General features: G+C 37.7%; 45 protein-coding genes, 1 pseudogene and 1 riboswitch. Of the genes and pseudogenes, 37 read left to right on the forward strand and 9 right to left on the reverse strand.

Translation table 11 applies throughout. The annotated features are described in order from the left end of the window. The first annotated feature begins 476 nt into the window (after positions 1-476). From JCM9140_RS10370 to JCM9140_RS10430, 13 genes are all read left to right on the forward strand, one after another. Positions 477-764, forward strand: coding sequence for a hypothetical protein (locus tag JCM9140_RS10370; RefSeq protein ID WP_034745754.1), 288 nt, complete (start codon positions 477-479; stop codon positions 762-764). Positions 765-1,096: 332 nt separating this feature from the next. Continuing rightward, the gene (locus tag JCM9140_RS10375; RefSeq protein ID WP_034745757.1) at positions 1,097-2,560 is read left to right on the forward strand and encodes a SulP family inorganic anion transporter; all 1,464 of its coding nucleotides are present in this window, start codon (positions 1,097-1,099) and stop codon (positions 2,558-2,560) included. A gap of 138 nt (positions 2,561-2,698) precedes the next feature. After that, positions 2,699-3,115, forward strand: coding sequence for a universal stress protein (locus JCM9140_RS10380; protein WP_034745761.1), 417 nt, complete (start codon positions 2,699-2,701; stop codon positions 3,113-3,115). Between the two features lie 389 nt (positions 3,116-3,504). After that, a complete protein-coding gene (locus JCM9140_RS10385; RefSeq protein ID WP_034745764.1) occupies positions 3,505-4,515 on the forward strand; it encodes a PstS family phosphate ABC transporter substrate-binding protein in 1,011 nt (336 codons plus the stop codon). 80 nt (positions 4,516-4,595) lie between these two features. Further along, positions 4,596-5,552 (forward strand): phosphate ABC transporter permease subunit PstC, encoded by a 957-nt coding sequence (pstC, locus tag JCM9140_RS10390; protein WP_034745767.1) that lies wholly within the window; start codon positions 4,596-4,598, stop codon positions 5,550-5,552. Positions 5,553-5,554: 2 nt separating this feature from the next. Then, positions 5,555-6,439 carry a phosphate ABC transporter permease PstA gene (gene pstA, locus JCM9140_RS10395; protein WP_034745770.1) on the forward strand — a complete coding sequence of 295 codons (885 nt, stop codon included), beginning with the start codon at positions 5,555-5,557 and terminating at the stop codon, positions 6,437-6,439. A gap of 19 nt (positions 6,440-6,458) precedes the next feature. After that, on the forward strand, positions 6,459-7,286 hold the full coding sequence (gene pstB, locus JCM9140_RS10400; RefSeq protein ID WP_034745772.1) for a phosphate ABC transporter ATP-binding protein PstB: 828 nt from the start codon (positions 6,459-6,461) through the stop codon (positions 7,284-7,286). A gap of 13 nt (positions 7,287-7,299) precedes the next feature. Next, positions 7,300-7,953: a phosphate signaling complex protein PhoU gene (gene phoU / locus JCM9140_RS10405; protein ID WP_034745775.1), complete on the forward strand. Its 654-nt coding sequence runs from the start codon at positions 7,300-7,302 to the stop codon at positions 7,951-7,953. 159 nt (positions 7,954-8,112) lie between these two features. Then, positions 8,113-8,511: a response regulator transcription factor gene (locus JCM9140_RS10410; RefSeq protein WP_156314846.1), complete on the forward strand. Its 399-nt coding sequence runs from the start codon at positions 8,113-8,115 to the stop codon at positions 8,509-8,511. A 96-nt stretch (positions 8,512-8,607) separates the two neighbouring features. Beyond that, positions 8,608-8,772, forward strand: a riboswitch (M-box (ykoK) riboswitch). Between the two features lie 406 nt (positions 8,773-9,178). Then, positions 9,179-10,540, forward strand: a complete 1,362-nt coding sequence (gene mgtE, locus JCM9140_RS10415) for a magnesium transporter (protein WP_034745780.1) — start codon at positions 9,179-9,181, stop codon at positions 10,538-10,540. A 236-nt stretch (positions 10,541-10,776) separates the two neighbouring features. Continuing rightward, the gene (locus JCM9140_RS10420) at positions 10,777-11,502 is read left to right on the forward strand and encodes a DUF3270 family protein (protein ID WP_034745783.1); all 726 of its coding nucleotides are present in this window, start codon (positions 10,777-10,779) and stop codon (positions 11,500-11,502) included. 129 nt (positions 11,503-11,631) lie between these two features. Next, a complete protein-coding gene (locus JCM9140_RS10425; protein WP_034745786.1) occupies positions 11,632-13,686 on the forward strand; it encodes a methyl-accepting chemotaxis protein in 2,055 nt (684 codons plus the stop codon). Positions 13,687-13,869: 183 nt separating this feature from the next. Beyond that, positions 13,870-14,232 (forward strand): DUF1516 family protein, encoded by a 363-nt coding sequence (locus JCM9140_RS10430; protein ID WP_235715319.1) that lies wholly within the window; start codon positions 13,870-13,872, stop codon positions 14,230-14,232. 31 nt (positions 14,233-14,263) lie between these two features. Here JCM9140_RS10430 and hpaB read toward each other — a convergent pair whose 3' ends face one another. Then, positions 14,264-15,724 (reverse strand): 4-hydroxyphenylacetate 3-monooxygenase, oxygenase component, encoded by a 1,461-nt coding sequence (gene hpaB / locus JCM9140_RS10435; protein ID WP_034745788.1) that lies wholly within the window; start codon positions 15,722-15,724, stop codon positions 14,264-14,266. 150 nt (positions 15,725-15,874) lie between these two features. Here hpaB and JCM9140_RS10440 point away from each other — a divergent pair, with 150 nt between their 5' ends. Genes JCM9140_RS10440 through JCM9140_RS10450 form a run of 3 tightly spaced genes read left to right on the forward strand, consistent with a single transcriptional unit; the run spans position 15,875 to position 22,591 of the window. Next, positions 15,875-16,327 (forward strand): GNAT family N-acetyltransferase, encoded by a 453-nt coding sequence (locus JCM9140_RS10440; RefSeq protein ID WP_034745791.1) that lies wholly within the window; start codon positions 15,875-15,877, stop codon positions 16,325-16,327. Next, positions 16,320-19,199, forward strand: a complete 2,880-nt coding sequence (locus JCM9140_RS10445) for a PD-(D/E)XK nuclease family protein (RefSeq protein ID WP_034745794.1) — start codon at positions 16,320-16,322, stop codon at positions 19,197-19,199. Before JCM9140_RS10440 ends, JCM9140_RS10445 begins: the two co-directional genes overlap by 8 nt. A 23-nt stretch (positions 19,200-19,222) precedes the next feature. Continuing rightward, the gene (locus tag JCM9140_RS10450; protein ID WP_034745797.1) at positions 19,223-22,591 is read left to right on the forward strand and encodes a UvrD-helicase domain-containing protein; all 3,369 of its coding nucleotides are present in this window, start codon (positions 19,223-19,225) and stop codon (positions 22,589-22,591) included. Between the two features lie 613 nt (positions 22,592-23,204). Here the strand turns inward: JCM9140_RS10450 and phnE (JCM9140_RS10455) are convergent. The 4 genes and pseudogenes from phnE (JCM9140_RS10455) to JCM9140_RS10470 form a co-directional block, all read right to left on the reverse strand. Beyond that, positions 23,205-24,005, reverse strand: coding sequence for a phosphonate ABC transporter, permease protein PhnE (phnE, locus tag JCM9140_RS10455; protein WP_034745799.1), 801 nt, complete (start codon positions 24,003-24,005; stop codon positions 23,205-23,207). Then, positions 24,005-24,794: pseudogene (phnE, locus tag JCM9140_RS10460) on the reverse strand (phosphonate ABC transporter, permease protein PhnE). The gene phnE (JCM9140_RS10455) and the pseudogene phnE (JCM9140_RS10460) overlap by 1 nt, the downstream one beginning before the upstream one ends. Further along, positions 24,787-25,563, reverse strand: coding sequence for a phosphonate ABC transporter ATP-binding protein (phnC, locus tag JCM9140_RS10465; protein WP_034745802.1), 777 nt, complete (start codon positions 25,561-25,563; stop codon positions 24,787-24,789). The pseudogene phnE (JCM9140_RS10460) and the gene phnC overlap by 8 nt, the downstream one beginning before the upstream one ends. A gap of 126 nt (positions 25,564-25,689) precedes the next feature. Then, positions 25,690-26,643, reverse strand: coding sequence for a phosphate/phosphite/phosphonate ABC transporter substrate-binding protein (locus JCM9140_RS10470; RefSeq protein ID WP_034745805.1), 954 nt, complete (start codon positions 26,641-26,643; stop codon positions 25,690-25,692). 232 nt (positions 26,644-26,875) lie between these two features. Between JCM9140_RS10470 and JCM9140_RS10475 the strand changes: the two genes are divergently transcribed. The 13 genes from JCM9140_RS10475 (at position 26,876) to JCM9140_RS10530 (ending at position 40,475) form a co-directional block, all read left to right on the forward strand. Continuing rightward, a complete protein-coding gene (locus JCM9140_RS10475; protein ID WP_034745808.1) occupies positions 26,876-27,691 on the forward strand; it encodes an HAD family hydrolase in 816 nt (271 codons plus the stop codon). Between the two features lie 57 nt (positions 27,692-27,748). Further along, positions 27,749-28,543, forward strand: coding sequence for a diguanylate cyclase domain-containing protein (locus tag JCM9140_RS22510; RefSeq protein ID WP_052002189.1), 795 nt, complete (start codon positions 27,749-27,751; stop codon positions 28,541-28,543). After that, positions 28,497-29,399, forward strand: a complete 903-nt coding sequence (locus JCM9140_RS22515; protein WP_052002190.1) for a putative bifunctional diguanylate cyclase/phosphodiesterase — start codon at positions 28,497-28,499, stop codon at positions 29,397-29,399. The genes JCM9140_RS22510 and JCM9140_RS22515 overlap by 47 nt, the downstream gene beginning before the upstream one ends. A 114-nt stretch (positions 29,400-29,513) precedes the next feature. Beyond that, positions 29,514-31,556 (forward strand): chemotaxis protein CheA, encoded by a 2,043-nt coding sequence (locus tag JCM9140_RS10485; RefSeq protein WP_034745859.1) that lies wholly within the window; start codon positions 29,514-29,516, stop codon positions 31,554-31,556. Between the two features lie 22 nt (positions 31,557-31,578). Further along, entirely contained in the window at positions 31,579-32,025 is a 447-nt protein-coding gene (locus JCM9140_RS10490) for a chemotaxis protein CheW (protein WP_034745811.1), read from the forward strand. Between the two features lie 42 nt (positions 32,026-32,067). Then, on the forward strand, positions 32,068-32,427 hold the full coding sequence (gene cheY, locus JCM9140_RS10495; RefSeq protein ID WP_034745813.1) for a chemotaxis protein CheY: 360 nt from the start codon (positions 32,068-32,070) through the stop codon (positions 32,425-32,427). Positions 32,428-32,828: 401 nt separating this feature from the next. Next, positions 32,829-33,488, forward strand: coding sequence for a potassium channel family protein (locus JCM9140_RS10500; RefSeq protein ID WP_034745816.1), 660 nt, complete (start codon positions 32,829-32,831; stop codon positions 33,486-33,488). A gap of 141 nt (positions 33,489-33,629) precedes the next feature. Further along, on the forward strand, positions 33,630-34,322 hold the full coding sequence (locus tag JCM9140_RS10505) for a DUF1538 domain-containing protein (RefSeq protein ID WP_034745819.1): 693 nt from the start codon (positions 33,630-33,632) through the stop codon (positions 34,320-34,322). After that, positions 34,319-35,065 (forward strand): DUF1538 domain-containing protein, encoded by a 747-nt coding sequence (locus JCM9140_RS10510; protein ID WP_034745822.1) that lies wholly within the window; start codon positions 34,319-34,321, stop codon positions 35,063-35,065. Before JCM9140_RS10505 ends, JCM9140_RS10510 begins: the two co-directional genes overlap by 4 nt. Continuing rightward, on the forward strand, positions 35,037-35,399 hold the full coding sequence (locus tag JCM9140_RS24460) for a P-II family nitrogen regulator (RefSeq protein WP_034745825.1): 363 nt from the start codon (positions 35,037-35,039) through the stop codon (positions 35,397-35,399). Before JCM9140_RS10510 ends, JCM9140_RS24460 begins: the two co-directional genes overlap by 29 nt. A gap of 2 nt (positions 35,400-35,401) precedes the next feature. Then, positions 35,402-35,764, forward strand: coding sequence for a P-II family nitrogen regulator (locus tag JCM9140_RS24465; RefSeq protein ID WP_052002191.1), 363 nt, complete (start codon positions 35,402-35,404; stop codon positions 35,762-35,764). 217 nt (positions 35,765-35,981) lie between these two features. Then, positions 35,982-36,722 (forward strand): hypothetical protein, encoded by a 741-nt coding sequence (locus JCM9140_RS10525; protein ID WP_034745828.1) that lies wholly within the window; start codon positions 35,982-35,984, stop codon positions 36,720-36,722. Between the two features lie 162 nt (positions 36,723-36,884). Then, complete coding sequence (locus tag JCM9140_RS10530; protein WP_034745830.1) at positions 36,885-40,475, forward strand: CheR family methyltransferase; 3,591 nt, start codon at positions 36,885-36,887, stop codon at positions 40,473-40,475. Between the two features lie 40 nt (positions 40,476-40,515). Here JCM9140_RS10530 and JCM9140_RS10535 read toward each other — a convergent pair whose 3' ends face one another. Beyond that, positions 40,516-41,136 (reverse strand): hypothetical protein, encoded by a 621-nt coding sequence (locus JCM9140_RS10535; RefSeq protein ID WP_034745834.1) that lies wholly within the window; start codon positions 41,134-41,136, stop codon positions 40,516-40,518. A 13-nt stretch (positions 41,137-41,149) separates the two neighbouring features. After that, positions 41,150-41,794, reverse strand: a complete 645-nt coding sequence (locus tag JCM9140_RS10540; RefSeq protein WP_052002192.1) for a cobalamin B12-binding domain-containing protein — start codon at positions 41,792-41,794, stop codon at positions 41,150-41,152. A 210-nt stretch (positions 41,795-42,004) separates the two neighbouring features. On the opposite strand from JCM9140_RS10540, the gene JCM9140_RS10545 reads away from it, so the two are divergent. Next, positions 42,005-42,301 (forward strand): IDEAL domain-containing protein, encoded by a 297-nt coding sequence (locus JCM9140_RS10545; protein WP_034745840.1) that lies wholly within the window; start codon positions 42,005-42,007, stop codon positions 42,299-42,301. A 52-nt stretch (positions 42,302-42,353) separates the two neighbouring features. Here JCM9140_RS10545 and JCM9140_RS10550 read toward each other — a convergent pair whose 3' ends face one another. Continuing rightward, positions 42,354-42,545, reverse strand: a complete 192-nt coding sequence (locus tag JCM9140_RS10550) for a hypothetical protein (protein ID WP_034745843.1) — start codon at positions 42,543-42,545, stop codon at positions 42,354-42,356. 243 nt (positions 42,546-42,788) lie between these two features. Here JCM9140_RS10550 and JCM9140_RS10555 point away from each other — a divergent pair, with 243 nt between their 5' ends. The 7 genes from JCM9140_RS10555 to JCM9140_RS22525 all read left to right on the forward strand — a co-directional run bounded on the left by JCM9140_RS10555 (position 42,789) and on the right by JCM9140_RS22525 (position 51,048). After that, complete coding sequence (locus JCM9140_RS10555; protein ID WP_034745846.1) at positions 42,789-43,415, forward strand: TetR/AcrR family transcriptional regulator; 627 nt, start codon at positions 42,789-42,791, stop codon at positions 43,413-43,415. Between the two features lie 25 nt (positions 43,416-43,440). Beyond that, complete coding sequence (locus JCM9140_RS10560) at positions 43,441-44,991, forward strand: acyl-CoA carboxylase subunit beta (RefSeq protein WP_034745851.1); 1,551 nt, start codon at positions 43,441-43,443, stop codon at positions 44,989-44,991. A gap of 65 nt (positions 44,992-45,056) precedes the next feature. Beyond that, a complete protein-coding gene (locus tag JCM9140_RS10565) occupies positions 45,057-46,694 on the forward strand; it encodes a methylmalonyl-CoA mutase subunit beta (RefSeq protein ID WP_081727654.1) in 1,638 nt (545 codons plus the stop codon). Between the two features lie 69 nt (positions 46,695-46,763). Continuing rightward, positions 46,764-48,857 (forward strand): methylmalonyl-CoA mutase, encoded by a 2,094-nt coding sequence (gene scpA / locus JCM9140_RS10570; RefSeq protein ID WP_235715321.1) that lies wholly within the window; start codon positions 46,764-46,766, stop codon positions 48,855-48,857. Between the two features lie 54 nt (positions 48,858-48,911). Continuing rightward, positions 48,912-49,910 carry a methylmalonyl Co-A mutase-associated GTPase MeaB gene (gene meaB / locus JCM9140_RS10575; RefSeq protein ID WP_235715320.1) on the forward strand — a complete coding sequence of 333 codons (999 nt, stop codon included), beginning with the start codon at positions 48,912-48,914 and terminating at the stop codon, positions 49,908-49,910. Positions 49,911-49,997: 87 nt separating this feature from the next. Beyond that, entirely contained in the window at positions 49,998-50,591 is a 594-nt protein-coding gene (locus tag JCM9140_RS22520) for a hypothetical protein (protein WP_052002195.1), read from the forward strand. Positions 50,592-50,604: 13 nt separating this feature from the next. Next, positions 50,605-51,048, forward strand: coding sequence for an EAL domain-containing protein (locus tag JCM9140_RS22525; protein WP_235715322.1), 444 nt, complete (start codon positions 50,605-50,607; stop codon positions 51,046-51,048). 117 nt (positions 51,049-51,165) lie between these two features. On the opposite strand, the gene JCM9140_RS10585 is transcribed toward JCM9140_RS22525, so the two are convergent. Then, a complete protein-coding gene (locus JCM9140_RS10585) occupies positions 51,166-52,926 on the reverse strand; it encodes a B12-binding domain-containing radical SAM protein (RefSeq protein ID WP_034745853.1) in 1,761 nt (586 codons plus the stop codon). Between the last annotated feature and the right edge of the window lie 89 nt (positions 52,927-53,015).

Consider the following 53,015-nt stretch of genomic DNA (forward strand, 5'->3'; position numbering starts at 1 on the left):
TCTCGACCCTACCTCTATTTTCCGCAGGAGTCGAGTGGCTTCCGCTCCATTACACTATGAGAAAAACTCTTTTGTTACAGCAAAGATCTATAAAAAAGTGAGTCTGTTGTTAAGGCATAGATCCACATCTTTTTACTACTCTGTTTTCGCTAATTTGTTGTTTTATTGGTTTTGTGCTCTTCCATGTTCGTTCCATTGCGCAGCTTGATAAAAAGCTGATTTTAGCAGGGGAATGACACGTAGACGGCAGCCGAGGAGGCTCACCGGGCACCCGCGGAAAGCGGAGTGTCATTCCCCTGCGGCAGTTAGGCACTTTTTCAACTGGTCTCCCTCTATTTCCCACTGCAGTCAAGTGACTTCCGCGCAGTTTCAACAGCTAGCGCCGAATTCGTGATAAAATATAAAGAGAACAATTTATTTAGAGACCATTGTTCTTGACTAATTTTTTTAGTGCTATTAACGGAGGAATACGATAGATGATTATTATTCTACTATTTTTGATTCTATTTACTGGAGGCCTTTTTATTACTTTCTTTCAAAAGGCACTGTTTTGGAAAAAACAACCTAGGATTGATCAATTGTGGAGTGAGTTAGCTGAAGAGGATTGGTATAAAGAGCTAATTCAAGATCCAAGACAGAAAGAGTGGATAGCTTCAGATAAAGAAAACGGATTATTAAGAGATCCTTACTTTTGCAGGAAAATTATAGATGAAGAGATTCACCGTGAAGTTTTTATTAATTATATCGTAGGAAAGACAAAGTAGTTTAAAATAGATACCATTTAACGGAATTATATATAAGAGAAGAGACTTGGTTTAGAACCAAGCTTTTTTTGTTGTTATATCTAAACATTCATTTAATTATGTTTAATGCAACATTTATTTTGGGCGATTTTATGACAGTTTTATTGGAAGGAGAGAATAAATAAGATATCGGAAGAAAATTAAAGAAAAACAACTATGATGAACGCTTACATAGGAGTTTGAAAAATCATGTGATGGTGGTAAGATACAGGTTGTTAACAACGGACCCCGACTTTTGTGAGAGTCAAAAGTCGAACAAAAAACTAACAATTAAATAGGAAAGAGGTGTTAGATTGAACATTCAATCTATTAAACAAGAATGGTTTGGGAATGTAAGAGGCGATGTAATGGCCGGCCTTGTCGTTGCTCTTGCACTGATCCCTGAAGCGATTGCCTTCTCCATCATAGCAGGTGTTGACCCGATGGTAGGGCTTTACGCTTCATTTTGTATTGCCGTCGTCATTGCTTTTGTTGGAGGACGTCCAGGGATGATTTCCGCTGCAACTGGAGCTATGGCATTGCTAATGGTGACATTAGTTGCTGAGCATGGCCTTCAGTATTTACTTGCTGCTACGATACTGACTGGTATTTTGCAGATCTTATTTGGCGTTTTTAAGCTTGCACGAATTATGAAATTCGTTCCTCGTTCAGTTATGGTCGGATTCGTTAATGCATTAGCCATTTTAATTTTCATGGCTCAGTTAGAGCAATTTGTTGACGCTACTTGGTTAATGTATGTTCTAGTTGCCGCAACGTTAGTGATTATTTATGGTTTGCCGAGAATTACGAAAGCTGTACCTTCTGCTCTAGCAGCGATTGTACTGATCACAGCAGTAGTTATTTTTGCTGGATTTGATAATCTTCGTACAGTTGGTGATATGGGGAATTTAACTCAAGCACTACCTATGTTCTTAATTCCACAAATTCCATTAAATTTAGAAACATTAATGATTATTTTTCCATATTCTCTTGCTTTGGCAATCGTCGGTATTCTTGAATCACTTCTAACGGCAAATATCGTTGATGATATGACAGATACAGAAAGTGATAAAAATAAGGAAAGCCGTGGACAAGGAATTGCCAATATCGTATCAGGCTTCTTTGGTGGTATGGCAGGTTGTGCGATGATTGGACAATCGGTTATTAATGTGAAATCTGGAGGTAGAGGTCGTCTATCGGCTTTAGTTGCTGGTGTATTCCTTATGTTCTTAATCTTAATCCTTGGTGGTCTAGTTGTTCAAATTCCAATGGCTGCACTTGTAGGGGTTATGTTCATGGTCTCATTTAGTACATTTGACTGGGGTTCTGTACGGAACATTCATAAAGTACCACGTACAGATGCAATTGTTATGATCGTAACAGTTGGAACAGTTGTTATCACTCATAACTTAGCTTATGGAGTATTTGCTGGTGTTTTATTAAGTGCCATCTTCTTTGCTGCAAAAATCTCTAAAGTTCATATTGAGAAAAACTATGTAAATCATTTAGATAAACAGATTTATAAAGTTCAAGGTCAGATTTTCTTCGCTTCTGTAACTGATTTTGTGAATAAGTTTGATTATAAGCAAGATGTAAAAGCAGTTGAAATTGATCTAACAAATGCTCATTTATGGGATGACTCAGCTATAGGTGCCCTTGATAAGATTGAAGGGAAATTCGAACAAAATGGCATAAAAGTTGAATACGTAGGATTAAATGCTGAAAGCGAAAAATTAAAAGATAAAATTGGTGGCTTATCTAAGGCATCAGGGCATTAATACAAAAGAGTCAAAGGTGAATACCTTTGTCTCTTTTTTTTAGATAGCGATAATGTATAACTGTATTTACAATTCAGTTTGATTTGATTAGGATTAGGGTATATTCGAGTTAGTAATTCATACAGAGGGGGACCTAACATGTTTAAAAGTATTTTACTAGCTTCAGATGGATCAGAACATTCCTATCGTGCAGCAGAAAAAGCTGCCGAATTAGCGAAGATACATAATGGAAAAGTGACAGTTGTTTATTCTATAGACGGCTCAACTTCAAAGGCTGACGTTTTAACAAATAATAGTAAGTTCGAAATTGAAAGAAAACGAAAAGAAAAGCTAGCCCCTATTATTGAAATCTTCACGAAAGAAGGCATTAACCATAGCCTGAATATTATCCAAGGTGAACCAGGACCAACAATTGTGAAATTTGCAAATGAAGGTGACTATGATTGCGTTGTAATAGGCTCTCGTGGATTGAATAAATTGCAAACAATGGTGTTAGGCAGTGTGAGTCACAAAGTTGCGAAGCGAGTAGAAGTGCCAGTGCTAATTGTGAAGTAACAAAAAAATATTAAATAAAAAACTTTTAATGCCCTATTTGCATTAGAAGTTTTTTTTATTAGAGAAGACCATGTAAGTACTCCACTACATACTTCTTTTCAGCAGAAGCAAAAAAGAACGTCTTTTTTCTCATCCAATTTATTTTTCATATTGAATTATAAAATCTTTGATACGAAGAGAATGGACTGAACAAATTACCAGCCAATTCCCCGTAAGATAATGTTATTTGCCATGAAAATGACGAAAACTGTTATTTAGTACTTGCTCTTTTACAAAACATTTACATTACAACCATACCTCCTTAACATTCCTCTACTATACTAGCAATTGTAAGAGAGGTAGACAGCCCTCGACAAATTACTCGTAGATAAAAAAGGGAGGACAATGAAGTGAAGAAGCTTTTATTGTTTGTAGTCATGTTAGCATTTATGATCGTAGCCGCAGCCTGCGGAAGTGGAAATGAGGAAGCAACAACGGAAACAAATGAACAAACAGCTTCAGATCAGACAGAAGCAACAGAAGATGAGACAGAAGAAGATGCAACATCTGATTTAAGTGGAAGTGTTGTTGTTGATGGTTCTGGTACGGTGTATCCTTTAATGTCTGTTATTGCAGAAGAGTATATGTATACGGAGCAAGAGAATGTCTCTGTAGAAGTGAGTCGTGCTGGAACAAGTGCTGGGTTTGGTCGATTCTTAGTTGAAAATGGAACAGATTTCAACAATGCATCTCGTCAAATTAAAGACGAAGAGACTGCGGAAGCTGATGCAGCTGGTTTTGAAGTAATGGAAATGAAAGTAGCGTTAGATGGATTAACATTCGTTATTAATAAAGAAAATGATTGGGCAACTGATTTAACTAAAGAAGAATTGATTTCTATTTTCCATCACGATGGTGGAGTAACAAAATGGTCTGACATTCGTCCGGAATTCCCAGATGAGGAAATTAAACCAATGGGTCCAAATGAAAACCACGGTACTTATGAGTTTTTCTATGAAAAAATTCTTGATAAAGAAGATTTAGTAGATCATGTAAATTTGCAGCAAGAATACTCAACGCTAGTTAACTTAGTATCTGAAGATGTAAATGGAATTGCTTTCTTCGGATTTGGTTATTACGTAAACAATCAAGATAAATTACAAGCTGTAAACGTTGATTTTGGTAATGGTCCAGTAGAACCAAGCCTTGAAACAATCGGTGAAGATGCGCAGTACGCACCATTTACTCGTCCAGTGTTCACATATTTAAATGTAGACAATGCAAAAGCGAAACCTGAGGTATTAGATTTTGCCTTATTCGTAGCAAATAATGTTAATGAATTTGCTGGTGAAACTGGATTTGCACCACTTCCAGAAGAAGAAGTTCAAGCATATGTCGATGCTTTAGAAGGATTAAAATAATCATGTTACTTGGAGGATGAGGGTATTTCTTCTCATCCTCTCATTCATCTTTTATTTGGTCTAAAAAAGGGGTGCAAGTGATGGAAGCAAACAGCGCTATAAAAGAGGGGAACGCTGTTAACGTTCGAGAAATGATTGAAGAGAAGAAAAGCAAGAGAAGCATGACAAATGTTATTGAGTTAATTATGCCAAAAGTGTTGTTAGCCATTGCGACAATATCAATTTTAACGACAATCGGAATTCTTTTTACATTATTATCGGAAACAATAGAATTTTTTAGTCGAGTACCATTTCTTGATTTCTTTACGGGAACGGTGCTGAGACCTTTAAGCCAAAATCCGGAGTTTGGAGTTCTACCTTTATTAACAGGAACCATTATTTCATCTGTTATTGCGATGTTTGTTGCGGTACCAATTGGATTAATGACTGCTATTTATCTAAGTGAATATGCATCAGATAAAATTAGAAGATTATTAAAGCCAATGCTTGAGATTCTTGCTGGGATTCCTACAATTGTCTATGGATTTTTTGCTTTTACATTTGTGACTCCAATCCTTAGAGAATTGATTCCAGGGCTTCAAGCTACGAATATTTTAAGTCCAGGGATTGTAATGGGCATTATGATTATCCCAATGGTTGCTTCCTTATCTGAGGATGCGATGAGTTCTGTTCCTAACTCAATGCGTGAAGGAGCATTAGCATTAGGATCAACAAAATTAGAAGTAACAAAAAAAGTCATTATTCCGGCAGCGATGTCTGGAATTGTTGCTTCATTCGTTCTTGGAATTTCTCGTGCAATCGGAGAAACGATGATTGTCACGATCGCAAGTGGAAGTTCCAAAAACTTCACTTTTGACATTACACAATCTATGCAAACGATGACTGCGTACATTGTTGAAGTATCTAGTGGGGATGCCCCATCTGGATCGACTATATATTACAGCCTATATGCCGTAGCTATGACTTTGTTTGTGTTCACATTTTTAATGAATTTACTTGCTAGATATATTTCTCGTAAGTTTAGGGAGGAATATTAATCATGAAGTATGTAGATGCCGCTGTTGTTCAAAAGAAAATGAATTCACGATTAGCAACGAATTCAATTGCCAAAACGATTTTCCTTCTTTCAACGATGTTTGGACTCATTGTTCTAGCTGTGCTTATTTTTAGAGTTTTGTCAGAAGGAATCACATGGATTAATATCGACTTCTTAACAGGTCGCTTGTCTACACACGCTGACCGTGCAGGAATTATGGGGGCTATTTTAGGAACGTTGTGGTTAATGGTTGTCGTTGCACCGGTTACGATGCTAATTGGAGTCGGAACAGCAATCTATCTAGAATGTTACGCCAAAAGAGGTCGTATACACTCTTTTATCCAGACGAATATATCCAATTTAGCTGGTGTTCCATCGATTGTGTTTGGAATTTTAGGATTGACGATTTTTGTTCGAGCCTTAGATTTAGGAAATATTATTTTAGCTGGTGGATTGACAATGGCGCTTTTAGTGTTGCCAATAGTTGTCGTTGCAAGTCAAGAAGCCATTCGAGCGGTTCCTGCTCAATTGAGTGAAGCTTCTTATGGAATGGGGGCAACAAAGTGGCAAACAATTAAAAACATTATTTTGCCAGCTGCATTACCTGGGATTTTAACGGGCGCTATTCTTTCATTATCAAGAGCGATTGGGGAAACAGCCCCACTTGTTGTAATCGGAATTCCAGCATTACTCATTCCTTTCCCAGGAGGAATTATGGATCGATTCACGGTGTTACCTATGCAAATTTATTACTGGACACTAGATTCATCACTTGTTGCTGAGTATGCTAACTTAGCAGCTGCAACCATTGTTGTATTACTTGTCGTTCTATTTTTACTTAATTCCATTGCAATCGTAATCCGTAATAAATTTCAGCAAAGATATTAATGTTTAGGGGGAAAAAATAATGGCTTTGTCACAAAAGGTGAATATCGCGTATAACGAAAAAGGTGGCCCGCTTCTTGATGTTAATACAGATAAAAAAATAGTGTACAATACGAAAGATTTAAATTTATGGTATGGCAAAGATCATGCTTTAAAAAATATTAATCTTGCGGTATATGAAAGAGAAGTCACGGCTATTATTGGGCCATCTGGTTGTGGGAAATCCACTTATATTAAAACACTAAATCGCATGGTTCAACTTGTTCCAACTGTTCGAATTTCAGGAGATATTTCTTACCGTGGAAAAAGCATTCTAGACAAGTCTTATAAGGTGGAAGATTTACGAACTCGCGTTGGGATGGTTTTTCAAAAACCAAATCCATTTCCTAAGTCAATCTATGATAATGTGGCTTATGGCCCGAGAATACATGGTATTAAAAACAGGAAAATACTAGACCAAATTGTTGAAAAGAGTTTACGCGGTGCTGCTATTTGGGATGAAGTGAAGGATCGTCTAAATGAAAATGCATATGGATTGTCCGGGGGGCAACAACAGCGTCTTTGCATTGCTCGCTGCTTAGCTATTGAGCCTGATGTCATTTTAATGGATGAACCAACGTCTGCTCTTGATCCTAAATCTACTTTAAAAGTAGAAGAGTTGATTCATGAGTTAAAGAAAGAATATTCGATTATTATTGTAACTCACAATATGCAACAAGCGGCACGTATTTCCGATAAAACAGCCTTTTTCCTTAACGGAGAAGTGGTTGAATATGATGAAACAGACGTTATTTTCTCTAATCCATCTGATAAGCGTACAGAAGATTATATTACAGGAAGATTTGGATAAGAAGGTGTAGCCAGTGGCAGTTCGCGAAAGTTTCCATTCACAACTTGATTTAGTAAAACAACAGCTTTTAGATATGGGGACACGTGTAGAAGAGGTTATGGACCAGATGATCCAATCATTTGCTTCTTCAAACACAAATAAGATGGACGAAATTATTAAAAATGATTATCTCATCAACCAACTTGAATTAAGTATGCATGACCAAGTGACGTTATTGATTTCTAGACAACAACCTGTTGCAACAGACCTTCGAAAATTAATTGTTGCTTTAAAAGTATCAAGTGATTTGGAAAGAGTGGCGGACTTAATTGTCGATATAGCGAAACAATCTAAACGTATGAAAGAAAATAGTCTATTAACCTTTCAAGTTAAAATTATTGCTATGTATACCATTGCACAAGAAATGCTTACTACTTCTTTGGATGCGTTCAAACACACAGATTTGTTACAAGCTCAAAAAATTGCAGGAATGGATGATAAAGTAGATCAATTATATGGTGAACTTATTCGAGAACTCTTTACGTTAAAGGACGCCCAGATTGAGATTGATCAAATTACACAGCTAGCTTTTATTGGTAGGTACATTGAGAGAATAGCAGATTATGCGACGAATATTGCAGAATGGGTGATTTATGAAGTAAATGGTCGTCATTTTGATCTGAATTGATCAATTATGTACCACCTTTGTTAAAAAAATAGAACATCGACTAAAACAAGTCGATGTTTTTCTTTACAAAAAATTTACAATGAACACAATTGATTAATACTAATAAAATAATTATGATAGAGGAGGGAGATACTTCTATTTTTACAGGGAGTGGATAATGTGAATCCGCATGGAGAAGATAGTTCAAAGATAGCACTTGTCGAGGATGAGCCATCTCATGCTTTATTAATGAGTTATAACTTAGAAATTAAAGGAAAACAGGTAATTTTATTTGAAAAGAGTGAGGACTTTTTAGACACTGTAAAAGATCAAACTTTTGATCTCATCATCATTAACGTGAATCTATTTAATTCGGATGGTCTTCAATTGTGTCAGCAAATCAAAAACAAAGGGATTTTAACACCTATTTTATTTGTTACCACTTCACCAAGTTTGCAAGACTGTTGTAATGGAACTAAACTAGAATACATAGTAAAACCATTTTCTATAAAAGAATTCATTCAAAAGGTTGATCATCTCTTATTAGAGCGTTTTATGGCCATAGGTGACATCGGTTAGGATTGATTCACAAAAAATAAGGGCTCATAAGCGTTCGTTTTTTTAAAGAAACATGTTGACATATAGAAAAACATCCTGTAAAGTCATCAATGTAATTGAATACCTCGTTAGGTGAGGCTCCTGTGCTGGAGATACGCTGCTGCCCAAAAATGTCCAAAGACGCCAATGGGTCAACAGGAACCATCGACATAAGGTGGTTTTTAATGTAGCTGGATTTTTCCTATGCCGCACAGTGCTAAAGCTCTACGAATGGAGGACGCTAAAAAGGCTTTTTTGCTGTGTTGTTTTTGATAGTCTCTTATCAAAAAGATACTGCCTTGTTTGCATATGTGTGTAAAACACCTTCATTCGGTTGAAGGTGTTTTTTTATATAGATTTTCTCCTTAGAAAAGACCTAAGTATGCCCAGATATTTGCCTGCGTGCAATTCATTTTACTTTTGTAAAAAAAGTTGAAATTGTTAAACTCTTAGGTATTTAAGGAGCATTGCATTGGTACTGAGCGTCAATTAATGGTTACTGTTTGGGGGTGATGTGGAATGGAAGTAGATGAACCAGAATCGGTATGTGTAAGCTATCAGACTAAAGAAAATAATAGCCAATATAGGGGCCATTCCCATCCGCTTAAACAAAGTGGTTGTTTGGACTCCTAATGAAGGAGGATTTACCATGGTGAAATTAAATGAACAAAACCGTGAAGAGTATGAAAAATTAATTTTAGATACATTAAGAGCGGAGGATCGTGAACAATTTCGCGAAACATTTTTAGAACTACATCCAACAGATCAAGTTGATATTTTTGTGAAACTAGAGAAAGATTCTCGTTTACGAGTATACGACTATTTAACACCCGAAGATTTTTCTCATATTTTTGAAGGGTTAGAAGTTCAGGACCAAAAGAACATTTATCTTGAACTAAGTGAAGGCTACGCATCTGAAATGTTTAACAATATGTTTGCCGATGATGTTGCTGACTTTTTAGCTGAAATAAAAGACGAAAAGGCAGAAGACATCTTACTGAAAATGAATAAAGTAGAAGCTCAGGAAGTAAAAGAACTAATGTCTTATGCACCAGAAACAGCCGGTGCCATTATGACAAAGGAATTTGTCAGCATTTCTTCGACCGAGGGAGCTGCAAATGTCATTGAAAAACTACGTAATGATGCACCAGATGCAGAGACAATCTATTATTTATATGTCGTTGATGAGCTTGAAAAATTAGTAGGTGTGGTGTCACTACGAGATTTAATTATCGCTCCGCCGGACGAAGTAATTGAGAATATTATGAGTACGCGTGTTGTATCGGTTCAAGATGATATGGACCAAGAAGATGTAGCCAAGCTGATTAAAAAATATGATTTCTTAGCAGCACCAGTTGTATCAAAGCAAAATCACTTGGTAGGGATTGTGACATTTGATGACGTGATCGATATTTTAGAGGAAGAAGCGACGGAAGATTTGGGGGAAATTTCAGCAGCAAAAGGCGCAACTGATGTAAATGTTAGTGCTTTTACAGCTGCGCGCAAACGTTCACCTTGGATTATTCTCCTCATGTTCTTTGGTTTGATTACAGCTGAAGTTATCGGTCAATTTGAAGAAACATTAGAAGCAATCGTCTTACTGGCAGCCTTTATTCCATTAATTATGGACTCAGCTGGAAACACAGGGACACAGTCTTTAGCTGTTGCGGTTCGTGGTCTTGCATTAGGTACGATCAAAAAAGGTACGATTGGAAAAATGGTAAGACGTGAATTTGGAACAGGACTCATGCTAGGTTTAATATGTATGGTTGTCTTAGCCATCACCGTAACACTTATTCATGGGCATTGGATTTTAGCTCTAATTGTTGGTTTTTCTATTTTCTGTACATTAAGTATTGCGACTGTTATTGGGGCAACTGTTCCCCTTATCATTAATAAGTTGAAACTAGATCCAGCTATTGCATCTGGACCTTTTATTACAACTGTAAACGATATTTTAGGCTTGTTAATCTATTTCTCTATCGCTACAGCGTTACTTGATTTCTTATAAACAAGCAAAGAGGCAATGTCAAAATGAACACTTTGACATTGCCTTTTTATTATTGGATTTTTTTGTGATTTTTGTTGCAGAAACGTTCTTTCTTCTGATGTAAGGAACAGCATGTAAACAAAAAAGAATAAGGTCGAAAAGTAATCTTATTCTTAAGTAGTAAAGCCAGGATGTGCATACAGCTGCCCTTTATTTGGAGACTCTAAAAAGAAAACATCTTTAAAGGAGTCAAAGCTATGTCACTCGATGCCTTTTTAATGGGTTTTGCCTTTATTTTAATTCATCTGTTTGCAAATGAACTCATTCCTTCCAATAGAATGAATCGCCTAAAGTGGTTCTCTTTTTCAGGTGGGTTAGCTGTTTCCTACGTGTTTGTATACGTTTTGCCTACCTTACATAAGGAGCAGCTCTTAGTAAAGAAATATAGTAATCACTTAGCCATGGAGTCAGAACTTTATTTCATCGGACTTGTAGGGGTTTTGATATTTTATGGAATTCAAAAAGTCGTTAGAAAAGCGCAGCTGAAACAACAGCCACATAAAGCACGAGCTTTGTTTTGGCTACAAATTTTGTTTTTTGGTTTTTATAATATGTTGGTCGCCTATACGGTTATTTCTCATAATGTGTTAGGTATTCAAGCTGTTTTTTATGGTTTAGCCGTTGGGATGCACTTTATTGCCGTTGCTCATGATTTATGGAGAGAATATGAAGACATTTACGATAAAGTCGGACGATATGTTCTCGCACTTGGAATTGTGGCAGGGTGGATTTTAGGAATAACCGTCACGTTTTCTCCTTTAACGGAAGCCATTATATTTGCTTTCATATCAGGTGCGATGATCTTGAATGTGTTGAAATATGAATTGCCACCTGATGATGAAGCTCATTTTGGTACATTTACAATTGGAGTTGTATCCTATACGACCATTACGATGTCGTTGAAGTTTTTCTTTCAATGGTAAAAAACGTTAAAAACGTTAAGTGAATTTTAAAAAATATTAATACAGTAGACAAAAATCCCTAAAAAACGACATTTGTGATTCTGTTTCATATATAATAAAGCTATCAATTATATATGAGGAGAGGAAAAAATGTCACGCAAAACAACTTTACGTAGAAAAATGCTTTTGATTTTTATTCCACTTGTTTTAGTTACAGGTGGATTGGTTTCGGCTGTTTCATACTTCATTGCTAAAAATGAATTAACATATGCACTGGAAGAAACGATGAAAAACCAAAGTGCTGAAATAGCAGAAATGACAGAACGCAGACTTGTTGCCCATCAAAGAATAGCTGATTCTCTCTCGTCTGTGACGACTAGTTTAGGTTCAAATATTGATAAAAATGAGTATCAATCGATTTTAGAACAGATCGTTTGGAACAATGAAGATACGTTAGGTGCCGGTGTTTGGTTTGAACCGTATCAATATGATCCACAAATTGAGTTTTTTGGTCCATATGTATATAAAGATGGAACTAACTCCATTTTTACAGAAGCCTATGAAGATGCATCTTATAATTATCCGAGCTGGGATTGGTACGAGATGGGCTTACAATCAGATGGAGAAGCAGTATGGACGGAGCCTTATTTTGACGAAGAATCGGACATGACCATGGTGACAACATCGGTTCCATTTTTTAACAATGGTCAAAAGATGGGGGTTGTCACTGCGGATATTGACCTTACAACATTACAAAATCATATTAGTCAAACAGATCTTGGAGGTAGTGGGTTTGTCTTTTTGTCTGGAGAAACAGGGCAATATATTGCCCATACAGTACAAGAAAAAGTAATGACCGCTTCGATGTTTGATCCTAGTGAGTTTGGTGCGAAGTTTTTAGAAGAAACATATGTACAAGGGATGATAAATGAATTCGAATATGAAGGAGAAAACCATCAAGTTTACATAAGTGAACTACCTTCAGCAAACTGGAAGGTAGGCCTTGCTGTTCCTGATCATGTCCTTTATGCTCCTTTACAAAATCTATTAATCCAATTAACGATTGCTACTCTCATTGTAGCGGGAATTGGCTCGGTTATCATATTTGTCTTTTCGAATCGACTTACGTATCACATTCAACAACTTAAAGATCGTATGGAACGTGTAGCAAATGGAGATTTAACGGTCAAAGCTTCCGTTGAAACGAATGATGAAATTGGATTATTAGCGATTCAGTTTAATAAGATGACAAAGGATATGAATAGTCTACTAACGTCAATGGGCAAAACCGTTTATCAATTAAGAGACTCATCTGAGCAGTTAAGTGCCACATCAGAAGAGACAATCGCTTCTAGCCAAGAAATTAATCATGCCATTCAAGAAGTTGCCGTAACAGCAACATCAATGTCTGAACAAACGAATGAGACAAGCCACAGCGTAAATGACCTAGCTTCCTCTATTGAGAGAGTATTGCAAAAAATGAATGAAATGAACAAAATGGCTTTGAAGCAAGAAAACAGTTATAAGAACGGAATGACACAGGTTAATACATTGCAAGAGAGTTCTACTCAAGCATCTACTCAGGCAGAAAAAGCAGGAATAACCGTTCAAACATTATCAACAGATGTGGATTCGATTGAATCTATAGTTGCGGCCATTCAAGGAATATCAGAGCAGACGAATTTACTTGCGCTTAATGCGAGCATTGAAGCGGCTCGTGCAGGAGAGCATGGAAAAGGATTTGCTGTCGTAGCGTCTGAAGTACGAAAGCTTGCAGAAGAAACGACAACCATGACAGATCAAATTAAACAGCAGCTATCTTCAGTAAAAAATGGCTCAACGGATGCCGTACAATCTGTACAAGCCATGAGACAGTCCTCCGAACAGCAGTTACTGATTGTCAATGAAACAAAAGATGTGTTTGAACAATTAATGCTTGTCACAAAAGAGCTGTCACAAGTGATTTCAACTTGTTCCAATGATGTGACCATGATGAATGAGCAGAAGGAAGTCATCGTTAGGAGCTTAGAAATGATGAATGATGCCATTAGTCAAACGGCCTCTGCTAGTGAAGAAATAACAGCATCATCTGACGAACAAGTTCATGCCGTACAAAGTGTCGCAGAAGCGGCAGAAATGCTTTATGAAATGAGTGAAGATGCGAATAAAAAGGTTAGCTCATTCACCATTGAAAAAGAAGAGTAGAAGCTTAAAAAAAGATGTAAATCAATTTGGTTTACATCTTTTTTGATATCAAGTAAGAGAAAACAAACATAAATTTCTTATGATCTATCCTTGACGAAAGTGTGGCAATCGTTCGTCAAATTATGATTTTTTATCCAGATCGATTATAATGAAAAAGAATGCTATTTAAAGGAGGGATACAATTTGCAAACAGGTATGCAGCATGCTCACCTTGATTCATGGTGGCTTTTAATTGTGTTATTTTTAATTACCTATTTCTTGCTAAAAGCGGGCAAGGCTAAAGGTGCAAAAATCCTACATATGATCGTTCGACTTTTTTACATCGTGATGCTTTTTTCCGGTGTGTACTTATTATCAATGTGGGGATTCCCATTAACTCACGTAATTAAAGGAATTCTTGCAATTGTATTAATTTATGCAATGGAAATGATTTTGGTTCGTACGAAAAAAGGAACACTTGGTTCGAAGGCTCCAATGTATTGGGGAATTCTCATTGTATCGCTTGTTCTAGTTTTGTTATTGGCATTTCGGATTATTTCATTCTAAAAAATGAGTTAGAGGACAAAGATCCTCTAACTCATTTTTTTGATGATGATTGATTGTTTTGTAGGAATGCTTGAACGTCTGCGACAAACTTTGTTTTATCATACGATTGATACAGAGATGAAGATAGCCGAATAGGATCACCGAAAAAGTAACGCTCATATTGGGTTTGACGCGAGCCGAATGAACTCATCGTTAAATCCCATGCAAGTCGAAACAGTTGGACACGTTCTTTTGCTGGTGCGCCTTTTGCTTGTAAGTATTGGTTTAGATCTTTGCCAATGGCTGAATCGAAGTCTTGTTCCGTTGGTAATGAAATAAATCCACTCGCGCCAAGCAAATGCAAGTACTCAACAAGTTTTGCATATTCTCTTTGGTAATAGCTAGATGCGGTCATCAATGGTTTTGGGTTAGGGACCATCGTGCCAAATTGATTGGCAAGGGCTTCTTTTTCGGCCTTATATAAAAGCGAAGACATGATCTCGTGAGTCATAATCATGTGACTTAGTTTTTCTTGCACATGCTGATATTCTGTAATTCCAATCGTTTGTGCTACACTTTCTGCCACGCCGAGGAGGAACTCCGTTTTGACAACCTGCCTGCTAACAGCTTGAAAAAGAAGCATAATATTTAAGTTTGTCTCAGTGAAAATCTTTCCTACGCCCTCTAAGTCTTTATAAAGAAAGACCCGGTCCCAAGGTACAAGCACGTGATCAAAAACAACAACGGAATCAACCTCATCAAATTGTGAAGTAAGAGGGTAATCAAAATGGTTCACTCCCTCTTTTGCATAAGATTCACGACAAAGAAATTTCAACCCAGGTGTATTTGAAGGAATGGCAAACGCATAAACATAGGCAGGGTCAATGGCATTTCCACCAACTGGTAAGACGAGTATTTCGTCTGTAATCCCGCCTTGAGTCGCGAGCAGACGAGCTCCATGAATAATGATTCCTTCCTCTGTTTCGTCAATGATTTTGGCTGCAATGATATCTTCTTTATCTGAAAACTCAACATAGTTTGGTGAACGATTTACTTGTGGATTGATAAATGTATGTGTAAATGATAAATCATGATTTCTCGCATGATCATATACATTTTTTACATTGTCGCGAAAACGCTCATCAAAAAAAGAAGCTGAAGAACCAAGGGTCATGATGGCGGTATTAATATAGTCGGGAGAACGTCCAATTGTCCCACCACTTTGCTTAGCCCAAAATTGTGTTGCTTCCCTTCGTTTCTGTAAGGTTTCTAAGGATGTTGGCTGTTCAAAAGCAAAATTGCTTACTTGTCGCTCCCCCTGAACTTGATGTGTTAGAAGTGATTGTAAATTTGATTCGTGTTGCAAATCATATAGGGCCGCCTTACTTTGTAAGATCCCTTTAAAAGCTGGATGTTCTGATAGCTTTCCTTTTACTTGTTGCCCATCAATCCATACATCATTGTTTAACGCATCAATGCGATCCATATACTGCTGTCCTGTAATTATGGCCAAACGTATCCCACCTTTGTAAGGAGTTCATCATACTATATGTAGAAAAGTGGGGAAGTTGCCTAGATTATTGTCTTAAACTTATTCTTTTTCCCGTTTCTGTTAAGATGATAAAATAAAGACACACATCTATAGAGAGGATCGAGTGAGAAAATGAAATGGACGGTTAAAACATTTGAACAATTATCCATACAAGAGCTATATGAGATCATGAGCCTCCGTGTCGAAGTGTTTGTTGTCGAACAAGAGTGTCCTTACCAAGAGTTGGATGGGAAGGATCAAGAGGCGTATCATCTGTTAGGACGAAAAAATGGAGAGCTTGTTGCGTATAGTCGATTGTTCAAACGGGGGAAGGCTGCTAAAGATGCTTCAATTGGACGGGTCATCGTGAAAGAGTCAGTCAGAAAAGAAGGAATTGGAAAAGCTCTCTTAACAGAGTCGATTGCTTACCTTGAAAAACAGTTACAAGAGAACGTAATTGTTATTCATGCCCAGTTATATTTACAAGAGTTTTATCAATCATTTGGTTTCAAACCAATTTCTGATGTTTACTTATTAGATGGAATTCATCATTTAGATATGCGAAGGAGGGGAAGCGATGAGTGAACAAAGTATCTATCATACACATCTAAAAGAAGTGGCCAAAAAAGAAAGACTAGAGACGGCCTTTCAACTGGCGAAAGATAGTCAAAACACGGTTTTCTATGTGCTCCCATCACAAATGTGGTTGCAGGAAGCGAGAAATAGGAGACCAGGCTTACTGGCTACTACATTTGATGACGTTGCTACATTTCTCTTAAAAGAAAGCAATGATTCCTATATTGCTCTGTCGGAAGAAGAAAGAACACTTTTTTTCTTACAATTTATGAAGGAAGAAGAAAAAATCAATGGAGTTGATGTGATATCAGGAAAAGCCCGTGCCTATGCGGACACGTACGGACAAATCAAACGTCTCGGTCTTGCTATTGAAGATCTTCCTTCATCGCTTTTGCCGATTCAAGACCTTTTTGACCGGTATGAGCAGAGCATCGTGAATAAAAGAAGATTGCTCGATCCAGAAAACATCCTTTTGCGTGCCATTCATTTATTAGAAACAGGTAACGTCAATCATCTGATTTCTACCGTTATAATTGACGGCTATTATGACTTTAGCCCGCTTCAAATGTTGTTTATGGAGGCGTTAAAAAAAGCTAACGTCTCCATTGAGGTATATGTACCAAATGATAAACGGTTTGCAATTGTTGAGGAAACGGTTCGAGAGCTAGTTACGATCGGGTTTACCGATCAACGAATTCAAAGTGAAAATGAGAAAACGGTTGAAAAAATGGAAGTTATTGCAGCTTCAACAACGGAAGAACAATGGCGTGGGATTATGGAGGAAATCGCTTTAACAGATTTAGCTTATAATCAGATCGGGATTTTAATAGTAGATGAACGACAAGGCATGACCGACCTGGCGAAATATGCAAGTGCGTATCACGTACCGATGAACAAAGCAAAAAAAAGACCATTGTCCACAACAGCGATCCACTCCTTTTTGCTGACTGCGTTAGGGAATACACTTGCTCCAACGTCAAAGTGGGACAAGCTACCTCTGGTCGAACAAATTTTAAAACTATATCAAGTATCTGGATTAGAGTTTGCTAAACAAAAGCAAATGTACTTGCAGTCAGGCGAGTGGATAAAAGAACAACATCGTACGCTTTTTGAATATATGACCAGACTAAATTGGAAAAAAAGTGAGCCGTTCGTTACGTATATTGAGCAGTTGCGTCATTTTGTTGCCGAATTGCCCTTCAAGCAGTATTGGGAAGACCATTTTAACAAACAGGAAGATCCAAAAAACATAAAAGAAATAGCCATCGAGTACAAAGCGTTACAGCAAATAGATCAGCAATTAGAGCGATATGAACAGCTATTAAAGGAGAAAGGCTTAGACAACTTGCTCATGACCCTTGATTTGTTCACAGACTGGATCAAAGAACTCGGAGACAGCTTACAGCTATTTGAAGAAAGAGCCGCTAAACGTGGAGTTTCGGTTCATACTTGGAGAGATGTTAGTTTGTTTCAAGGTGAAAAACTCTATGTTGTTGGAATGAATGAAGGAGCTTTTCCTACTCCACACAAGTTAAGCGGATACGTACAGGAGCGAGACTTACATCAGAGTGCTGTTCGTTTCAGCCCCCCTGATCAAGAACATTTTCGTTTAAAGCAGCAGGCTTACTTTGACCAATTGTCCTTTGTTGCAAAGTCTATTTCATTTACTTATGTTAAAGGAATCGATGCACATCACCCGTTATTACCTTCTACGACTTTAGAAGATATTCAAGAAAGAGAACAAGCTTGGACTTGGGAATATCGTATTGAAAAACAACAAGCCCACTCTACTGCAGATCAAATCGAAAAGCTAGCTTACCATGTTGGCAAAGGTTGTGTGGTTGACGAGCTTCCAAAAGAGATAGAGGAAATAACTCACAGGTTAGCTCGACTTGAAGAAGGAAAAGAACCGATTACTCTTTATCAAGAAACACCTTTGCAGCCAGTTGTTTCTGTAACTGCACTTGAAAGCTATGCACGTTGTCCTTTTCGATATGGGATGGAGCGGGTTCTAAAGGTGCCAGAACCGGCTGCTATGCAAGAGAATGTATCACCACTAGATATTGGGGATTTAATGCATTCCATTATTGAAGAAATTTATACAGAGTTAAAAGCTGTTGGACAATCCTTCGTTTTGCTACGAGATGCTATAGCTCATATTCCAGAACGAATTGACGAGCTATTCGATCAAAAATGGGAGCTTATTGAAAAGGAGAGTCCAGAGATATCGAGGTTTGACCTAGAATTGACGAAGCAACAATGGCAGAAACGATTGCGTCATTGGTGGCAAGCTGAACGAAAGCACTTTTTTGATAATATACAACTGGAACAAATGCATATTTTGGCAATTGAAAAACCAATTCGGTTTGAATTGCCGTTAAAAGATGAACGGACACTCGTACTAACTGGGAAAGCAGATCGAATAGACCGAAATGGTCAGTCCATTGTTGTCTATGATTATAAATCAGGACAAGCGAGCGTGAAAATGGAGGATGTTCGCTCAGGATTAAAGCTACAGCTTCCTCTTTATGCGTATGCGATTCGAAAAGAGCTCGAACAAGGAGAGGAGGATTCCATTCAAGCTGATGGAGCAACGTACATTTCCTTAAAGGAACCAAGCAAACGGGCAGGAAATGGAATGTGGCGTACGGAGCATGTTGGTAAATCTTCAAAGTACAATGTTTCGTCCTTTTGCAAAAACAGAGAAGATCAGCTAGGTACGGATCAATTTCTCGCCGACCATGAATTACAAGAACGAATTACAGAAATTTGGGAAGGGATGCAAACGAATTTTCCAGTTGAGCCATTAGAATGCTCTGCTTTCTGTGCATACCGAACTGTATGTCGTGTGACGGATGAGAAGCGTGAGCAGGCAAAATAAAAGGAAGAAAGGAGGAGATGACGATGCAATTTAATGATGCTCAACTAAGGGCTATTACAAGTGAAAAAGAACTTATCTTAGTATCTGCAGGAGCAGGGTCGGGGAAAACACGAGTGTTAACAGAACGGTTTATTCATTTATGTGAACTTCGTCTACAAGATCCGGACCACCCCGTTGGCGCCACAGTAGATGAAATGGTGGCCATTACATTTACTGAAAAAGCAGCTAGAGAAATGAAAGACCGAATTCGAAAACGGTTAGCAGAGAAGGAAAAGGAAGCGCAAAGTAAAACCGAGCAAAATTTTTGGTTTGAGCAAAAAGAAGCGATGGAGCGTGCGAACATCTCAACCTTTCATAGTTTCTGTCAGAGGCTGCTATCTCAGTATGCCATGGCAGCAGACCTCATTCCTCACAGCCGTGTTATGGATGATGTACAAGCACGAGGCCGAAAAAGAACCATTCTGAAGTTGATGTTTGAGGAAAAAGAGTTTCACGAAATGGCACTGCCTTTTCTTCTGATTATGAGTAAGAAACAATTAGGTGAAACCATTGAACAACTTCATAATCATATTCGTGAACTGATCGTTGGGGAAGAAGCGATTGACAATCTTGAAACAGAAAAAATGCTCGACATTCAACGACAAGCAAAAGAGAAGAATCAAGGAAAGCTTGTCCAACAGTTTCACGAAAAAGCACGGAACTGCATTCACGCTTTTCCACCATTAGAAGATTTAACAAAAGCACAAAGAGGTCATGTCGAGAAAATTTTAGACGGATTCGAGCATCTTTCTCCACCGAGTGATCCAAATGAGTATATGGAAAAAGTGGCTAGTTTTATGCCCTCTCGATCTGATAAACGTTGGGCGGAGAAAGCACCAGCATTATATGAACTATATACAGAGCATTGGAAACCACTAAAAGATAGCTGGAAGCTAATAGGTGGGGAAATCAACGTTACAGACGAAGTGAAACAGTTTATGGACAGATTCCTTGTTTTACTAAAAGAATTTTCATCAAGATATGAGAATGAGAAGAAATTAGGAGGACTACTTGATTTCTCTGATCTGCAGCAAAAAGCCGTTGCCCTTCTTGACAATCATTCGATCAAAGAAGCGTGTAAAAGGCAGTTTCGCCATATGATGGTCGATGAGTTTCAGGATACAAACAAGCTTCAACTCGAAATGCTTGAGCGAATTGAACCAGTCTATCAATTTATTGTTGGCGACCAAAAGCAATCGATCTATCGCTTCCGCGGAGCGAACGTTAGTTTAATGAATGAAAGAGAAGAACTAGCTGAAAAAAGCAGCAATGGCGAAGTTATTTTAATGAATCAAAATTACCGAACAACGGCACCAGTAATTGAAGCAGTTAATGAGTTGTTTTCACATGCAATGACGGACGTACGGACCCATTCGTTTGAAACCGTGTATGCACCACTTGAGCCTAATAGGGCAGGTGAACAAGAGGAAGAAAAAAGAGTCGAACTAATGATTGTGGAAAAAGATGAAGAAGGAGAAACAACATCCTATGATCTTCTAGCTAACCGAATCATTGAAATGGTTGAAACGAAAAGTCCACATGTGAATCAAGATGATACATGGCTTGAACCTCGTTTTGGTCATATGGCGATCTTAATTCCAGCTAGATCCCATCTGCTTACATTAGAACGTGCTCTCTTAAACAAAAATATTCCTTATGTCGTGAATGGTGGAGTTGGTTTTTTTGAAAGACAGGAAATTTTAGATTATATCACATTGCTCAAGTGGTTAAATCGCCCATTCGAAGAGCTCCATTTACTTGCCGTTTTGCGAAGTCCGATGTGCGGACTAACAGTTGACGAATTGATCTATATGAAAAGGCAATTAGAAGAAAACGAATCCTTTTATCAACTGGTTTACGATGAAAATCATAAAGCATTTGACTCCTTATCTTCACGAATTCAAGAAGTCTGTCACAAGATTAGTCGATGGCTAAATCAATGGACACCTTTTCGAACAGAGCCATCGTTAGAACATACATTGAGTGATATTTTCTCAACAACAGGTTTACGAACCTCACTCATGCTACAAACGAATGGATTGCAAAAAGTACGGAATGTCGAAAAATTAATTCAAACGATTGTGGACGAAAGACAAGTTAATTTAGAGATGATTTTAATGGAACTCGATGATCGGATTGCTTTAAGTGATAAAGAAGGGGAATCAGAAGTTGAACGAGTGGATGGAGATTTTGTTCAAATTATGACTGTTCATGCATCAAAAGGACTCGAATTTCCGATTGTCTTTTTACCACAATTAGAAAGGTCGATCCAAGGTGATAAAGGTACAATTCGCTTTGACCATGAACTAGGCATAGTAATGAACTTAGAGGAAGAGGCAGCTGATCTCGATGAGAACTCTCATCTGTATCAAACTCCTGGATTTGAGTTAGTTAAAGAAACCGCAAATGCTGAAGCCAAAGAAGAGGCAAAACGTTTGTTTTACGTTGCGATGACAAGAGCACGTGACTATTTGTACATGATAGGGGAGGATTCTAATACGGCCGATACATGGCTCTCTATGACAAGAAATGCATTAGAGCAAACGAACTTAGCATCAAAGGTCAACATCCTTGAAGATGTATTAGAGAAGGAACCTATTTTAAGAGAACCGAAAACGTATCCTATTCCACAGTTAGTAGAACGTAAGGAAGTGTCACTCACTTTGTCAGTATCTGAAATCATGCTGTTTATGAAAGATCCAGTAGCCTATTACAAACGATATGTTCTTGGACTACCTGACCTCTTTGAAAAAGAAGAAGAAGTCATTCAACGTGGAATGAATATTGATGCAACGTTTCTTGGAACACTTGTTCATAGAGCTTGTGAATTAAGAGATAATGGTTTGAGAAATGAGGCTGCCATTCGCGAAGCTCTTCGGGAAGAAGAAGAGCAGGGGGCAGATGTTTCGAGTTATGAACATGAGATGAGCACCCTCATGAATAGTTACACAGACGACAGGAAACAGCAATTAGGAGAAACTGTTGAGTCAGAATGGTCGTTTGTGACAACGATTGAAGGGGTCGATGTGATTGGAGAGATTGATAAAGTAACGAAAAGAGACGGTGCCTTTCATATCATTGATTTTAAAACGAATAGAATTAGACAATCAGGTAAGGAACTTTTTCAGTATTATTGGTCTCAACTATATTTATATCAAATCGCTTATGAACAGGAAACCGATCATACAATCGAAACGATGTCGTTGTTTGTGTTCCGTGATCAGGTCAATCCAGTTCATCAGCTACAAAAAAAGGCTGAAGAAGAGGAAGCCGTTCGAAAAGCCGTTCGAACCCTTCGCCAACTTCGAAGCCAAAACGCAGGAAAAGCCGATTACGAAGCCATTCAGTTTTAAGTATGATCGTTATGAAGAATGTTATTTATCAAAGTAAAGTGAAGTGGGCCACTGAAAAAGTGCGTAACTGCCGCAGGGGAATGACACTACGCTTTCCGCGGGTGCCCGGTGAGCCTCCTCGGCTGGCGCCTGCGGGGTCTCACACGTAGGTCACTGCTCCCGCAGGAGTCTACGTGTCATTCCCCTGCTAGTATCAGCTCTTCATAAAAAGGTCATAGATTTTCATTCGATATGCTTAAAGGAAAATTGATTGAAATTGCTTTAGAGAAAGACATCATTAAGAGTATCATTGTGGATCCACACCTACTCAACCATGTTATAATCAAAAATTGCCAAAAGAAATCTTACAAGAGAAATCAAAGAATGTTAAACAGTTTTTCGAAAGGTTGCTGAATATTCCATAACAACATCTAAGTGAAATGGAGCGGAAGCCACTCGACTCCTGCGGGAAATAGAGGTAGAGGCTCGGCACCTCCCCGCGGAAAGCGAGTGGCTGCAGCGTAATGGAACGAACATTGGAAGAGCACATAAACCGATAAATAAAACTATGTATGAAAGTAAAGAAAAGAAGCAAGCTGTCCCAAAAGGGTAGCTTGCTTCTTTGTGTATTGAATTAGACAATCCGCTTACGAATCGCTGCACTTAAGTAATCGATGATGGTTACGACCACAATAATGACTAATAAAATCATCCCAACTTCATCCCACTTACGGTTTGAAATGGAGATCGTGATAAGAGTACCAATACCCCCAGCACCAATGATACCAAGAATCGTTGAGGCACGAACATCAATTTCAAAACGGTAAATCGCATACGAGAGAAACTCAGGAATAATCTGAGGAATGACTCCGTAAAAAAGAACTTGCATTTTATTGGCACCATTTGCTTGGAGAGATTCAATGACATGCATATCAATGGACTCGATTACCTCAGAATAAAGCTTTCCAAGCATCCCGATTGAACCAATCGCAATAGCTAATACACCGGCAAAGGGCCTAGGACCAACAGCAGCAACGAACATTAACGCAAGAACTAACTCAGGGAAGGCACGAATTCCGTTTAAAAATCCTTTTGATAAGTTGTTCAACCATTTGCTCTTAACCATATTACTCGCTGCGAAAAAGCCAAATGGGATTGCTAAAACAGCAGCCAAAAGTGTTCCTGTGTAAGCCATTTGTAACGTTTGCCACATTAAGCCCATTACATTTTGAAAGGCTCCCCAATCTGGTGAGAATAGTTGAGGGATAACACGACCAAAATTTTCAATGGTTCTTTCACTAAATACTCGGTCCCACCTTACATCTATTGTAGCAAATGTCCAAACATATAGAGCAATAAGGGCAAGGGCAATAACTATGTTACGAATAATTTTTGATACTGAACGTTTCTTTTTCGGTGGCATGACTAAATCCATTATACAATTCGCTCCCTTATCTTATTACTAATGTATCAATAATGACGACGGCAACAAAGATAATGATAATAATCGTCATGACTCTAGGAAAATTAAAGAAATTGATTTGTTGTTGGAGCAATAGACCAATTCCACCTGCTCCTACGAACCCAAGTACAGTTGAAGCTCGAACGTTCACTTCAAACACATACAAACTAAAAGAGACAAATTGTGGTAACACCTGTGGGATAACGGCATACCAAATTACTTGTAAAGTGTTGCCTCCTGAAGCGCGAATTGCTTCTAATGGATTCATATCGATAGATTCTACCGTCTCATACATTAATTTGGCTAGTAGACCTAAAGAGAAAATAAAAAGAGCCATAATACCAGGGAATACTCCTACCCCAAAGATACCTACAAAAATAATGGCAAGTAAGATATCAGGAATGGTACGTAAAACGTTCATGATAAAACGAACGGGTTGATGGATCCAAGCACTTGGAAACAGGTTCGCAGCTGAAAGCAAGAAAATAGGGATACTAACGATCGCTGCAAAAGTTGTTGCAATAATGGCCATTTGAATCGTTTCAACTAACTTTTCCCAAACTTGAGGAGCATAAGCCAGTTTGGAGGGAAAAGATCTGTTAAAATTCGTTGAAATCCACCCCATCCACGAATGAGATCCATAGGAGTAGATCTAGTAGCCCAAGACGTGTAGGCATAGACTCCAATTATGGCTACTAAAATGATCGTCATTCGTAATTTAGCTTTTGAGGAAACGACCCCCTGTATTTCAGGTTTACTCATTGTCTTGACCCCCTACAAGGTCATCCTCTCGAATTTTTCGACCATAAATCTCTTCAAACGTTTTTTCACTCACTTCACTTGCAGGACCATCAAAGACAATTTCTCCTGCACGAACCCCAATAATGCGGTCAGCATACTCCATCGCCATATCAATAAAGTGTAAATTGACAATGGTTGTAATATTATCTTCTTTATTTACTTTACGTAAGTAGGTCATAACTTGATGAGAAGTTGGAGGATCAAGACTTGCAACGGGCTCGTCCGCTAAGATAATTTTAGGTTGTTGCGTTAAAACGCGAGCAATGGCAACACGTTGTTGTTGACCACCACTTAATTGATCGGCACGCATATACACTTTTTCAGCAATATTAACGCGTTCAAGACTACGATATGCAAGTGAAACAGCCTCTTTTGGAAATAGGTTAAAAAGACTTGCCAAAGTTCCGGTATGACCAAGTCTTCCAGAGATGACATTTTTCATAACAGTAGAGCGCTTAACGAGATTGTAATTTTGGAAGATCATTCCTACTTTTGTACGTAATTTACGTAATTTACGTTGGTTGTAGGATAGTATATTTTCATCATCAATAATAAGTTCACCTTCAGTTGGTGTAACTAGACGATTCATACTGCGAATGAGTGTTGATTTTCCTGCTCCTGATAAACCTACAATGACAACAAATTCTCCTTGATTTATTTTAAGGTTTACATTTTTTAAACCTTGAGTACCATTTGGATAAACAAGCGAGACATCTTTAAATTCAATCATTTTTTTCCCTCATTTCGTTTACTTATAGAAGAGAATTCCCCTCTTTTGTTTTCTCATTATTATTTTCCTAGAAAAGACAAAAGAGGAGGGGAGAATAGTTTATTCTCCCCCTAAATGAACTTTCAATTAGTTAATGTCAAATTTCTCAGCGACACTACGAACGACATCATAGTCACTGTCAGTAGCTGTATCGATTCCAGTCCAGTTGTAAACAGAATCCATAATTTCAAGCATTTCTTCATCTTCATTGAATGAAAGGAATACTTCAATAATACGATCGATTAAATCTTGAGGAAGGTTTGTTGAAACAGAAATCGTATCATTCGGGATTTCATCCGTGTAACCAAGAACACGTAGCTCTTCCATTACTTCTGGATAGTCTCCAACGATGGAATCACGAGCGTCTTCAAACGTTGTAGCAACGTCAGCATCGCCTTCTAAAACTTGAATTAATGAGTTATCATGACCACCAGTTTGGATAATGTTAGAGAAGAAACTTTCAACCTCTTCAACACCATAATCATCCATTAACTGAGCTGCTGGGAACAGATATCCACTTGTAGAAGTTAAATCTGCTAATGCCCAGATTGTTCCTTCTAGATCTTCAAGAGATTCAATATCAGAATCAGCACGAACTGTGTATTGTGCTCTGTAAGTTGAACTACCGTGACGAACTGATTTTAAAACCGCATCAATATGATCGTAACGCTCTGTTGCAAGAACATAGCCGAAAGGAGGTAGGAAACCAATGTGCACTTGGTCATTCCCCATAGCTTCAACAGTAGCCGTGTAGTTTGTCATAACCTCACCGCGTACTGGAATTCCTAACTCTTCAGAAAGACGTTCAGCAAGTGGTTCTACTGTCGCAGCAATATTTGCTGAATCTTGTGATGGTACAAATCCCATAACGATCTCAGATGGATAATCAGCAGTTGCATCATCTTCTACTTCTTCTGTAGCATCCGTTTCTTCTACCGGATCTGCAGCTGGTGCCTCTTCTGCTGGCTCGTCTGCTGCTCCACATGCTGCAAGTGCCATAGCTAGCACAAGCACAAACATGAAAGATAATAATTTCTTCAAACTTGTCAACCCCTCTTTTTTAGTATGTATTGTTTTTCATACAAGTGTGATTATGCATGAATATCAAAGATATATCTATCACATTCATGGATTCTTCACACAACATTAAAAATACACTAATGTTGTTTACAATTACAACACATTTGTTACATTTTCCGACTAATTTTAGTTTTTTCTTTCAAATTTCGATTATGCTAAAATAGAATGTATGGACAAAGAAAGGGAGTATGAAATGCTATCGAACTATAAGCTTGTCATATTTGATTTGGACGGAACTTTATATGAGGGGACCGACCATTTTGACTATTATGCAGAAAAATTAAAAGAGAACGTAAAAACAGAATATAAAGCAGCCTTTACGAATGAATACGTAGAAATGAAAAATGGCAATCACATTGTTTCAATCGGAAAAGCATATGATGTGAAGCGTGACTTAGTCTTAACCATTGACCCTATGACATTAATGGTAACCACGGCTCACAAGTGGGATGGAACTGAAGTAAGTCCAGAAGAAACAACAAAATGGTATCCTGCTACTCTTGAATTTAATTTTAAAGATATGATAGCAATTGGAGACGGATGGTGGCTCCCGTTTGTTACAGCCAAGCATTTTGGGGTAGAAGATTGTTATCCAAGCTATTTAGCAACAAAAGAGTATATGGTTACAGACCAATTCACACTAGATCAACTACCTGGTTTAAAAGAAGGTCTTAAGGAATTGAAAGAACAAACACAAATGGTACTTGTGACAAATAGTGACAGCGAAGACGTCGGAAGACTTCTGCAAGAGTTAGATTTACAAGGGGTGTTTGAACATATTGTGACTTCTGCTCAAAAGCCTTCAAGAACGACAATGATTTTTGAAGAGTTGTTAAAACAATACAACATAAAAGCAGAGGATGCTGTTTCGGTTGGTGATAATTTCATTAATGAAATTGCACCCGCTTTGTTACTTGGAATGAAAGGATATTACATAAATCCACACGATTTTAAAATGAACCATGGATTGTTAACGGTTATCCCATCTGTCACAAAATGCTTTTCCTAAACACAATTGAATGAAAAAGGTAAGCTTGCTGAAGTTTTGAAAAAGGGAAGTGAGCACTTGACTAATCAATCAGAGAATTTAAAAAAGCTCAATAGAATGGAACAAGAAATGAACTTTCTCTTAAAAAACAGTGAGAATGCCATTTTCACATTGGACAATCAAGGAAAGTTTTTAAAAGTAAGTCAGTCATTTGAGAGGCTTATTGGTTATTTACCTAACTATTTGATAGACGTTGTACGAGATATTGATGTACCTGAAGTGAAATCGTATGTAAAAAAGGTCGGTGCAGGACATGCATCGACTTTGAAAATTCACCTTTTTTTAGAATCCGGAAGCATACCTGTTACCATCCAAATTGAACCTATTTACGAAAACGAAAAGGTCATTGGGGGAATAGGTATAATTCATAAGACTTTTTTAAAGCAAAAAGGGAAAGACGAGCTAACCGAATTACCGAACCGGAGATCTTTACTTGATTTATTATCGATTCATATTCAAGAGGCGAGAGCAGCTGATGAAAAGCTTGCGATCATGTTTATTGATTTAGATCGCTTCAAGCACGTCAACGATACTCTTGGGCATGAGTGGGGAGACAGCTCACTCAAAATCATTGCAAATAGACTAAAATCAATAGTTGAACAAGGGAATATAGTGACTCGTGTTGGTGGTGACGAATTTATCGTCATTAAACCACAACTACAATCAGCAAATGAAGTGGTAGACCTTGCTATATGTTTACTTAAAGAAATAAGGCGTCCTGTTATGATTGATCAATATGAGTTTACGTTGACAGGAAGCATCGGGATTGCTATCTATCCAGAAAAATGCAAAAAATGTCGAGGCATTAATTAAGGCTGCAGATGTAGCTCTTTATCAAGCAAAATTAATCGGTAGTGATACATATAATCTATACAAGCATGAGATGCGTTTAGATATACATGAGAAATTCCATATTGAAAATGACCTACGGAGAGCGCTTGAGAAAAATGAATTTTCACTGTTGTTTCAACCACAATATCATATAGCCACTAATCAATATTGCGGAGAAGAAGTCCTCGTTAGGTGGGACCACCCACTGGAAGGATTAATCAGTCCTGATCGATTTATTACGATTGCTGAAGAAACGGGCTTAATTACGTCAATTGGAAAGTGGGTATTGCAACAAGCATGTCTTCAAAAAAAAATCTGGATCGAAAAAGGGTTACCAGAAGTGCCGATCTCTGTAAATTTATCATTGCGTCAGTTTTTGCAGCAAAGCATTGTCGAAATGGTTGCTGAAGTGTTAGAGGAATCAGAGCTGCCACCACATTTACTTAAAATTGAGGTTACAGAGAGTGTCATGATCGACCTAGATCGAACTTCTACTGTTGTCAAACAACTACTTGCCTTAGGTGTGAAGATTAGTCTTGATGATTTCGGAACGGGTTATAGTTCCCTACAATATATAAATCAGTTACCAGTTCATGAGTTGAAAATTGATCAAACTTTTGTCGCAGGTATTGGGAAAGGAAAGCAAGCTGAGGAAATTATCTCAATGATTATTCAGTTAGCCCATAGCCTTTCAATATCTGTTGTGGCAGAGGGAGTGGAAACGAAGGAACAACTGCTTTATTTAACTCAAAACAATTGTCATAAAATACAAGGCTATTATTATTCAAAGCCTTTAACAGGAAACGATTTTGAATTATTTATGAACGGACTGCAGTGAGACAAAAAAACTATTTCATATTTCCTATATATAAATCTTAATTTATACTAGAAGTATGATATTATGAAAAAAAGTCGTAAATACGACAAATGAGGATACGTAGAGGTGAATGGCTTGATCAATTCAGAGTATTTAGACGTTTTTCTTGATGAAAGTCAAGAACATCTTCAAGCAATTAATGACAATCTTCTAAGACTAGAACAAGCTCCAGATGATTTGTCTATTGTCGGAGAAGTTTTTAGGTCTGCTCATACACTTAAAGGGATGGCTGCAACAATGGGCTTCGAAGATTTAGCTCATCTAACTCATAACATGGAAAATGTATTAGACTTAATTCGTAACCAGAAGTTAGAAGCTGCTTCTACGGTTTTAGACGTTGTTTTCATGGCAGTTGATGACCTTGAGGCAATGGTAACAGACATTGCAAGTGGAGGAGACGGCAAAAGAGATGTTACTGGTGTCGTGGCTCAACTGGAGAGGATTGAAAAGGGAGAAAGCCTCGAACCTGAAATTCAATCGAATCAGCAAGCTCCGGCTAAAGCAAGTAGCCTACATGAATCGTATGATGAGTTTGAAGCAACGGTTCTTGAGCAATCAATGGAACAAGGCTATTCAACCTTTCAAATAAAAGTGACTCTTGATGAAAATGCTATGCTAAAAGCTGCTCGAGTTTTTATGGTATTTGATGTGCTTGAGCAAGTAGGAGAAGTGATTAAATCGACTCCTTCTGCAGAAGATTTAGAGTCCGAGAATTTTGATGAACATTTTCTCGTCACGCTTATTTCGAAAATACAAGCAGATGAAATCAAGCAACGTATTTTAAAAGTTTCAGAGATTACGGATGTTGTGGTAGAGTCGTTTGATATTAAAACCATTGCAGTGAAAGAAGAGGAAACTCCTCAAACAAAAGAAGAAGAAAAAGAAAAATCACCTTCCCCAAAAAAGGAAGGAACAACTCAGAATCAAGAAAAAGAAGCGCCTGCAAAAGCTAAATCTGGTCAAAGTGAGATGAACAAAACCATTCGAGTCAATATTGAGCGTTTGGATGTATTGATGAATTTGTTTGAGGAGCTTGTAATCGACCGTGGTAGACTTGAGCAAATAGCGAGTGAGCTTCGAAACAACGAATTAAATGAAACCGTTGAAAGAATGTCGAGAATTTCTGGGGACTTACAAGAAATCATCCTAAATATGCGGATGATGCCAGTGGAACAAGTGTTCAATCGCTTCCCTCGAATGGTTCGTAACTTATCAAAAGACTTACATAAAAAAGTGAAGCTTGAGATTATTGGAGCTGAAACAGAGTTAGACCGAACGATTATCGATGAGATAGGAGATCCTCTTGTTCATCTATTACGAAATTCGATTGATCATGGAATCGAAACGCCAGAACGACGTCTAGCTGCTGGAAAGCCTGAAGAAGGTACGGTTATTCTAAAAGCGTTCCATAGTGGAAACAATGTCTTTATTGAAATTGAGGATGATGGTGCTGGAATTGATCGGGACAAGATCTTGAAAAAGGCACTTGATAACGGTGTAGTTACTGAAGAAGACGCAGAAAAGTTAACCGATCAACAAGTATATGGATTGCTTTTTGCTTCTGGTTTTTCAACGGCTGAAAAGATAACGGATGTCTCAGGGCGTGGGGTTGGTCTAGATGTTGTTCGAAATACATTTGAATCATTAGGTGGCGTTGTAACCGTTAATTCTGAGCTTGGGAAAGGTTCTGTATTCTCTATTCAATTGCCATTAACACTGTCAATCATTGATGTTATGCTTGTTGAAGTAAAAGAGGAAAAATACGCAATTCCCCTTTCATCCATTGTTGAAACAGCAATTGTGAATAAAAGTGAAGTCTATAGTGTTCACAATCAAAAGGTAATTGATTTTAGAGGAAAAGTGGTTCCTTTAATTTTCTTGAAAGACATTTTCGAAGTCCCAGGTGAACATAGCGATGAAGAATTTTACTCGCTTGTCATTGTTCATAAAGGTGACAAAGTAGCAGGGCTCGTCGTTGACTCCTTAATTGGTCAACATGATATTGTCCTAAAATCGCTTGGAAATTACTTGAAAGATGTATTTGCTATTTCAGGTGCAACGATTTTAGGGAATGGTCAAGTTGCTCTCATTGTCGATACAAACGCATTAATAAAGTAAGTTAGAAAGAGGGGTGGCACGTTTGTCTAATGATACGGTTGCTAAAACAGAGATAAAAGTCATTGTGTTTCAACTAAAAGATGAAGAATATGCACTAGAAGTAGATTACATTCAGTCGATTGAGAGAATGCAGCCTGTAACACGAATTCCTAAAACCGACTCATTTGTAACAGGGGTTATGAACTTACGCGGTGTCATTACACCAATCATCAACTTACGTAAGCGATTTGGTATTGAGGAAAAAGAATATGATGAAGCAACTCGCATTCTTGTTATATCAAATGATCAACTCGAACTTGGTTTTATTGTTGATGGTGCAAATGATGTCATTGATATACCAGTTGAAAAAATTGAACGATCACCAGAAGTTATTGGTGGTGTTGAAACCGATTATATTCGAGGAGTCGTGAAGCTTGATAAAAGGTTGTTCACGCTGCTTAACTTAGAAAAAGTTGTCCAAATGAATTAATAGTATTAACCAATTTATATATGATCTTATGGGGTGATAGGAATGGCATCTGTACTTATTGTTGATGATGCAGCGTTTATGAGAATGATGATCAAAGACATTCTCTCAAAAAATGGATTTGAAATAGCAGGAGAAGCGGCTAATGGAGCAGAAGCAGTTGAAAAATTTAAAGAGCTTTCTCCGGATTTAGTAACGATGGATATCACGATGCCAGAAATGGATGGCATTCAAGCTCTAAAAGAGATTAAACAAATCGATGGCGGAGCAAAAGTGATCATGTGTTCAGCAATGGGCCAACAATCAATGGTCATTGATGCGATTCAATCAGGAGCAAAGGACTTTATTGTAAAGCCATTCCAAGCTGATCGCGTTCTAGAAGCCATAAAAAAAGTACTCGGCTAAACAAAAAAAGCTTATAATCACCCGAATTTAGGTGATTATGAGCTTTTTTATAGGTTATTTTTATAAGTTTTGTTGATATCTTTCATAAACCTGTAGTGGAATGGAGCGGAAGGTACTTGACTCCTGTGGGAAAAGAGGGAAAGGCAAGACACCACAGACGGAACGTCGTGGGGGCTTGGCTTCCTCCCCGCGGAAAGCAAGTACCTGAAGCGCAATGGAACGGACTAATAGGAAACAACAATATAATTAAAAACATCTAAATAAATGATTGGCACGTAACTTTAATGGAATCCCTTGGATATAATAAAAGGATTGATGTATGATAAGACTAGTTTTCAGCGTAAGTTTGAAAGAGAAAATAGAAAGCTTCGGTCAACTTGTTTTTGAAAGGGAGAATTGAGATGGTAAAAAAACAGTTTGCTGTAATCGGCTTAGGTCGTTTTGGCAGCAGCGTGTGTAAAGAGCTTTATAAATTAGGGCATCAAGTGTTAGCCATTGATTCAAAAGAAGAAAAAGTAAATGATATGACAAGGCATTCTACTCATAGTGCCATTGCAAATGGGACCGACGAAAAAGCATTACAATCCCTTGGGATTCGTAATTTTGATTATGTCATTGTAGCCATTGGAGATGATATTCAATCAAGTATTTTGTGTACACTTTTGTTAAAGGAGTTTGGTGTAGCCAACGTTTGGGTCAAGGCTCAGAACTACTATCACGAAAGGGTACTTGAAAAGATAGGGGCTGATCGGATTGTTCACCCAGAGCAAGATATGGGAATTCGAATTGCCCAACATTTAACTTCAGAGAAAATTGTTGATTACATTGAACTGTCAGCAGACTATAGCATCGTTGAGTTAATTGCAACAGATAAAGTCGCCAATAAATCACTGATTGATTTAGATGTTCGAGCGAAATATGGGTGTACGATTCTTGGTATTAAACGAGGAGAAGACATTAATATTGCACCGATGCCGACAGATCATATTGAAAAGAAAGATATCCTTATTGTCTTTGGCCATAAAAATGATTTAAAACGCTTTGAAGACGAAGGAATGTAAAAAAAAGGGTGTTGGATTCTTCCAATACCCTTTTTTTATTTAAGACATTCAATATTCAATAAACCATGTTTGTCGCCATGAATATAATGGTAAACTTCTTATAAGGATCTATCTTACCTTAATGAAAAGAGGAGGGGTTAAATGCAAACAATAAAAGATACGATTAAAGAAGTGGTTTTTGCCATTATTCCACTATCACTTGTCGTCATTTTATTACAATTCACCATTATTGGAATGCCGACAGACGTGTTTATTCAATTTCTTATTGGAGTTGTAATGGTTTCTGTTGGTCTTATCTTATTTTTATTAGGAGTCCATATTGGTTTGTTGCCAGTCGGAGAAATGATTGGAGCAGCTTTACCAAAAATGGGGAAAGCTTGGTTAGTCGTCTTTTTTGGGTTTCTATTAGGATTTGTGGCAACCGTTGCAGAACCAGATGTCCGAGTCTTAGCCATGCAGGTGGATCTTGTCTCAGACGGAGTTATTTCTAGTAATCTATTAATTTATACTGTTGCATTAGGTGTAGCTATTTTTGTTGGATTAGCAATGCTTAGGATTTTGCTGAAAATTCCCATCACCTATTTGTTAATAGGGGGATACGGCTTAGTCTTTTTACTAGCTGCGTTTACACCTGCTCATTTTGTACCAATATCATTTGATGCAGGTGGGGTAACAACTGGACCGATGACTGTTCCGTTCATTCTTGCCCTAGGTGTCGGAGTCGCTTCTGTATTAAGAGGGAAATCAGCTTCTACTGATGGCTTTGGTTTAGTAGCGTTAGCATCTATAGGTCCTATTTTAGCTGTGTTAGTGCTAGGGGTGGTGTACGGATGATAAACATATTTGAAGGTTTTGGACACGTGCTCTATGAGGTAACAATGGCCCTCATTCCTTTAATTATTTTCTTTTTATTCTTTCAATTTTTCATTCTGAAGTTACCAAAGAAAAAGCTATTGGATATATTAAAAGGAGTGCTTCTTACTTTTTGGGGGTTAGCATTTTTTCTACAAGGGGTACACATAGGTTTTTTGCCGGCTGGAGAAGCGATGGGGACAATCTTAGGCCAGATGGAGCATTTATGGATTCTAATTCCAATTGGATTTGTATTAGGGTTTGTAGCAACGTTTGCAGAGCCGGCTGTTAGAATATTAAACCATGAAGTAGAAAAAGTTTCAGGTGGGTATATTCCACAGAAGGTTATGTTGTATACACTATCAATTGGTGTCGCTTTCTCAATCGCTTTGTCACTATTACGCATTTTATTAGGAATTCCATTGTGGTATTTTATTATTCCAGGCTATTTATTAGCCCTTTTAATGATACGCTTTTCGAGTCGAACATTTACAGCGATCGCTTTTGATTCAGGTGGAGTGGCTACTGGACCAATGACAGTTACATTCATTGTAGCAATGGCAGTTGGAATTGCTACTGTTATAGAAGGACGTGACCCCTTACTGGACGGGTTTGGGATGATTGCTTTAGTTGCCCTTTCCCCTATCTTATCTGTATTAACACTTGGTTTACTATATGGACGAAAGGAGAAAGAAAATGATCGAACATTTGAATCTGACTCATAAATTGCTCGTTACGATTGTAAAAAAAGGAGTAGCTTCCAAGGTCGTAAAGGCAACAAAAGAAGCTGGAGCTGAAGGTGGGACTATTTTATATGGACGTGGTACAGGAATTAATGAAAAGAAAAAATTTCTAGGAATAACTGTAGAGCCTGAGAAAGAAGTCATCTTAACACTGGTTCCGAAAAATAAACTTGATTTGATTCTTTCTGCGGTAGAAAAAGCAGGTAAATTAGATAAACCAGGAAATGGGATTGGGTTTATTGTAGATGTGAAAAAGGTTGCAGGGATTGTCCATTTATTAAATTTTAAAAATGAAAAAACGAACATTGGAGGTTAAGGATGAAAACTCCTATTCTATATGATTTAATCGTAACCGTCATAAACAAAGGACATTCTGAAAAAGTAATAGAAGCCACAAAGAAAGCTGGTGCAGAAGGGGGAACAATTATTTATGGACGTGGTACTGGTATTCATGAACAGGCCAAGCTATTATCTATAGCTATAGAACCTGAAAAAGAGCTTATTTTAACTTTAATTGATAGAGACAAAACCGATGCAGTTTTAGAAACTATACTAGTTGAAGCTGAATTGAATAAACCAGGTAAAGGGATTGCATTTGTCTTAGAAGTAGAACGAACAATAGGAATTAATCATATTGTTAACAAGATCGTTAACAATAAAGAGGAGAATCAACAGAATTAATACGAATAAGCCATTTCCTGTTTTGCACTGTCTTGCTCCAGAGATTTTTTCAGAAGGTTTAATGATAGAATCGAGTATGAATCATTAACTTCATACCCGATTCTTTTTAAGTAGCTGCGGTTTAATCTGCGACAAAAAACAAGCAATTAACTATCTGGCGGTATAATCATTTGTTACAATACTTATATATTTTAAATATGTGAACGGAGACTCTAACATGAATCTAATTTTAGAAGAACTTTCAAATCAGTTTTCGATAGAGCTAGTTTATCACTCGTCAAACGTGAAGGGTGTGCCAATTTCGGATATGACGAATACAGAAAAGGTACAGCTAATTGTTCAGAACAGGACAAATTGTTTTCAAGCAACCGATTATAGGGTTGGCGGAGCGAATGTAATGAAGTGGTTTGGAAGTTTAATTAGTGCTCATCTTTATACATATTTTGTTCACAACAGATGGTTGAAAGCAGAGAGGGTTCATTTTATTGAGAACGGGAAGGAAGCTTATTTTCAAATATTGCAGCCGGAGTTAGCTAGTATCGATAACCAAGCAGATGATCATGATTTAATCTTGTCTCACTTTTTTGCTGACCTCAAGCCCGTCTTTGAGAGAGTGGCTGAAAGCTCTGGACTCTCAATACAGCACATTTGGGGCCTAGTAGCAAATGCTTATTACAACCGTCTTGAGGCGTGGGTAGCTTTAAATGAACGATCAGTATTGGAAAAGCATGATTCACTAAAACACTTAACTCCAGAAGTTTTCAACTTAAAACGGAATCCGTTTCTCCTCACCTTTCGATATGTAGAAAGTTGGAAAGATCCAGCTAGTCAAATTAAAATAAAAGGGACTTGCTGTTTAAGTTACTTAAAAGGAGAAGGGACGTACTGTTATAGTTGTCCAAAGCTAACTAAAGAACAACGTAAGAACAAAGGCGAACAGTTAAGAAGCTGTCAGTAAATAAACATAGTTTGGATAGTGTTAAAGAGGGGTATAGATGATATACTATGTCTATTAACCTATGAGAATTGTTGACGTTTTGTACAGAAATTTAGGAGTTACCACTTAAATAATCTGATGTCTTTTAACAGAATTTTTACAGAAAGTAGTTGGTGAGGTACGATGATCAAGGAAGAACCGATAAAGCAACAACCCATAACAGACAGCAAAGTTATCCAAATCGTGGGTATTGGTGCATCAGCTGGGAGCTTAGAAGCGCTTGAAAAATTGTTTGAGCGTGTAAAACCACATTCTCAATTAAGCTATGTCATTGTGCAACATTTATCTCCTAAATTTAAAAGCTATATGGATGAATTGTTAGCCAAAAAGACGAACATTCCAATAAAACATATTCGTGATGGAATGAATGTGACGCCAAATACGATTTACTTAGCCCCGCCACGAACGTTAATTGACATCGAAGACATTTTTAAAGTTAAGGAGCTTTCCGAAAAGCCAACACTTACATTTCCGATCGATCACTTCTTTCTGTCTCTTGCTAAACGAAAAGAGAATGCAATTGCTGTTGTTTTGTCAGGAAAAGGTAATGATGGAACAGCTGGAATTGCTGAAGTGTATAATGCTGGAGGTAGTGTTATCATTCAACAAGTAAATTCAGCAAAGTATGAAGAAATGCCTCGTCATGCGATAGAATCAAATAAAGTCGATTATATTGTTCCGCCAGAAAAAATGGCAGAGTTATTTGAAACCATTCAGCAGGAGCGAACACAAAGACAACAACAATTCTCAGCAGATGTGGAAGATCGTGCTACATTCCTTGTTTTAGAGCAAATTTGTTCGTTAATCCAACGTAAAAGTGGAATTAATTTTACGTGTTATAAGAGAAATACGATCCTTCGTAGAATTGAAAAAAGAATTCAGCTCAATCAACTTCCCTTTCGAAGCCTTAGTGAATATAAAGAATATTTAATCGATCATCCTGAGGAGATTATAAAACTGCAAAAGGATTTGCTTATTAATGTAACGGAATTTTTTAGAGATGAACAAGCATTTGATATTATAGAACAGCAAGTCATTCCAGAACTGATTGAGAAGAAAAGAAGAGAGAATGATCAAGACATACGGATCTGGGTAGCAGGATGTTCAACTGGAGAAGAAGCTTATTCACTTGCTATTTTAATTAAGGAATATTTGGATTATCTAGATGAATCATTCCAAGTGAAGATTTTCGCCACTGATTTAGACCGTGATGCAATTTCAAAAGCAAGTGCAGGCTCTTATTCTGGACAAGCGATTGTCGGAGTGTCCGAACAACGGTTAGAGCGCTTTTTTGATTATGATGGTTCATCTTATCATGTGAAGAAAGAAATTAGACAAATGATCATTTTCGCACCTCACAATATAGCTAAGGATGCCCCCTTTGTAAATATAGACTTAGTAAGTTGCCGGAATATGCTTATTTACTTTCAGTCCAGTCTTCAACAGAAAATCTTATCGATGTTTCATTTTGCACTTAAAAAAGAGGGTTATATGTTCCTAGGTCCTAGTGAAACAATAGGCAAATTAACAGATATGTTTGAATCCATTCATCATAAATGGAAAATCTTTAAATATATTGATTCCTTACATAACTATTCAAGTGTCATTACTAGTCAAAGGCATGCTAGAACGGAAATGTCAGAGTCAAACAAGTATTCAACTTACCAAGAGCGTCATGGCTCAACAAAACAATTGAATCCCATTTATGAGACGTTAATTGAACAGTTTGTTGTTCCTTGTCTTGTTGTAAATGAAGCGAATGAAATTGTGATAACAGGTGGAAACGTTCAAAAATATGTGAAGTTACCAAATGGAAACGCAACGTTTAATATATTGAAAATGGTTCCAACTAATCTTTCTGTGGCAATCGGGACCGCGTTAAAACGAGTAAGAAATGAAAAAGAAGAAGTTCATTACAACCATATTGAAGTGGCAACAGATACAGAAAAGGAATACGTTCATTTAAGTGTAAAGCCCTTTCAAATAAGTGTCGATCAGTCTGCATCATTAGCAATCATTTTGCTGACAGAAGTAAACAAGCAGGAACAATTACCTTCTCTTCAATTAGAATCAAAACAATATGACTTGGAAAGCAATGTTCAACAGTTTATTGCTGACTTGGAAACGGAGTTAATTTATACAAAGGAATCCATGCAGACATTGATTGAAGAGTTGGAGACGTCAAATGAAGAGTATCAATCGACGAATGAAGAATTGATTGCTGCCAATGAAGAACTTCAAAGCTCAAATGAAGAGCTACAATCGGTGAATGAAGAGCTCGTAAATGTTAATTTAGAGCATGAGAAGAAAATTCAGGAATTACGTGATCTTACGAATGACATTGATAATTTATTAATTAGCACGAATATTGCTACGTTGTTTTTAGACGAAAGGCTAAACATTAAACGATTCACACCTGAAGTGACAAAGTTGATTAACTTGATTCAGGTCGATATTGGAAGGCCCCTTTCGCATTTATCTCATAATCTTCACTATGATCAATTATTGGTTGATGCTTCTACCGTCTTGCAGACACATCAAAAGATAGAGAATGATGTTCAAAGCAAAGAAGGAAGGTGGTACCGTCTTCGTCTTCATCCATATCGCACAAAAGAAAATTTCGTTCGTGGTGTGGTGATCACGTTTGTCGATATTACTGAAATGAAGACCATTAATGAAGCTTTAGAGATCAAGTCTTTTGCCCTCGAACAAAGTCCAGCTAGTATTTTAATGGTGGATGAAAAAGGGGTTGTGGATTATGTTAATGGAACATATGAGAAAAATGTGAACTTAAAGAAAAGCGATATTATTGGGGACTCCATTTTCGATTTGTATCAGAGTTCAAAAGCGAAAGAGACACTTCTAAAAGCTTGGGACGTTGTAAAAGAAGGCAAACGCTGGGATGGAACGTGTAACTTCATGACAGACGGCGGGGAGGAACGATGGGAAGACGTAACCTTTATGCCGATCGTTAATCATAGTGGTCAAGTCAATCGTTTTTTACGTGTCGCTGAAGATATAACCGAGAAAAAGAACACGGAAGACTTACTTCGCAAATCAGAGATGTTATCAGCATTAGGAGAAATGGCAGCTGGAATTGCTCATGAAATCCGAAATCCTTTAACGGCATTAAAAGGCTTTTTACAATTAATGCAAGCTGAGGACAAAGGAGATCAACAGTATTTAGGCATTATGTCAAATGAGTTCAATCGTATTGAATTGATTATTAATGAATTACTTGTACTGGCAAGACCGCATGCAGTTGAATTCGAAGAACAAAATGTGACATCTATCTTAAAAGATGTGATTTTATTGCTTGAAACACAAGCCATCATGAATAATAGCCAGTTGATTCATACATTTGCAGAGGAACTTCCAATGGTTAATTGTGTTGATAAAGAGTTAAAACAAGTGTTTATCAATATTGTTAGAAATGCAATTGAAGCCATGCCTACAGGTGGAAATGTGTATATCTCAACAGCTGTTGAGCAAAGGAAAATCAAAATTGTCTTTAGAGATGAAGGAAAAGGGATATCTAAAGAGCGACTTAAACGAATTGGCGAACCGTTTTATACGACGAAGGAAAAAGGAACTGGACTTGGGATGATGGTAAGCTATAAGATCATTCAAAGTCATAAAGGATTAATGAAATTTGAAAGCGAAGTTGATCAAGGAACGACGGTGACGATTCTGTTACCAATAGTACAATCATAAAAAAGAAGGTGAATCAAAACGTGCTTTGATTCACCTTCTTTTATTCGTTTGTAGAGGCAGCGAGTAAATAATGGATAATCGAACTAATATCTGTTAGTTCATTTGTAATTAAATCTAAATACTCACTTTTTCCAATTTCGATTAGTTCAGGTCGTAGGACACTTATTAAATCTAGCGTGGTATCAATTTTGGATGGAACATCTTTTAATGATCCCGAATACTCACTTAGAGATAAGCGGTGTAAATCACTCAATTTTACATTTAGAATGGCCGGAAGAAGCTCCTTGCGAATATGGGCTTCATACTCATGAAAATCGATTGATTGTAATTGTTCTCGAAGCCGATGCAAAATTTGCGTTGATCTTTGGTACTCGTCATCTTTTTCTATACAAATAAGAGAACCAATTTCATTCTCCCATTCAATAAATAATTGAAAAAGACTAAATGGATTATCGTACGTTTGCAAATTCACTTCAATCGAATCTTGTTGTTTTAATGGATCAACGAGAAAATTCGTGACTTTGTTTTTGCTTTCATCATCTACTAAGGTTAAAAAATTCGAAGCAGGAAGAAAAACTTGTTCTGCTGCTTTTGACGACGACAGAATATTAAAATGTTTATCTAATTGAAACATTGGTACAGGAACAGCTTTAATATTCATTTTATCTCTCCTCTTAATTCGTCTGCAATGATTCTTCTTGTAACCACATCCGTATATCTTGAAGTGAGTGTATAAAATGAACAGATGGTCTTGAAATAAAACTCGTATCAATTAATGGTCCTAAGCGACTACCAATTAAAACAGAAGGCATTTCTTTTATATTTTCCAATGCATCAAGATACGTTTTCAGTTGAGGAAGCTGAGTGGATAAAGAAAGAGACATACCTACCACGTGTGGTTTGACATTTTGGATCGTATATAGAGCATATTCTAATGGTAGATTTGGTCCCAAAAATCGAACATCCCAGCCTTCTTCTTGAAAAAGGGCATTGACCATCTTAATTCCTAAATAGTGCTCTTCACCTTCTAAACAAAAAAAGATGGCACGTTTGTCTTTGTTTTGCTCACGTTTTACATATTGAAACGAATATCTGCTAAGGACAAAGTCACAAACACCTGTAGCAATATGCTCATCCGCTACCGTTATGTCATTACTTTCCCACAAATTACCAATGTGACGCATGGCTCTCGTAAGTAGTTCTTCATATATATAATAACTGTTCATCCCTTCATTCACATAGTTTTGTATAATCATCCAGCTGGAATGAACATCCCCATCTAAAAAGGCTTGAGCAAGCCTTTTACTATTGTCTTCCACCGTCTTCATCCTTTCATGATTCAGACTTCAAGTAATCAGCATCCGAGAAAGATATTATACAAATATTATATAATAATAGAACAAGAAAGAGAACTATAACCAAGTAGAAAAGAGATACGGGTGCAGTTTAAGAAACGAGAAAGATAGAAGAGGTTTGAATGACAAGTCGAATGGGAATAGTTAGTAATAGATACAGAGGAGGGATAATAAATGATTAATAAATTTGTAATGAATCCAAAAGTAGAGAAACAACTAAATATCATTCAACAGTTACAAACACAATCGGAAAATACGGTGCAATCACTGTATGCACAAGCAATCATAGAATATTCTCTCTATCATTTTAAAAAAGATAAACTGCAACATTTACTTGATGAAGCGTTGAGAGAAAGAGATAAAATGAAATTCTATCAACTATCATTAGAATATACACAATGGCTAGATGCTCATAAAGAAGGAAAAATGGTAAGAGAAGATGGGTTTGAGTTGCTTTTAACTTTTGAATAACAAAAAAAGATGTGTCTCAAAACAGTAATGACTGGTTTGAGACACATAGCAACTAGCTTTTATCGCTAGTCGTTAAAAGATTATAGGCATTTGTAAACATTGGATCATTTTTTACATAACTAGTAAAGATGGCATGTAATGCAGCCTCTTCATCTCCGGTAACATTCATTGCCTCATCGAAGGCAGTTAACAAAAAACGATCATAAGAAAGCAACTTCCTCATACGTTCCCTTTGATAAAACATGCAAATCGCTCCTTCAGTATGTTGTTATCATGCATTATCTCCTAAAAAGATCAAAGCTAACAAGAAAGCGAAAAAACTAAGTAAATCCCTAATTTTTGAAAGCGTTTACAAATAGAGATTGACAATAATCTGAACTTTTTGTACAATTTAAGCAGACTGACCGGTCGGTTAGTAACTCATACATGAATATCGTTACGTTAGTATATGAACATTAGGGAGAAGTGGAAGGGCGTGAGTACTAGAGTGAAGAAAAAGCCAACAAAAGAAAGGATTATTGAAACCGCTCTCAATTTGTTTGAAGAGTACGGCTTTCATGCTGTAACAGTGGACCGAATTGTAAAAGAAAGTCGATCATCAAAAGGAGGATTTTATCATAACTTTAAATCAAAAGATGAACTTTTGTATACCGTTCATGACTCATTCATTACATACATCCTAGATAAAGCTGAAGATGCCTACAATCGTTACACAACGCCTGCTGAAAGACTTTATGAGACCATTCGCTCATTTGTCATGATGTTTGAGTTATATCGCCCACATGTTACCGTCTTTTATCAAGAGTCGCTCTATTTAAGCTCTGATTATTACGATGCAATCAAGCAAAAGCGAAGAAGATATAAAGACATGATGTTTCGTGTAGTAGAAGAAGGAAAAGCTTGTGGGGAATTTAGACAGGAAATCCCTGTGCCCATTACATCCATGGCCATTTTTGGAATGACCAACTGGACATACAAATGGTACAAGGAAAGCGGACAGTATTCGATACAAGAAATTGCCAATATATACGCTGATTTAGTCATGAATGCCGTGTTAACAAAAGAGGCTAGTGTAAAACCAGAATATGCACGCTTTTTTCTTGCTAGCAACTAGAAAAGGGTAAAAAGGGGCTGTTCATATGGATATGTTTGACTATATACAAGAGATGGAGGAACGTCGGAATATCATCAAAGATGGTGGTGGTCAAAAACGAATAGATGCTCAGCATAAGAGAGGAAAGTTAACGGCTCGACAACGCATCGAAATTTTAGTAGATAAAGATTCTTTTGTGGAGTTAAATCCCTTTATTGAATATCGAGGAAATCCAAACGGCTCCAACGAAGCTCCAGGAGAAGGAGTCGTAACTGGATATGGGAAAATACATGGAAGATTAATCTTCCTATTTGCTCAAGATTTTACTGTATTTGGAGGAGCACTAGGAGAAATGCACGCCCAAAAAATTGCTAAAGTGATGGACTTAGCTGCTGAAAATGGTGCTCCAATTATTGGTTTAAATGATTCCGGGGGAGCAAGAATTCAAGAAGGAGTCTTATCTCTTGACGGGTACGGACATGTTTTTTACCGAAATGCCATCTATTCTGGTGTCATTCCACAAATTTCTGTGATCATGGGGCCCTGTGCTGGTGGAGCGGTCTATTCTCCAGCCATCACTGATTTTGTTTTTATGGTTGAACAAACTAGTCAGATGTTTATTACTGGGCCAAAAGTGATTGAAAGTGTAACAGGAGCCAAAATCAATTCGGAACAACTAGGAGGGGCAAAGGTTCACTCTAGTGTAAGTGGAAATGCTCATTTTACAGGGGAAACAGAAGAAGAGGTTCTCCAAAGTGTACGGAAATTAATACAATTCTTGCCTTCTAATTTTGAAGAGCGGGCTTGCCGACTTGAACCGAAAAACAAACAACCTGTAGACGAAAGAATTCATGAATTACTTGATATCGTTCCAGTGGATGGGACAAAAGTGTACGATGTTAGAAAAGTCATTAAGAAGATTATTGATGATGAAGACTTTATGGAAGTGCAACCATTCTATGCTAAAAACATTGTCGTTGGGTTTGCTCGTATCAACGGTGAAACGGTTGGAATCGTCGCGAACAATCCGAAAATGATGGCAGGAGGACTTGATATTAATTCTTCGGATAAATGTTCAAGATTTATTCGCTTTTGTGATTGTTTTAATATTCCTCTTATTACCTTTGAGGATGTAAGCGGATTCATACCGGGGGTGCAACAAGAACACGGTGGCATTATTCGTCATGGAGCAAAAATTTTATACGCTTATTCAGAAGCAACCGTACCAAAAATTACGGTCATTGTCAGGAAAGCATTTGGTGGCGCATATGTTGCATTAAACAGCAAAGCAATTGGAGCAGATTTAGTTTTTGCTTGGCCAAATGCAGAAATGGCTGTTATGGGTCCAGAAGGGGCAGCTACGATCATTTATGCGAAAGAAATAAAGGAGAGCAACACCCCAGAAGAAGTGCGTCAGCAGAAGATTTCAGAGTATCGTAAACGTTTTGCAAATCCATACATTGCGGCCGCGAATGGAATGGTTGATGACGTTATTGATCCAAGAGATACGAGAAAAAGCCTTATTCAAGGCTTGGAAATGCTAAAGAACAAAAAGAAACATTTACCTAAGAAAAAGCATGGCAATATCCCTTTATAAAAAAAGGTTTTACGTGAAACGAGAGGAGGGAAAATGCTGTTCACGGCCAAAAAACGTGAATCGGCATGTTTATGGATAACACCTTTAAAGAGTTTCCAATCCCTACGTATGAAGAGTGGAGGCAATTAGTGGAGCGTACGTTAAAAGGAAAAACGTTTGACGAATCGTTACTCACTCCTTTAATTGATGAAATTGTTCTAGAGCCAATGTATCAATCAAAAGATATTGAAAATAATCAAACGCTAAATGATAGACCTGGGACGTATCCATTTATAAGAGGAAACACCCAAGAGCCTCTTAAGTGGTCTGTTTCTCAAGTGATTGAAGCAGCAACCCCGAAGTTGTTGCACGAGCGAATTAGCCATGATTTTGAAAAAGGTCAGGATCATACTCATTTTGTTTTAACAAGTGAAATGAAGCAAGGGAGAAAACCAACAAGGAATGAAGAGGAAACGGGCATTCCTTTTTTTAATCTCTCTACAGTCCATGAAGCTTTGAATGGAATCGATTTGTCAAATAAACCTCTTCACTTGGATACGGGAGTTGTCAGCCTTCCGATCCTTGGGGCGCTTAGTCTTACGTCAAAAAAATTGAAAGGGACAATCGGCTCTGATCCACTTCATCAATTAGTCAGTTTTGGTTCCATTGATTATTCATTAGATCGTAGTTTTGATTTAATGGCACTAGCAACAAAGTGGGCGAGAAAACAACATCCACAACTAAGGACCGTGCTAGTCCAGTCCCATATATACCATAATGGCGGGGCTAGTCCATCTTTAGAGTTAGCTTCAGCTTTGTCAACTGCTGTTGAATATATCTCAGCATTGATCGAAAGAGGACTATCAGCAACTGAAGCGGGACAGTCGCTTCTGTTTTCATTTTCAATTGGAAGTGATTACTTTAGTGAAATTGCAAAAATTCGTGCTGCGAGAGCACTTTGGGCTGCGATCATGAAAGAATTTGGAGCTTCAGAAGAAGGCCAGAAAATGACGATTCACGCAAAAACATCGACATTTACGAAAACAAAAGACGACTGTCACGTAAATATTCTTAGGTGCACAACAGAAGCATTTGCAGCAGCTATAGCAGGAGTAGAAAGCCTTCAAGTCAGTCCTTTTGATGAATTACTACAAGAGCCTAGCGAACATGCGAGAAGAATTGCTCGAAATACATCATTAATTCTCCGTGAAGAAGCCCATCTCGCTGTTACAAGCGATCCAGCAGGGGGTTCCTGGTACGTTGAACATTTAACAGAACAAATGGCTATGAAAGCATGGGAGTTATTTCAGGAGTTAGAAGAGAACGGTGGAATGTCTGCTTCTTTAAAAAAAGGGATCGTTCAAACTCTAGTTCAAAAATGCTGGAATAAGAGAGTTGAAAAAGTGAGAACGAGAAAGCAAACGATTATTGGAGTTAATCAATATATTAATACAGATGACAAAAGACCAACGAAACCTGCTTCGAGAGTTGAGGAACGGAACTCTTATTTTGATTATATTGAACAACAAAAAGAAGTAACCAAAAAGCACGAAATTGAAACAATGGAAGACGTTCTAAAAATGGTAAGCGAACAGACCCCTTTTCATCACATACACAAACAACTGAAAGAGGGGGGCAAGAAAGAATGTGTAACACCTATTAAACAATATCGACTAGCAGAGCCCTTTGAACAACAACACCCAAAAAAAGATGGAGGGAGCTAGTAAATGAAGAGCAAAAAACCTATTTTTCATAAAATGCCATTTCCATCTTTTCCAAAAAACAATACCTCGATGAAAGACAGTAATTCAACCATGATTCAAACAGCTGAACAAATCTCTATTAAACAAGTTTACACAAAAGAAGATATAAAGGATTTTGCCCATTTGGACTATGTTTCAGGAATTGCTCCTTTTTTTAGAGGTCCTTATCCAGCCATGTATAAAACGCGTCCATGGACCATACGACAATATGCGGGCTATTCTACCGCAGAAGAAAGCAATGCGTTTTATAGAAAAAACTTAGCAGCAGGTCAAAAAGGGTTATCGATCGCATTTGATTTAGCGACCCACCGTGGATATGACTCAGATCATCCACGAGTTGTTGGAGATGTTGGAAAGGCTGGGGTAGCAGTTGATTCCGTTCTTGATATGAAACTTTTATTTGACGGAATTCCTCTTGATCAAATGTCCGTGTCTATGACAATGAATGGTGCAGTACTCCCAATTATGGCTTTTTATATCGTTGCAGCCCAGGAGCAAGGAGTTGCTAAAGAGAAATTAACTGGAACGATTCAAAATGACATATTAAAAGAGTATATGGTGAGAAATACGTACATTTATCCACCGGATGCCTCGATGAGAATTATTTCTGATATCTTTGAGTACACATCACAACATATGCCAAAGTTTAATAGCATTAGCATTTCAGGCTATCATATGCAAGAAGCTGGTGCGACGGCGGACATAGAACTTGCGTACACGTTAGCCGATGGTCTTGAATATGTACGGACGGGAATTGGAGCCGGTATCGATATTGATCAGTTTGCCCCAAGGCTATCGTTTTTTTGGGCGATTGGTATGAATCACTTTATGGAAGTGGCAAAAATGAGGGCTGCAAGGTTAATGTGGGCTAAGTTAATGAAGCAATTTCATCCGAAGAATGAGAAATCGCTTGCTTTACGTACTCACTCCCAAACATCAGGCTGGAGTTTAACAGAACAAGACCCATACAACAACATCATTCGTACGTGTATCGAGGCCATGGCAGCGACCCACGGCCACACACAATCCCTGCACACAAATGCACTGGATGAGGCCATTGCTCTGCCTACAGAGTTCTCTGCTAGAATTGCGAGAAATACCCAGCTGTACTTACAAGAAGAGACTGGGATGACGAATGTGTTAGACCCGTGGGGCGGTTCATATTATGTAGAAACGTTAACAAATGAATTAATGAAAAAGGCTTGGTCTCATATTGAAGAAATAGAAGAGCTCGGAGGAATGGCTAAAGCAATTGAAACAGGCCTGCCGAAAATGCGTATTGAAGAAGCCGCTGCAAGAAGACAAGCGCAGATTGACTCGAAGAAAGAAACCATTATTGGTGTGAATAAATATCGAGTTGAACAAGAAGAAGACTTGGATATATTAGAGATTAACAATACGGTTGTACGTGAAGCTCAGTTAAAACGGTTAAAAAAACTACGAGAAGAACGAAACGAGGAAGAAGTCAGACTTTCTTTGAACGCTTTAACGAAAGCAGCGGAAAGCGGAGAGGGCAACTTATTGGCACTTGCGATTGAAGCTGCTAGAGCAAGAGCAAGTCTTGGAGAAATATCGCAAGCATATGAAAAAGTGGTTGGTCGTCATAAGGCTGTTATAAGGTCGATTAGTGGTGTGTATAGCTCTGAATATGGGGAGAAGGATGAAATGAAGGAGATTCTTCATATAACAGATGAATTTGCTGAAAATGAAGGAAGACGTCCAAGAATCATGATAGCCAAAATGGGTCAAGACGGCCATGATCGAGGCGCGAAGGTCATATCAACAGCTTTTGCTGATATGGGATTTGATGTCGATATTGGTCCATTGTTTCAAACACCTGAAGAAGTGGCCATGCAAGCAGTAGAAAATGATGTCCATATTATTGGCGTAAGTTCTTTGGCTGCTGGTCATAAAACTTTATTGCCACAAGTTATGAAAGAACTTGAGAAGTTGGGAAGGGAAGATATTCTGGTTATTATCGGTGGAGTCATCCCAGCGCAAGATTATTCATTTTTACTAGATTATGGAGCAGCCGCCATATTTGGACCAGGAACGGTTATTCCCGTAGCTGCTATGAAAATTATGACAGAATTAAATAACCGTCTTGGCTATTCAACGGAATAAACAGAGGTGTTCTTGAACATCTCTGTTTTGGTTAGACAAAAGGAGGAGTGGGGAGTGAGGTATTCAAAAAAGAGTACGGTACTTACCGTTGAAGAGTATGTGAATGGAATAAAACATAACAATAGAGCTATTTTAGCTCGTGCGATTACCCTTGTAGAAAGCAACGCCTCAAAACATCTTTCACTAGCTCAACATGTACTGCAATCGATTTTGCCTGACACAGGAAAATCGATTCGAATTGGCATTACAGGAGTTCCGGGAGCAGGCAAATCAACGTTTATTGAATCATTTGGACTCATGCTCTGTCAAAAAGGCCATAAAGTAGCTGTTTTAGCTATTGATCCAACTAGCTCTCTTTCACGAGGAAGTATATTAGGAGACAAAACGAGAATGGAACAACTCTCAAGACATCCTCATGCATTTGTTCGACCATCTCCTACCGGTGGAACGTTAGGGGGCGTCGCCAGAAAAACAAGGGAGTCTATTTTATTATGTGAAGCGGCTGGATATGATAGGATCATTGTTGAAACTGTTGGAGTAGGCCAAAGTGAAGTGACAGTTCGCTCAATGGTCGATTGTTTTCTTGTCTTAATGTTAACAGGAGCTGGTGACGAGCTTCAAGGTATGAAAAAAGGAATGATGGAATTGATCGATCTTTTGCTTATTCATAAAGCAGATGGTCAAAACTTAGCAAAAGCAGAGCTATTAAGAGAAGAGATGAACCGTATCCTTCATTTGTTAACCGGTAACCAGAAATGGGAACCAAAAGTGCTGACGGCCTCATCTATTACAGGAAGTGGATTGAATCAATGCTTAGAAACCATTGAACTATTTATAAAAAAAATGAAAGAAACAAATGATTTTGAAGAACGAAGAAAGAAACAAGCAACTGACTGGTTTTATTCACTAATTGAAGAACAAATACTATCGAGCTTCTACGAAAATGATGAAGTGAAAAAGGAACTGGGGATAATGCTGAGAGCCGTTACCGATGGTCAACTTAGTCCAACGAAAGCCGCATTAAAGCTATTAAAATCTTATGATGTGATCTAAAATAGCTAATTAATGATTCCATTGTTCTGTGTATTTAGTTACAATAATACTATACTGATAGTGAAAACATCATAGGAGGTCTGACAAATGAATGGATGTCAGCGTTGCAGCCAATTCCCCAAATTAGAGTCAGCTGGATTTTTGTGGTTTTATAGTAAAAATCCTCTCATCACAGAAAAGCTATTTGATCATTCAAATATTAAACTGAAAAATGAACAAACAATTCTTTATTCATATCAGTCGTTTGATGAGTTAGAAAAGATTATGCGTGAGCTAGATAAAACGTTTAGCAATCAAGAAAAAATAGAAATTTTAGGTACATACTCAAAGGAAAAAGACAATCAAAGTCGTTTTATGAACATGACGCCATTTCCTATGTTGCTTGAACGCCTTCAACATCGTGAGTACGTCACCATTATTAACCAGGGTCTTTTTACTCAGCATATGCAACCGATTATTCAACTTCAAAGTGACCATGTTTTTGGCTATGAGTTTCTAGTAAGATCATTGCCGAATTCTCACTCCTTTTTTCCTGGAGAGCTATTTTCCTTTTCACAGCGTGCCGGACTACAATCAAACTTGGACAGCCAAGCACGAATAGCCTCGATTGAAGTAAGTTCCCAAAAAGTAAAAGCGGGTAATAAAACGATTTATCAATTTTCTGCCTTCTTCCATTTATGACCCGAATCATTGTCTGAAAAGTACATTTCGTGCTGTGAAAGACTATAATGTTGATCCGAATGATTTAGTTTTTGAAGTGGTTGAAACAGAAAAAATCGAAGACATCTCTCACTTGAAATCGATCTTCAGTACATATCAAGCACATGGAATAAAAGTTGCTTTAGATGATTTAGGTTCTGGTTACTCAACGTTAGAAGTATTAAGAGAACTGAAGCCCAACTTTGCTAAGATTGACCGTACACTTGTTGATCATTGTGATTCAGATAAAGAAAAACAAGAGCGAATAAAAGCTATTGTTGATATAGCCGGAGAGCATCAAATTGAACTATTAGCTGAAGGAATAGAAAGAGCGGAGGAAGCTGAATTTTGCAAACAAATTGGTGTTCCACTCGCTCAAGGATACTACTTCGGTAAGCCAGACGCTAGTCCGTTGCAACATGATCGTTTGAATGTGTAAAAATGGAGAAGAAGTCTACGGCCCTTTATCAAGATGAAGAGAGGCAAGTTCCTAGACAATTAAAAAAGCCGCATTGGAGCAAATGCTTCCAGTGCGGCTTGGGTTGTATACGCTCTATCATTTTGCTAATGCAGTAGAACGCAAGGACTGTAGCGGTACGGAAAATACAGATGGTTGATTCGTTTTAGGATTGAAAAACGCAATTAGTAAGCTTGGTTTCTCTTCATAAGAATCATTGAAAAGATGAAATGGAATCGTCTCAATCATCGTATGTTTATGAAGGTCCTTTTCAGTAAGCTTCAGGTTAGCAAATTGGGACGAAACAACAGATGGCTTGTCTGCTAACATAGCTAAATAGTCGCTTTGCTCTTGCTTTGTAAGAGAGAAGTCCCACCAAGTCTTCCTAGGCTTATGCTTATGATTTTCAAAGAAATCAACAATCATAAGAGCTCGAATGACAGATAAATCTGTTCTTGTCTCTCGACTACGTAAAAACAAGAAAAGTCTTTTAAATAAGTCCTCTAATTGATGACCGATTCGTGACCAGCCCCGTTTATCCCAAAAATCACCAAACTCTTGAAAGAAATCAAAAGCAGACTCAAATTCATGAGCAACCAAGTATTCAACTGTCCGATCCATGCGATGATCGTTCCAATACTTCTCTAGTACGTCTTCAACACGTTTGATTCGTATAATTTCATCAAATGTCAGCACATTGTTTTTTAATATTTCATATGGAGAGTGATCCATATAAACATAATCATGCTGCTCGGCACGAAGTCGTAGTCCTGTTCCTCGTAGCATTTTTAAAAAGCCTAACTGTAACTCTTCCGGACGCATCTCAAATACATCATTGAATGTATTTCGAAACGATTGATAATCTTCTTCAGGCAACCCGGCTATCAAATCAAGGTGTTGGTCAATTTTCCCACCTTCTTTGACCATGGTAACGGTTCTTTTTAACTTTTCAAAGTTTTGTCTTCGCATAACGAGTTCATTGGTAGCATCGTTTGTTGACTGTACCCCAATCTCAAAACGAAAAATACCAGGAGGAGCGTTTTCATTTAGGAAAGAGAGAACTTCTGGACGCATAATATCAGCTGTAATCTCAAATTGGAAAACACAGTCTTGATGATTTTCAATCAAAAAGCGAAAAATCTCCAGAGCATAATCTCTTCTAATATTAAACGTACGGTCAACAAATTTAATCAGTTTCGCGCCACTTTCAATTAAAAAGAGAAGGTCGGCTTTTACTCGTTCAATGTCAATATACCGCACCCCAACTTCAATGGAAGATAAACAAAATTGACAGCTATATGGACAACCACGGCTCGTTTCAAAGTAAGTCACCCGTTTGGATAAGCCGTCCATGTCTTCAGGAAAACGATAAGGAGTCGGTACGTCATCTAGCTTTAGTTTTGGTCTTGGTGCCGTGACGATAACCTCTGCATCTTTGCGATAGGCTAGGCCAAATACCATATGATACTTCTTTGTTGTATGAATTTCTTCTAGCAATTGCTTAAAAGTTTCTTCACCTTCACCTACAACGATGAAGTCTACATTTTCGAGATTTTCTAGCCACTCTTTTGTATCATAAGAGACTTCAGGTCCACCTAAAACAATTTTCGTTTCCGGTATTACTTTTTTTAACATGTTTATGACTTTAATTGTCTCCTCAATGTTCCAAATGTAGCAACTGAATCCAATTACATCTGGTTTGCGCTCATAGAGGTCTGACACGATATTCATTACTGGATCTTTAATTGTATATTCAACCATCTCAACTGGAAAATCTGGTTCTGCATATGCTTTTAAACATCTTAAAGCAAGACAAGTATGAATATATTTTGCATTCAACGTCGTGACGACGGTTTTCATTTTGATACCCCTCGATTCTCTTATTTGTTACGTTTTAGTATCATACCATATTTCGGCGTAGAACTTAAATGAAGGGGCAAGGGGGATTG

The organism is Halalkalibacter wakoensis JCM 9140, from assembly GCF_000513095.1.
GTDB classification, from domain to species: domain Bacteria; phylum Bacillota; class Bacilli; order Bacillales; family Bacillaceae_D; genus Halalkalibacter; species Halalkalibacter wakoensis.

What these genes read in the sequence shown, in the direction of transcription:
- JCM9140_RS10370 (WP_034745754.1), top strand. Translation starts at nt 477, where the DNA reads ATGATTATTATTCTACTATTTTTGATTCTATTTACTGGAGGCCTTTTT.
- JCM9140_RS10380 (WP_034745761.1), top strand. Translation starts at nt 2,699, where the DNA reads ATGTTTAAAAGTATTTTACTAGCTTCAGATGGATCAGAACATTCCTAT.
- pstC (WP_034745767.1), top strand. Translation starts at nt 4,596, where the DNA reads ATGGAAGCAAACAGCGCTATAAAAGAGGGGAACGCTGTTAACGTTCGA.
- pstA (WP_034745770.1), top strand. Translation starts at nt 5,555, where the DNA reads ATGAAGTATGTAGATGCCGCTGTTGTTCAAAAGAAAATGAATTCACGA.
- pstB (WP_034745772.1), top strand. Translation starts at nt 6,459, where the DNA reads ATGGCTTTGTCACAAAAGGTGAATATCGCGTATAACGAAAAAGGTGGC.
- mgtE (WP_034745780.1), top strand. Translation starts at nt 9,179, where the DNA reads ATGGTGAAATTAAATGAACAAAACCGTGAAGAGTATGAAAAATTAATT.
- JCM9140_RS10420 (WP_034745783.1), top strand. Translation starts at nt 10,777, where the DNA reads ATGTCACTCGATGCCTTTTTAATGGGTTTTGCCTTTATTTTAATTCAT.
- JCM9140_RS10425 (WP_034745786.1), top strand. Translation starts at nt 11,632, where the DNA reads ATGTCACGCAAAACAACTTTACGTAGAAAAATGCTTTTGATTTTTATT.
- JCM9140_RS10440 (WP_034745791.1), top strand. Translation starts at nt 15,875, where the DNA reads ATGAAATGGACGGTTAAAACATTTGAACAATTATCCATACAAGAGCTA.
- JCM9140_RS10445 (WP_034745794.1), top strand. Translation starts at nt 16,320, where the DNA reads ATGAGTGAACAAAGTATCTATCATACACATCTAAAAGAAGTGGCCAAA.
- JCM9140_RS10450 (WP_034745797.1), top strand. Translation starts at nt 19,223, where the DNA reads ATGCAATTTAATGATGCTCAACTAAGGGCTATTACAAGTGAAAAAGAA.
- phnE (WP_034745799.1), bottom strand. Translation starts at nt 24,005, where the DNA reads ATGGATTTAGTCATGCCACCGAAAAAGAAACGTTCAGTATCAAAAATT.
- phnC (WP_034745802.1), bottom strand. Translation starts at nt 25,563, where the DNA reads ATGATTGAATTTAAAGATGTCTCGCTTGTTTATCCAAATGGTACTCAA.
- JCM9140_RS10475 (WP_034745808.1), top strand. Translation starts at nt 26,876, where the DNA reads ATGCTATCGAACTATAAGCTTGTCATATTTGATTTGGACGGAACTTTA.
- cheY (WP_034745813.1), top strand. Translation starts at nt 32,068, where the DNA reads ATGGCATCTGTACTTATTGTTGATGATGCAGCGTTTATGAGAATGATG.
- JCM9140_RS10500 (WP_034745816.1), top strand. Translation starts at nt 32,829, where the DNA reads ATGGTAAAAAAACAGTTTGCTGTAATCGGCTTAGGTCGTTTTGGCAGC.
- JCM9140_RS10505 (WP_034745819.1), top strand. Translation starts at nt 33,630, where the DNA reads ATGCAAACAATAAAAGATACGATTAAAGAAGTGGTTTTTGCCATTATT.
- JCM9140_RS10510 (WP_034745822.1), top strand. Translation starts at nt 34,319, where the DNA reads ATGATAAACATATTTGAAGGTTTTGGACACGTGCTCTATGAGGTAACA.
- JCM9140_RS24460 (WP_034745825.1), top strand. Translation starts at nt 35,037, where the DNA reads ATGATCGAACATTTGAATCTGACTCATAAATTGCTCGTTACGATTGTA.
- JCM9140_RS24465 (WP_052002191.1), top strand. Translation starts at nt 35,402, where the DNA reads ATGAAAACTCCTATTCTATATGATTTAATCGTAACCGTCATAAACAAA.
- JCM9140_RS10525 (WP_034745828.1), top strand. Translation starts at nt 35,982, where the DNA reads ATGAATCTAATTTTAGAAGAACTTTCAAATCAGTTTTCGATAGAGCTA.
- JCM9140_RS10530 (WP_034745830.1), top strand. Translation starts at nt 36,885, where the DNA reads ATGATCAAGGAAGAACCGATAAAGCAACAACCCATAACAGACAGCAAA.
- JCM9140_RS10535 (WP_034745834.1), bottom strand. Translation starts at nt 41,136, where the DNA reads ATGAATATTAAAGCTGTTCCTGTACCAATGTTTCAATTAGATAAACAT.
- JCM9140_RS10545 (WP_034745840.1), top strand. Translation starts at nt 42,005, where the DNA reads ATGATTAATAAATTTGTAATGAATCCAAAAGTAGAGAAACAACTAAAT.
- JCM9140_RS10550 (WP_034745843.1), bottom strand. Translation starts at nt 42,545, where the DNA reads ATGTTTTATCAAAGGGAACGTATGAGGAAGTTGCTTTCTTATGATCGT.
- JCM9140_RS10560 (WP_034745851.1), top strand. Translation starts at nt 43,441, where the DNA reads ATGGATATGTTTGACTATATACAAGAGATGGAGGAACGTCGGAATATC.
- JCM9140_RS10565 (WP_081727654.1), top strand. Translation starts at nt 45,057, where the DNA reads ATGTTTATGGATAACACCTTTAAAGAGTTTCCAATCCCTACGTATGAA.
- scpA (WP_235715321.1), top strand. Translation starts at nt 46,764, where the DNA reads ATGAAAGACAGTAATTCAACCATGATTCAAACAGCTGAACAAATCTCT.
- JCM9140_RS22520 (WP_052002195.1), top strand. Translation starts at nt 49,998, where the DNA reads ATGAATGGATGTCAGCGTTGCAGCCAATTCCCCAAATTAGAGTCAGCT.
- JCM9140_RS10585 (WP_034745853.1), bottom strand. Translation starts at nt 52,926, where the DNA reads ATGAAAACCGTCGTCACGACGTTGAATGCAAAATATATTCATACTTGT.